The following is a 55,922-nucleotide window of genomic DNA, read 5'->3' as shown; positions in this document are numbered from 1 at the left end:
CCAGGCCGAGATCGTCGCCGGGGCTACAGACATGGCCGAGGTGATCGGCGGTGCCGTCGCCCTCAATCTGCTGTTCGGGCTGCCGCTTCTCGCAGGCGGCGTGATCGTCGGTGTTGCTTCCATGCTGCTGCTGGCCTTGCAGTCCCGCCGTGGCCAGCGGTCCTTCGAGTACGCCATCCTTGTTCTCCTGGGGATCATTGCCGTGGGTTTCGTTTCGGGCTTGTTCGTCAATCCCCCGGACGCCGGTAGCGCGCTGGGCGGGCTGCTCCCGCGATTCGATGGTCCCGACACGGTCCTCCTGGCGGCCAGCATGCTCGGAGCGACCGTCATGCCCCACGCGATCTACCTCCACTCCGCCCTGGCCCGGGACCGCCACGGCTTCTCACCGGACCCTGTGATCCAGACCCGCCTGATCCGGACAACCCGGATGGACGTAGTAGGCGCCTTGCTGCTCGCCGGAGTCGTCAACATCTCCATGCTTCTCCTGGCCGCGACCAGCCTGCGTGGAATCGAGGGCACGGACACGATTGCCGGTGCGCACGCAGCGGTAACAGCGGCATTGGGTCCTGCCATCGGCGTTGTGTTCGCCATCGGATTGCTGGCTTCCGGGCTGGCCTCGACGTCCGTTGGCTGCTACGCCGGGGCAACCATCATGGGCGGGCTCCTCAAGATCCGCATTCCGCTGCTGGTCCGCCGTGTCATCACCCTCGTCCCTGCCCTGATCGTTTTGGGCGCGGGAATTGAGCCGACGCTTGCCTTGGTACTGAGCCAGGTGCTGCTCAGCTTCGGTATCCCCTTCGCGCTGATTCCACTCATCCGATTGACCGGCAAGCGTGACGTGATGGGAATCCACACAGATTCCCTGCCCTTGAAGATCGCCGGCTGGACCAGCGCGACCCTCATTGTCGGATTGAACTGTGTCCTGATCGCGCTGACCCTGACCGGGCAGGGTTGAGCAGGCAGGATTAAGCGGTTCAGGCCGAGCAACCATGGAGCCAGCAAAGCTAGGCTGGATACATGGGCACTCTTCAGACCAAGGCATCTTTGTACAGGTTCACTGCCCTGGATGCCCTTGCCGTGGCCGCCTACCTTGGCTTTACCCTCTACTTCACCTTCGCCGGTGGCACAGTTCAGCGGCTCATGCTCCAACTGTTCGCGGACCCGGCCACCGCATCCTATGCGGTCAACGCCATCTTCTATGCCGGCGTCGGAATATTTGCCGTGGCGTCAGCCTGGCGCGTGGCGGGCCGCGACCTTAAGATCCTCGGGACCCGGCCGTGGTTCACCCTTGGAATGATTCCCCTCGCGATCGTGGTAATGCTCATCCTCACGGCGATCCTGGTAGCTGCGTTCGGTACCGCCCAAAGTTCCGAGAACCAGCTGGGCATCCAAGGTTTGCTGCAGCATGTCCCTGCGTGGCTGATGGTGCCTTTGTTGGTGATTCTGGGGCCCTTTGTTGAGGAGTATCTGTTCCGCCACCTGCTCATCGGCAAGTTGTCCCAGCATGTCAACATCTGGATCTGTTGCGTGATCTCGGTGGTGGTCTTTGCATCCATCCACGTGATCGGACGTGAGGGCCTGGTGTTGTCAGCCCTGGCACCTTACTTGGGCATGGCCATGGTCCTGGTGGCCGTGTATGTCTGGACGGGGAAGAACCTCATGTTCTCCTACTTCGTGCACGCAGCCAAGAACCTTATGGCCGTCGTGCTGATTTACGCCGTGCCCCCGGAGCTCCTCCCCAACTAGGGGACAGCAAACGTTCCACTGAGCCCTCATTGCGACATTTGCTGTCCCCCGGTTGGGTAACCCGGACGGAAGGTGACCGCATTCGACTACCCAGCCACCCGCCGTCGGAATAGCTTGGGGGCATGACACTCAACATGCAGGTAGTAGTCGATTGCAAGAAGCCCCACGACCTCGCCGATTGGTGGGCTGAGACCCTTGAATGGACCGTCGAACCCCAGGACGAGGCCTTTATCCGCTCCATGATCGAACGAGGCTTCGCTACGGAGGACCAGACCATCACGCACAACGGCAAACTCGTCTGGGCCGAGGGCTGTGCCATTGTTCCGGCGGAGGACCCGGATCCCAAGACCGGCCGGCGCATCCTGTTCCAGACGGACCCGAACGAAAAAACCGTGAAAAACCGCGTGCATTGGGACGTCCGCCTGAACGGGCGGGACAAGGACGTCGTGCGCAAGGAACTGGAAGCCCGGGGCGCCAAACACCTCTGGACCGCCAACCAAGGGCCCCACGAATGGCACACGATGGCAGACCCGGAAGGCAACGAGTTCTGCATCAGCTGAGCCCATTACTAGACTCGGTATGTGAACAACGATCTCCCTGCCAAGGTTTCCGACATCTTTGACCCATCGCGCTGGCGTACCGTCTCCGGCTTTGATGACTTCAAGGACATGACGTACCACCGGCAGGTTGAACGGTCGGCCGACGGCACGGTTAAGGATCTCCCCACGGTCCGGATCGCCTTCAACCGCCCCGAAGTCCGCAATGCGTTCCGCCCGGGCACCGTGGATGAGCTGTACCGAGCCATGGACCACGCCCGCATGACACCGGACGTAGCCACGGTCCTGCTCACTGGCAACGGCCCCTCCGAAAAGGACGGCGGGCACTCGTTTTGCTCCGGCGGCGACCAGCGCATCCGTGGACGGGACGGGTACCGCTACGCAGAGGGCGACACCCAGGAAACCATCGACCCCGCCCGCGCTGGCCGGCTGCACATCCTGGAAGTCCAGCGGCTCATGCGGACCATGCCCAAGGTGGTTATCGCCGTCGTCAACGGTTGGGCGGCCGGCGGCGGCCACTCCCTGCACGTCGTCAGCGACCTGACCATCGCCTCGCGCGAATACGGCAAGTTCAAACAGACGGACGCCACGGTCGGGAGTTTCGACGCCGGATACGGCTCTGCGCTGCTGGCCCGCCAGATCGGGCAGAAGGCCGCCCGGGAGATCTTCTTCCTTGCCCGCGAATATTCCGCAGAAGACATGGTTCGCATGGGCGCTGTCAACGAAGCCGTGGACCACGAACGGCTGGAAGAGGTCGCGCTGGAATACGCCGCTGACATTGCCCGCCAGTCGCCGCAGGCCATCCGCATGCTCAAATTCGCCTTCAACCTCGCCGACGACGGGCTCGCCGGGCAGCAGGTCTTCGCCGGCGAAGCCACCCGCCTTGCGTACATGACGGACGAAGCCGTGGAGGGCAAGGAAGCCTTCCTTCAAAAGCGCGATCCCGACTGGTCCAGCTTCCCCTACTACTTCTAGGACCGGCCGTGGATATCGATCCGATTCTCAAAGCACTCGCCGCTGCCCTCCACGGTGAGGGTCCCGCCGTCGAAATCGTCACCGACGCGGACGGCGAGCCGAGCGCAGTTCCCGTGGAGACCGGCGTCGAGGATGCGGCACTGGTGGTCCGTACCTCCGGCTCAACAGGGGTCCCCAAGGCGACCGTGCTGACCATCGATGCCCTGGCGGCGTCGTCGGTGGCCACGGCCATGGCCCTGCGTGGCGAAGGCCAGTGGCTGTTGGCCCTTCCTCTGCAGTACGTGGCCGGCGCGCAGGTCCTGGTCCGCTCGCTCTACGCCGGAACGCGCCCGTGGGTGATGGACCAGTCGAACGGCTTCACTCCCGAGGCGTTTACGGCCGCAGCGGAGGAACTGACCGACAAGATCCGCTTCACGTCCCTGGTACCCACGCAGCTTCAGCGCCTGCTGGACTTCCCGTCTCCGGAAACCCTGGCGGTCCTGCGCCGCTTCAATGCGATCCTGTTGGGCGGCGCCCCCGCTTCGCCGGAGCTGCTCGCCACTGCCCACGCCGAAGGGCTGAACGTCGTCACCACCTACGGCTCCGCCGAGACGTGCGGCGGGTGTGTGTACGACGGCGAGCCTCTGGACGGCGTCGAAATCCGCCTTGGCGAGGGCGAACTGGAAGGCCGCGTCCTGTTGGGCGGCGCGACTGTTGCGGCCGGCTACCTGGACGGCGGCCCCGAAGCGTTCTTCGAAGACGACGACACCCGCTGGTATGTCACCGGCGACCTCGGCGAGCTGTCACCCGATGGCAAGCTCACCGTCCTGGGCCGCGCCGACGACGTCATCATCACCGGCGGCGTCAAAGCCTCCGCCGCGTACATCCAAAGCAAGCTCGAAGAGCTCGACGGCGTCAACGCGGCTTTCGTCGCCGGCGTACCTTCGCGGGAGTGGGGGCAGGCAGTAGCCGCCTACATCGCGGTCGATGACCCAAGCCGCGAGGGAATCAGCGATTTCACGGCACGACGCCAAGCCGCCCTGGGTGCGTTGGCACCCAAAACAGTCCTTGCCGACAAGGAATTGCTGATGCTGCCCAACGGAAAGCCGGACAGGCTGGCCATGATCGAACTGCTTTCCAATCTGCATCAGGGACAATAGACAAGTTCGTCCCCCAACTGACATCAAACGCGAAACACACGAGGTACAACACGTGGCGACAGCTGCACAATGGATCCAAGGAGCCCGTCTCCGCACCCTGCCCGCGGCAATCGCGCCAGTCCTGATCGGCTCGGCAGCGGCGTACGAGCTCCACGCCTTCCGGTTGCCGAACGCGATCCTGGCTGCGCTTGTTGCGCTTCTGCTCCAAATCGGAGTCAACTATGCCAACGACTACTCGGACGGCATCCGCGGAACCGACGAGGACAGGGTGGGCCCCCTGCGCTTGGTAGGCTCCGGCGCAGCGAGGCCGGAACAGGTCAAGTGGGCGGCGTTTGGCCTGTTCGGCGCTGCGATGGTGTGCGGCCTGATCCTGGTGATCATCACCCAGTCGTGGTGGCTCATCCTGGTGGGCATCGGATGCGTCCTTGCAGCGTGGGGTTACACCGGCGGCAAGAACCCCTACGGCTACATGGGCCTGGGCGATGTGTTCGTGTTCGTGTTCTTCGGGCTGGTCGCCACCCTGGGCACCACGTACACGCAGGCCGGGCAGGTCAGCTTGGCCGCCGTCATCGGGGCAATCGGAACGGGCCTCATTGCCTGTGCGCTGCTGATGGCCAACAACGTCCGCGACATCCCCACGGACACCGCAGCCGGAAAGCGGACCCTCGCCGTACGTTTGGGTGACCGCCATGCCCGGGAAAGCTACGTGCTGATGCTCGCGGTGGCCATCCTGCTGGTGATCGTCCTGGCCCCCACCAAACCGTGGATGCTGATCGTGCTTCTGCTGATCCCCGCGTGCCTCATGCCGGCGTGGCTGATGGTGAACGGGAAGAAGCGAAAGAGCCTGATCCCGGTGCTCAAGCAGACCGGCCTGATCAACCTCGGCTACAGCCTGCTGTTCTCGCTGGGGCTGATCCTGAGCCGCGGCTTCTGAGTTAGAGGGTGCCGGGGCGCTTGTCGTTGTTGATGGCCACGTCCGGGTTCTGCTCCACCAAGCTGTCCTCGGCGTCGGCGTCTTCAACCTCGCCGGCGGAACGGATGGGCTTGGCCCGTCCGGAGAAACGTTCGCGCATGGCGGCCGTGGCGGCGTCGCGCTGTTTCTGGAAGAACAAGTAGCTGATGGCGAAAGCGATCAAGCCCGCGAAGACCACTGCCAGGATCCAGCCCACCTGCAAAAAGAGGAAAAGCACGAACAACGGCACGAACAGTGCCAAACGGATGAGGGAATACTTCAGGAAAGCCACCATCCAAGTTTAGCCGCCCCGATGGTTGCACTCTGATCACGGCCCAAACCGGGGCACCCAGTGAACGGCTTCCGGGCACTAGACTTGATGCATGCTCCGCGTTATAGGCGTCGTCGTCGTCCTTGTTGTCTTCGTCTATGCCCTGGTGGATGTCATACGTACGGACCGCCACCTGACCCGCGGGATTTCGAAGACCGCCTGGATCATCGTGATGATCGTCCTGCCGGTGCTGGGCGCCATCTTGTGGTTTATTTTCGGTCGCCCGTACAACAAGCCCACGGCAGCACCCGCGCGGCGCCACCCCACCGCACCGGATGACGACCCCGAGTTCCTCCGCAACCTGGAGAACCGGCGCCGCAACCAGGCCGAAGAGGACCGCCTGAAGAAGCTCAAGGCGGACCTGGAGGCCAAGGAACGCAAACTCCGCGATAAGTCATCCGGTGGCCCTGGCGACGCCAAGGGTTTCGGCTCGGGCGATGCCGCCGCCGGCGGGCCGGATGCGCATGATACCGACGAGCTGAAGTAGGTAAACATGGCCCAGCAAGCTGATGGTTCACGGCAGTCGAACTCCACGCCATCAGTGAGCGGGCCACCCGCGCCGCCCCAGCGCCCCGGCTTTTCCCTCTCCACCCCGCCTCCCATAGCTGCCGCCGTGAGGCCTCCCGGTCCTGCACGGTTGTCCCGTTCGCTGTGGCTGGCAAGTTTCCTGGCCGGAATCGCCGTCGTGGTCACAGGCTTCCTGGGCCGGGACGCCCATTTTGAGCGTTTGAAGGGCGTTATCCAGTCCATGGTCCCGGACGGTGACGCCACAGCGGTCGAGGGGGCCACCGCCGTCGTATTCCTTGGCAGCCTGGCGCTGATCGCTGCGGTGGTAGCGGTGGAAGCTGTCCTGTTGGCAGTCCTGTTCAGACGACGCACATGGCCCCGCTGGGTTCTGGCTCCCGTCGTCCTGCTCCACGCGGTGGTCACCGTGATGACCGTGGATTATGTGGCGGCCCCCGGCGCCGACGGGGTCATGGCCACAGTGCTTCTCGCCATCCAGTTCATCCTCGCCGCTGCCGGCCTGATACTGCTCTTCCTGCCGTCCACCACTGCCTGGCTGCTCAGCGGACGGCGGGCATAGCCGCCAGAATTCCCTCGCAGCTGCGCAGGACCACGCGGCACGCGTCCACTGCCGATGAATCAAGAAGCAATGGGTTTTCCGCAATGTGGCGCCAGCGGTCCACTGCGTCACGGGCTGCCCGGGCGACCTCGTCGAGGCCTGCGTCGGGCGAAAGTCCCAGCCGCTGGTATGGAAGATTGCCCGTGCCGCCCACCAACTGTTCGGCTTCCCCGGCTTGCCCGGGTGTGAGCCCGGAAGCACCGGTCCGCAGCAGCCCCAGAAGCCTCAGCTCCCTGAATTCGTGCGCCCCGGCGAGCAACTGTTCCAGAGCCGTTTCGAGGACGGCCGCGTCGCCCGGTTGGGATCCGCTTAGCAACGCTTCCAAACCCACGACGGCGGCACGCGCCTTGAGCGCCTCAGCCCGCGTTTGGAACAGCGAGTCAACGGTGCCAAGCAGTTGGCCAAGTCCGCTGCGCCGCGCCAGCTCGTGCGCCAGTTCAGTAGGACTGTCGATTCCGCCGCGGATCAGGGCCACCGCGAGCCGGATTCCGAACATGCCGAACCGTTGAACCAGGGATTCCTTCAGCTCCGGATCCAGCCCGTCCGGTACAGGCAGCCCGTCGGGTCCGGGCAGCCCTTCCGGTCCGGGCCGGACAAACCGGTCAACCGAGAGCATCATCTTTTCGCGCCGGTTGCGATCCATCCGGGCGAGGACCGTGAAAGCATCCACATCGCGTTGGCGCATGGTCCGTGCACTTTGTGCGAGCAACCCCGCGACAGGAACCACGCCCAAGGCCAGTGGCTTGAGGTTCTCGTCCCGGCTGTACCGTTCGGCTATCACGGCAGCGGAAATCAAGGCATCGATCCGTCCGGCGCCAATCTCGTCCGCGCGCGACAGGACGGCCAAGGCATTGACAGTCCCGGACTTCCCGGCGGCTGTGTCCTTGAACGATTCCAGGAAGTGCACATCCGAGGCATGCAAGTGGCGCATCAGGTAGATCACCGCATCTGCCGCCATGGGAGCGTCCTCCGGAAGCAGGAAGGCAGTGGACCTCCCCGACACCTCGCTTGACAGGGAAGCGATGCCGGGAGTGTCGATCAGGGTCAGGTTCCGGAGGCTGGCTGATGGCCAGTCAACCACCAGCTTCTCCACGTCCTCCGCTTGGAGTCCCCCCAATGAAAACACCAAGCGGCCCTCGTCACGGTTCACCGGCAATGCCCGGGGCTCCCCTGTCAACGGATGAAGGGTGATCCGCGGTGCATGCCCGTAGCGGTACCACGTGACGATCCTCGTGCACTCTCCGGCATCCGTCGGCGCGATCTCCTCTCCGATAATGGCATTCAGAAGAGTGGACTTACCCGCTTTCACCATCCCCGCCACTGCAATGCGCAGAGGCCCGCCGAGGCGTTGGGCGAGTTCGTCGAGCACTGCAAGGGCCGCCGGATCTCCCTGATACAGCTCCCGCGCCTGGCGCAGCAGCGCCGCTGCGCCCGCGATCCCCGACTCGATCATCCGGCCGGTACCCCTGACGACGCCGGAACGGCTTGCTGTACCTCGGCCCCCTCCTCCTGCAGTTGCCGGGCAACGGCATTCAATGAGTCCACGGCTTTGAGCTGGTTCTTGATCTCCCTGATCCGAAGTTCCCTTTCCGCCGCGTACGTAGCCGCCGCTTTCTGCGCCGCAGCCACGGATTCGGTGAGGGAACGGTGGTGTTCCTCCGCAATGTCCGTGAAGTGGTCCCTTGTGGCGCGCTGGACCAGCCGCAAGCGGTCCTTGAGTTGCTTGCCCACCTGGAAGACGACGTCGTCCACCTGCTTCCGCACCAAAAGCTTGGCCTCGGACTGCCGCCGTTTGAGCCGCGCTTCCTGCTCCTCCCGGTACGCTTTCCGGCCGAGCATGAGCCCGGCTCCCACTGACAACGGGTTGATCAGGGCCATACCGAACAGGCCGGTGAGCAGCCCGAACATGAGCACCCCACCGTAGGACCCGCGCATGCCGATCAGGATCTTCTGCACCGGTCCCATGCGCCCGTCTTCCATGCCTTGGATTTCTGCCACAGGGTCCAGCACGCCGCCGGTGTCGGCGACATGGAGGGCCGGGAGGGCTACTTCGTCCTCGGAGAAATGCTCTGCGACCTGGCCGGCCAACCATTGAGCCCGCTCACTGGTCCAAACGAACGTGTCTGACACCGCGGCGGCGACGCTCTGTTCGAGCCACTTGGCGAACTGCTCCCAAGCCGGGCCCGGATCCCCCTGGTCGATTGCTGTCTCGGCCTCCCGCTGTATGCGGCGGAGGCGGTCCTTCAGGTCATACTCCATGTCCGCGATGAGGTCGCCTATCCCGTCATTCAGGGTTGTCTGCCAGCGTGCTGACTTCTTACGGAGTGCGTCCGCATCCTCCTTTGCCGCGGTCAGGCCGGCAATCATCTGCGGTGTGTCCTCAGGATTTTCCAGGGCAGCGAGTTCGGACCGTAATGCCAGCATGAGGTTTCCGGTCACCGAAACGAGGTCGTTACCCACTGATCGGCGTTGCAGGCGGGCAGCTTCACCAACAATGCTGTTGCGAAGGTACGAGATCAGGGCGGGGAACCCGGATTCATTGTTCAGCTCGGCGTCCTGGAGCCGTGCTGCCTGCAGCCGCAGCTCCGAGGAAACGGGGAACATGGGGATGTCCTGCCCGACGTCGGCAAGGTGTCCCTTGTCCAGCTCAGCGATCTGCCGCCACGCGGGGTAAAGGTCGGTCTTGGACAACACGCAGGCCACATTGGGGCTGACGCGCATGGCCTGGCGAAGGAACCGCATCTCGGGTTCGGTGTACTCCTGGGATGCGTCCGAGACAAAGAGCATGGCATGAGCCGAGGGCAACGCGGTGAGCGTCGTCAAGGTGTGGCTTGAGCCCAGGCCGCCCACGCCCGGGGAATCCACGATGCAGAGCCCGCCTGACAGGAGCTTCCGGGGAAGGCCCACCTCGGCTGCAAGGATGTTCCGGGCGTTACCGGGGTTTCCTTTCTCCGACACGAAATCCGCCAACGCGGCCAGGTCTACGGGCTGGCGGTCCACCCGCGGCTCGGCGCCCGGTTCGTCACCAGTTGCGCTGTCCGGTCCCCCGGCGGTGCCCGACGGGACCAGGACAACAGCCGACGCCGGATCACCGTGCCTGACCACTGTGGGAACCGTGGTGGCGATATCGTCATCCACCGGGCATACGGGGGCGTTTACCAGCGCATTGATGAGCTGGCTTTTTCCCTGCTTGAACTCGCCCACCACAATCACCCTGATGCTCGGATCCTGCAGGCGCTTGAGGGTGTTCTCCAGGCGCCGCCTGAGGTCATTCCGCTCACCTGCCAATGCCATTCCGTGCTCCACCAAAGTGGTGATGCGTACGGTTTCCGCCACGGCTCTTCCTTTGCTCACATGATGTGCTGTTTCCCGGCCCGCCCCGGAGGCCACGAAGTGCCCGGCAGGAGGTGGTCCGCCTGCCGGGCACTGCTGGGGTGTCGCGGTTTGTCTTAGTCGATCTCGACGTCGTTCTTCGCAACCACTACCGAATCGCTGATGTCGTTGTACTCAACATCGAGTTCGTTGTCGGCCACCACAACGTTGTCCTCGACGTTGGTGTAATCCACGTCCACATCGCCGACGGTGGTGGAGTTGTCCTCTGTGTAGGTCAACTCGTTGTCCGCCACCACGATCGAATCGTTGATGACGTTGACATCGTCCACTTCCACGTTGGTGGAGTAGTCCGGCGAGTAGTCCAGATCCAGTTCGTTGTCCTGGACCACCACGGAGTCGTTGATGACCTGTACGTCCTCCAGATCCACGTCCACGTCGGTGGAGTTGTCGTTGAAGGAGTTCGTGTTGGTGTTGGTGGTGTTCGTTGTGGTGGTGTTTGTGTGCGTGGAGCTGTCCTCGTTGAAGGAGTCCCTGACATCAAGATCCACATCCACATCGACGTCGGTGTTGTAGGAATCGTCGGTGTTGTACGAATCCTTGGTCACCGAGTGGTCCGAGTAGTCGTTGCCCACGGATACGTCGTTGTTGTCGCCGCTGGTATTGACGTGGACGGAGTTGTCCACCGAGTGGTCATCGGTGTTGGTGGTCGTTGTTGTGGTGGTGGTGTTGCCCGAGTTCGTGACGTCGTCACCGGCAGCAATGGCACCGTCGCCCGAGGCAGTTACGGCATCCTGGTTGAAGAACTGCGTCACGTCCCCATCGGCCCAGATGTTCTGGTTCACCGACTGGTCCGTGATGGTGTCGCGGTCGTCGATGGTGGTGGTGTACGAGTAGTTGTTCACCACGTGGACCAGCTGCTGGACTGCGTGGGCGTGGTCATCGTGGCCACCGCCCCAACCACCGCCAGCGCCACCGCCGCCGTGCTCGTGATCGTCGTTGTGCTCGTGGTCATCGTGGCCACCGCCCCAACCACCGCCGGCACCGCCGCCGCCGTGCTCGTGATCGTCGTTGTGCTCGTGGTCATCGTGGCCACCGCCCCAACCACCGCCGGCACCGCCGCCGCCGTCGTGCTCGGGACGTCCTCCGCCCCAGCCGCCGCCGTCGTGCTCCGGGCGTCCGCCGCCCGTAGTGGCGTGGTTGCCACCGGTGTTGTATTCACGGTCGAACGAGGACCGCGCATTGATGGGCGCATAGTCCAGGACCACCGGACGGACGGCGTCCACGTCCGCGGAGGAAACGTCGCGCAGCCCTGCGGCGGCGAGGGCCGCTTCCGGATCACGGACGAAATCTTCGGCGGCATCGGGGTCGTTGAACAGGCTCATCAGGAACTGCACGAGTTGTTGTGCGAGTGTTGGCATTGGACTGCTCCCTCAAATTCTGTGGTGGGTGGTGATTGGCCCGGCGCCTTTGCCGGGCTTGCATTCAACGTATTGCCGACGCCAAGGGCCGGGCATCGGGGGTGGTCCCCCTACCCGCTGCCCTGGCGTTAGGGGATCGAGGGGATTTCCGTTAGGGGGGGGTGGGGGGTACCCGTTACGGAGGCGGGTACCCCTCCCCCAATGCCAGGCGCAGCCGGATCAGGAGTTCGGAACGGTTTTCGGCCCCCAAACGGCGGCGCATCCGGGCCACGTGGTGCTCCGCCGTGCGCGGCGAAATGTAGATGGCCTCGCCGATCTCACGGTAGGTCTTGCCCTCGAGGATGAGGCGGCCCACTTCGCGTTCCCTGGCGCTGAGCCCTGAGGGATCCTGCAACCCGGCAGCGCCACCATCACCGGCAGGAGACACCTCAGGTGGCATGGTTGCGCGTTCGGTAGAGGCAGCTTGGGCGGTTCCTTGGGGATGGATATCGCGGGCACAGGCCAAGAGCCTCACCATGTCCCGCCGCTCGTCGGCATGTGCGGCGGCGTGACCGGCCAGGCGTGCGCCTTCCCATGGCTGTCCAACGGTGGCCAGATCGCGGGCGGCAGATTCGACGTCGGACGCTTCAAACCGCCCGGCCAGAACCGAAACCCACGCCTTGCCCGCCGCGGCGAGCACGGCGGCCACATGGCTGTGTTCCGACGCCCGGACCAGCGCAGCTGCGTGTGGTGCGAGTTCGGCCGGGCTTTCAGCCAGAAGCGCGGCCTGCACGGCGGCCCAGTGCACAGGTACGGACCACAAGGGAGCATCCGGCACCCGCTCGAGGAACTGCCACACACCCTCCAGGTAATGCCCAACCCTGCGGGTCTCCCGCAACCGTGCAGCAGCAATCATGAGCTCACCCCATGGCAGGAGGCTGAAAAGGTCGACGGAGACGTGCATCATGGCCTCCCGTGCGCGGTCCCAGGCGAGCACCAGCTCGTGGACTTCGCTGCCGCGGCGTGCCAAACCAACGTCCAGGGCGGCCAGGAGGAAGTCGTCCCGGGGTGAGAGTGCCCAGTGGTTGGCCTTCACCGCCTCATTGATGGACAGACGGGCCTCATCAGCGTTGTCTTGCTGCATGGCAGACCACGCCTGCAGCAGGAAAAGCCTGGGACGGGCAACATCTCCTCCCTGCCCGGCGGCCAGTGCCGCGCTCAACACGGTCTCGGCAATGCCGGGTTCGCCCGTGTGCAGGGCACATATGGCGGCAAGGGCCGCCGGCGTCTCGGACAGGGGGATTGCTGACCGGGCGGCATTCATCATGTCCGAGGCCCTGATGAGCTCAGGAAGCGCCGTTTGCGGCCTGGATCCCAGCGTGCGGAGGAGCCCTTGCTGGGTCAAGGACAATGCAACGGCCAACAATGTGGGTGAGCCTGTTGGGGATGCCAGCGCGGCCAGTTGCTCGGCTCCGGCAACATTGCCCGAACCAATCATGGCCACCGCTGCCAGGGGCGCGGAGCCGCCGATCCGGTCCGGCCCAAGCCAAGCATAGGTTTCCGCGCTCCGCGACAACATGCCCCGCTGCGCCCAAACAGCCGCTGCAACGTCCACTCCCAGGCGAAGGTCCGGGGCATCCGGCGCACCGAGGAGACGATCCACGATCCTCCCGGCGGTGTCCAGGTCACCCAGTGCCGCCGCCGCCTGCGCCTGTTTGGCTGCTGTGGCCAAGTCCTCTCCCCCGGCCAGCAGCGCCTCGGCGTAGATTTCAGCTGCAAGGCCCGGTTCAGAGTCCACGGCGGACCCTGCCGCCCGTTCCAGTTCGGCAACGACGCGCGGGTCCTGAAACCCACTGCGCGCAAGCTGGCGGGCCAGATCTCCAGGGGGACGGCCCTCCGCCGAGATCATGTCCACCAGTTCCTTCTGCAGCTCCCGGATCCGCACCGGCGGTGTCACCCTCAGCAGGGCCTGTTGGACTGTTCCCACTACCGAACCGTCCGGCAGTAGCACCCCGGCATCCTTTGCCGCGCCGGTTATGGAGTCCAGGTCACTGTCCGCCAGGCTGCCGGGCAAAAGGGAAGGAAGGGAAAATCCCACGGACAACGCCAGCAGAAGCTCACGCACGGCCTCCGGCTGGCCGCTCAGTTCAGCTGCGGTCTCCCCTTCATGCGCAGGCTGGCCCGGAAGCTGGTTGTCCTGTCCGGACGGGAACCGTCCGGACAGGTGGTCGTGTCCCGCCATGGGTCAGACCGCCGGAGTCAGCGCGGGATCCGGGTTCGGGCTGGTTTCGGACGGTGCTGGGGCCGGGTCCGGGTTGGCTGGTTGGGTGGGCTCCTGCTGGGGCACGGTCGGCTCGGGCGACGGCGGCACCGGGTTTTGCGGCGCCGTCGGTTCCGGCTGGGGAACAACGGGGTCCGTCGACGGCGGAGGTACGCTCGGGTCCGTAACGACAGGAGGCGTTGTCGGATCCGTCGCAGGTGGCGGCACAGTCGGTGGAGTGGTGGCAGGAGGTGGCGTGGGACCGCTGGCCGCTCCGCCGGTGGGTTCAGGAGTTGGCGTGGTGGTTCCCGATCCCGGCGTTCCGGGTGCCGGGGCACCATTCGTCCCGGTGCTGCCGCCCGTCCCAGGGGTGCCGCTTGTGCCGCCGGTCCCTGCCGAGCCGGCCGCGCCGCCGGTCCCCGCCGCCGAATCTGCCGGGGATCCCGCCGTCGAACCCTGGCCGGTCCCCGCCCCTGTGCCTGGCCCGCCAGTTCCTGTCTTGCCGGATCGGGCAGGGCTCTTTCCCGTCCCCGTCCGCGTCACCCCAGCCCCAGCGCTTGCCTCGAGTCCCGCCGGCGGACCCCCAGCCGCTGACGCAGCCCCGGGCGCTGCCCCGCTGCCGGCGTCCGGCGGGCCGGACGGCGTAGCTTCGCCGCGCATGACGTCGGCTGCCTGGCTACCGAACATGGAAGCGAGTATGCCGTTGCCTTCTGGGCTCTGCGCCGCCGTCGCGGTGGCAACGGTGAGCGCCGTCGCCGCGGTGACCGCTGCTGCTGCCAGCCGCAGGCGGGTGCGGGGTGCATGGCCGGGCTTGTCCGCAGACTTAGCGGCACCAAACTTCGCGGCACCGGGGTGAGGCCTGGCGACGACGTGCGGCCGCGCTGGTACAGGACCGGCGGAAGGAGCAGCAGCCGGAACGGCCGCAGCAGCCGCAGCGTCCATGCCTGCCGACATCCCGGCCCCTGCCACAGCCGCCCCCAGGCAGATGGAAGACTTCGGATCAGCGTCGACGGCGATGGGCCGGTCGAGTTCCACCGAAATCATCCCGGCCACCAAGGGAATGCGCGATGACCCCCCGATCAGCAGGACAGCACGCAGCTCCGCGGGCTCAACGTTGATGCTGCGCAGGCTGCGCTCCAGTGCGTGCACCGTTTCCCGGATGGGCGCCTCGATCAGGGCTTCGAATTCGGACCGGACCAGCCGCAGCGTCCGCTGGGTTCCCGGCAGGGCGACGGCGATGCTGGCTTCGCTGTCCATGGAGAGCGCTTCCTTGGCCTCCCGGCATTCCCGCCGCAACCGCGACAACGACGCTTTGCTTTCGGGATCCTCCGGATCAAGCCCCTCGATGGCCTCACCCAGGTGGCCGATCACGTGGCGCAAAACGGCGGCGTCGAAATCGGCGCCGCCAAGGGTTTCAATGCCGTCGGGACGGCCCAGGAGCTCGAAGGTGCCGGGCGCCGTCTTCCGCAGAACGGCAGTATCGAATGTCCCGCCGCCGAGGTCGTACACAGCAACGGTGCTGCCGTCCTCCACCCGTGTTTGGGCCGCATAGTGCAGGGCCGCGGCGACAGGTTCACTGATCAGCGTGACGTCCGTCAGCCCGGCAAACTTCAGCGCCGCGAGGACGGTTGAGGTGCGGTGCCCGCCCCACGATGCGGGGTGCGTCATGATGATCGACGACGGCGAGCTCCCCTCGCGCTCTTCGGCTTTGTCCACCACCCATTTGGCCATGGTGGCGTACACGTCCTCCGGGGCCAACCACGCCTCACCCACTGCAAGCGGAACCGCGTCCCCTATGCGCCGCTTGAACTCCCTGACCATCCGCCCGGGATCGTCCAAACCCCGGCGCTCAGCGGCCTCCCCCACCAGGATCCGGCCATCAGCTGCGTAGTAAAGAACCGACGGCACGGCACTTCCCTGCAGCCCCAGCGGCAGGATTTCAGGTGTTGGTGTGGAGCCCCCAGCGGGTCTGATGAGGGCTGCTGCTGTGTAACTTGTCCCGACGTCAATGGCGAGAACATAGCTCATGGGTTCCTCGAAAGATCACATGGCACGGCGCGAGCGAGCGGCTTCACTTGCGGATCCTGAACAAGTTAGCACCTGCTCCGGAGCGGCAAAAGGCTTACTTGCTACACCGATTTGTCAATTTCTTGGTCCCTGAAATGACTATCCAGGTAAAGCTCCTGCTCAGGGCAGGAGTGTCCCCTAAAGTCCGGAGTATGAATGCAGGCCGTTGAAAACGGTGTTTACGAGGGTGAAGTTGATGATGACGCAGGCATAACCGACGATCGACAACCACGCTGCGCGGGTTCCGGTCCAGCCGCGCGTCGCACGGGCATGCAGGTACCCGGCGTACACAACCCAGATCACGAAGGTCCATACTTCCTTCGGGTCCCAGCCCCAGAAACGGCCCCAGGCCTTCTCAGCCCAGATGGCGCCGAACATGAGGGTGAACGTCCAGCCGATGAAGGCGATCGCGTTGATGCGGTAGGAAAGGTTTTCCAGGCTCAGTGCGTTGGGGACCACCCGCATGAAGGCCAGGTTGTCCTTGCGTCCTGCGGCCAGGTTCTTCTGCCGGTACGACTGCAGCAGCTGCAGCACGGACATGGCGAAGGTCAGGGTGAACAACGCCGACGACAGGACGGCGATGGAGACGTGGATGATGAGCCAGTAGCTCTGCAACGCCGGAACCAGGTGGCCGACAGGGGTCCAGAAGGACACGGAAGCGGCCACCAGCATGATGATCGCCAGGCCCAGCACGAACGTACCCAGGAACCGCAGGTCCCGCCGGATCAGGGTGATCAGGAAGACGGCCACCGCCACGAACGCACCCGTGGTGAGGAACTCGTACATGTTGCCCCACGGGACACGGCCGGCGCCCAGGGCCCGGGTTACGACTCCTGCGCCATGGATCAGGACGCCAAGGACCGTCAGGGCAACAGCCACCCGCGCCGGAACGCGTCGTTCGGCCGTGTACCGCATGTCGCCCGCGGCGGTTCCGCCCGCGTAGGTGGGGCCCGACGTCGGCCGCTCGGCCCGCCCGGCCGGCCCACCGGCGTCGGGACCTGACAAAGCAGCCCCAACGCGACCGGCGCCGACAGCTACCTTCTCGCCGGTGGAGATGGCCGCGGCCTTGAGGTCCACTGCCTGGAAGGTCTTGCTGCTCTTCGCCAGGTCCCAGGCAAAAGCGATGAACGCCACGGTGTACGTGCCGGCGGCCAACAGCATGAACAGCTCGCTGTACTGGCCCAGGGTTTCGTTGATGGCTGGCATTACTGGTCCTTCGAGGTTGAGGAAGAGACGGTTCGCGGGGCGGGGGGCTCCGTCGGGTCGGGGATGTTCCATTCGCGGGCAAAGAGTTCACGCAAAGCTGCGGCTTCGCCTGCGAGCCGGTGGTCTTCGCCGCGGGCAAGCAGGCCGTACTCCACCATGGTGCGGCCGTCCTCGTGCGTCCCGGTTCGGACCCACACGCGGCGACGGTTGACGTACAGGGAAACCATCAGGCCGGCCACGGCAAGCAGGCCGAAGATCAAGGCGTACAGCTGGCCCGGATTGTGGTGGATGTCCACGCCGATGTACTTCTTGACGCTGTCGAAACTGATGCTTCCCTTGCCTTCGGGAAGCGTGGCGCTCTGACCCAGCCCCAACACGATACCGCCGGCCTCGAGCTTGCGCCCGTTCAGCTGGGTAAGGTCCCTGACGTCCAGTTCAAAGACGTTCTGCGGCGCGCCGTCATCCAACCCCAGGTCACCGTAGTAGGAATCCAGGGTCAGTTGGGGGTTGGCCAATGCCGGGTCGGCGCTGAAGGAGATTCCCTGGTCCGACTCGAATGCGGTGGGCAGGAAGAAGCCGTTGAAGCCGAGTTGATCGGGCTTGCCGTCCGGGACCTTGATGACAACTGAGGAGTAGTAGTTGGCACCCTGCACTTTGGCAGTCACAGGTCCCTGGAAGGCCACATTGCCGTCGCCATCCCGGACAGTGACCACAGGCGCGTAGCCGTTACCCGTGAGGTACAGGCTGGTTCCGCCCAGGGAAACGGGGTCGTTGACCTTGAGCACTTGCTTCTGCTCGGGGGCGTCCGGGTTCTCCTTGGTGGTGACCTCAGCCGTGTAGTCGATCGGCTGACCGGTTTTCTTGGGCGATTCCCGGTCAAACGTCGCTTGGAACTTGTCCAATCGGAGGGAGTACGGCTGGAGCGAGCTGCTCTGGAAGTTGGTCCCCGGCGTGAACTGGTCGTAGCCCACCAAGGTGTTCACGAACGTTTCGCCTTCGACCAGGATGCGCTGGCCGCTGTACCCGAAAAGGCCGCCGATGGCCACGGACACCAGCACGCCGATCAACGAGGTGTGGAACACCAGGTTGCCCACTTCCTTCAGGAAGCCGCGCTCGGCACCCAGGGACGGCAGGGCGCCGTCGACGTCCCGCACTTCAACGCGGTAGCCGCGCTTCTTGAGCAGCCCGGCGGCATCGTTGATGGCTTTCGACGCCGGGATCCCGGCGTCGGCGGGCAGCGCCAGGGTGCCGTACTCCGGAAGCCGCGACAGGCGCTTCGGGGTCCGCGGCGGCTGCGACTTCATGGCCTTGTAGTGCGCGATGGCGCGCGGCGTGACACAGCCGATCAACGAGATGAAGAGCAGGATGTAGATAGCCGAGAACCAGGCTGAGGAGTAGACGTCGAACATCTGGAGGGCGTCAAGGAATGGCCCGGTTGCCGGGTTGTTCTTGATCCACTCCGTGACGGTGACCGGATTGGCGGCGCGCTGTGGGAAAAGTGAACCCGGGACTGCTCCCACAGCAAGCAGCAGGAGCAGGAACAGCGCCGTACGCATGCTGGTCAGCTGGGTCCAGGCCCACCGGAGCATGCCTTTGAATCCGAGCGCAGGTACCGCGGCCTCGGATTTGGCCTGCTGGAGCTTTCCTTCCGCTGTCTTTTCAGCGGCTGGTGACTTCTTCTTGGCTTTCACGGACCCGCTCATCAGATTGGCAACTTCACGTCGTTTTGGAACCAGTACTGCAACTCGGTCACCCAGTGGCCCCACACACCGGTGGCCATCAGGATGCCGAGCAAAATCAGGATGCCTCCGCCGATCCGCTGGATGGCCAGCCGGTGCTTGCGGAAGAAGGACATCACACCCATGCCGCGGCGCACAGCCAGGGCGATCAGGAGGAACGGGATGCCCAGGCCAAGGCTGTAGATGAACGCCAGCAGCGCACCTTTGGCAGCCGAGGAGCCGCCGGAGAGGCTCAGCAACTGCACGGCGGAGTAGGTCGGGCCAATGCAGGGAGCCCAGCCCAACCCGAACGTCAGCCCCAGGAGCGGAGCGCCCCACAGCCCGGCCCGTGGTTTCGCGTGGATCTTGGCGTCCCGCTGCAACCAGCCGAACCCACCCATGAACACCACGCCCATGACGATCACCAGGATGCCCAGCAGCTGCGTGATCCAGGCGTTCTGGGGGCCTGTCAGGAGGGTGCCGAGCTGGCCGAAGGCACCGCCCAGGAGCACGAAGATCACCGAGAAGCCGAGGACGAACAGCCCGATTCCCGCCAGCATGCGGCCCCGCCGCTGCTTTTCAAGATCGACGCCGGTCAGTCCCGTCACATACCCGAGGTACCCGGGCACCAGGGGCAGCACGCACGGCGACAGGAAGGAGACCAGCCCGGCCAGCAGTGCCACCGGCACTGCCAGCAGCAGGGAACCGTTGAGGATCGTCTCGGCGAATGGACTGTTCACGGCGACTACTCGGCCACGGCTGAGGTGATGAGGGCCTTCAAGGTGCTCTTTTCAATCTCCCCGAGCACGCGGGAGGCCACTTTGCCTTCCTTGTCCAGGACCAGGGTCGTGGGAACAGCACCCGGAGGGACGATGCCGGAAACGGACAGCAGTACTGACCCGTCCTTGTCGTTGAAGCTCGGGTAGGTGAGGTTGAACGTCTTGTCGAAGGCCTCGGCGGTGGCTTTCTCGTCCCGGAGGTTCACGCCGAAGAACTGGACACCCTGGTCCTTGTATTCCTGGTGCAGGGCTTCAAGTTGCGGGGCTTCAATACGGCAGGGCGCGCATGCGGCGAACCAGAAGTTCAGCACAGTGACTTTGCCCTTAAGGTCCTCGGGTTTGACTTCAGTCCCGTTGAACAGCGCGCCTTTGAGGGCCACGGGTGCTGCACGGTCAGCCTTGGCAAACTCTGTCACCGAGCCGTCACCTGCAACGTAATTCTTGTTGTCACCGGCTTTGGCCTGCTCCGCAAGGGAATCCTTCTGCGCGCAGGCGGAAAGACCCATGGTCAGTCCGGCCAGCAGGACACCGCCGGCAGTAAGAACGCCGCGGCGGGAGAGGTTGTTGTCCATGTCTTCCTAAGCCCCCGGGGTGCTGGCCGCGCCGGGAAGCAGGGCTGCAGCGGGTTCGCTGTACTCAACTCGGATGATCTTGCCGTCGTCGTCCAGGGTCAGGGAGGTAAGCGACGTCAAGGTGCATTCACGCTTGCGCGGATCGTGTGCCAGCCGCCGTCCCTCGGCGGTCAAGCGGGTGGTCCAGATGGGAAGCTGGTGGCTGACCAGGATCGCCTCGGCGCCATCCCCGCCCAGCTCAATGGCCTTCAGGCGGGCATCCTCCACCGCCGCCAGCACACGGGCCGCCTGCTGCTTGTACGGCTCTCCCCATGACGGGCGCAGCGGGTTGCGGAAGTAGAACCAGTGCTTGGGCTTGAGGAACTCGCTCTTGGTGGGATGGAGTCCTTGGAAGTGGTTCTCGGCTTCAATGATCCGGGGCTCGATAGCGACCTTAAGGTTCAGCGCTTCCGCCGTCGGCATGGCTGTTTCCTGGGCGCGCGTCAAGGGCGAGGCGACCAGATGCACGATCTTGGCGCCCTCGGCGGCTCGGGCAACGAAGTGGTCGGCCAGCATCCGGGCCATCTCACGGCCGCGCTCGGAGAGGTGGAATTCCGGCAGTCGACCGTAGAGGACGCCGTCGGGATTGTGGACCTCGCCATGGCGAAGCAGATGGACAGTTGCTTGGGGCATGTTTACCAGTTTCTCAAAGAAGCGGGACGATCCGAAATCTTCTACCGCAAGTAGAACTCAAAAATTTCCCGAAAAGTTCCACGGAGTTGGAATAAAAGATGCATATGCATGTTTATACTAGACACGAAGCTCGGTTGACGCTTCAAGCAATTGGTTTCAACCTAGCAAGCACGCAGTACCTTCCACTACCTATAGGAGCAACAACCATGATGACCCTCCCCGCTTCCGTCACCACCGGCACCTGGACCCTCGACGCTTCCCACAGCGAGATCGGCTTCACCGTCCGCCACGCAGGCATCAGCAAGGTCCGCGGCCAGTTCAAGGACGCTGCAGCCACCCTCGAGGTCGGCGAAACCTTGGCCGACTCCAAGGTCAACGCAACCATCCAGACCGCCAGCTTCGACTCCGGCGACGTCAACCGCGACGGCCACGTCAAGGGCGAAGACTTCTTCGACGTCGAGAAGTTCCCGGAGATCACGTTCGTTTCCCGCCACGTCAAGGCCAACGGCAACAGCTTCGACCTCGTGGGCGATCTCACAATCAAGGGCGTGACCAAGGAAGTTTCCATCGAGACCGAATTCAACGGTGTGGCCGTGGATCCGTTCGGCAACACCCGTGCAGGCGTCTCCGGTGAAACCACCATCAGCCGCAAGGACTTCGGCCTCACCTGGAACGCAGTCCTCGAAGCCGGTGGCGTACTGGTCAGCGACAAGGTTGTCATCAACCTGGAACTCGCGTTCATCGCTCCGGCAGCTGCCTGATTCCACAAAACCCCGGACGGCGTCCCTGCCCAGCCTCGTGCTGCAGGGGCGCCGTTTCGCATTCGGGTGTTTCTCGCACACATGGGTCACCCGGCCATTGTTCGGCAAACACCCTGTATTTAGCTGCGAGTTGGCTCCGAATTTCCTATGCAACCTTCAACCTGCGGTCTACAGTGATGCCATGAGTACCCCAGATGAAGCACCCCAGCCACAGCAGCCCGGCGCCCAGCCACCGCAGCAAGGCAATGTTCCTCCTGCGGGCTACCAACCCCCAGGCGGTTACCAGCCCCCGCAGGGCGGCACTGTTCCGCCCGGCGGATACCAGGGACAGCAGGGCTACCAGCCACCGACACAACCTGGCCAGTTTTCGCAGCCTGGTCCGGCACAGGGCGGCCCCGGTCAACCAGCCCCCGGGCAGCCGGGATTCCATTTCGAAATGCCCACCGATGGACCCCGCCACCTGAACGACGTCATGCCCCAGGGCGGATTCTCGGGAATCTTCAAGACCCAAGGCCTGCCGACGGAATTGAAGGTGTCGTACTTCATCTGGGTGATCTCGGGACTCCTGGCCCTCCTCTTCGGGCTCATCGGGTTTTTCGCCATCATCGCGGCCTTCGCTTTCATCCCCGGCGTGGCAGCATTCCTGCTGGTACTCCTGATCCTCAGCCTGGCTGTAGCAGCAGCCCAGATTGTCCTGGCCATGAAGATGAAGGAAGGAAAGGAGTGGGCCCGCCTGGCCCTGACAATCCTTGCCGCCGTATCGCTGCTCCTGGCCATCTTCGGCTCCATCAACTCCGGTGCCCCGGGCGCTGGCTTGGGCGGCAACTGGTTCGGCTTCCTTGTCAGCGCCGTAGCCGTCGTCCTGATGTGGCTGCCCAACTCGCAGCTCTGGTTCAAGGCAATCAAGGGTCACGCCTAGCGCAACCGGAGCTACCGGCGTCGTCCTTCACCAGCGCCTTGTGAGCAGAAGGCCGCGGGCGGTCCTTAGGGGTCCCCGCGGCCTTCATCATGAAGACGTACTCCAACATGATGATTTTCCCTGGCCCCTTGAATTTCCTGCGTGTGGTAGGCATCGTCGCAGGAGCGTGGGGGTACGGTGGAAGCAGAACCACGCTGGGGGCAGGGTCACTTTGCTGATCCCGGCGGCCGTACCTGCAGTCGAACAAGCAAAGGAATGCCATGAGCAACCCTCCATACCCGCCGTCGAACCCGGGCGACTCCAACCAGCCCGCGCAGCCGGGCGGCCAGCCGGCAGCACCGCAGTACGGCCAGCAGTCCCAGCCCCCGGCAGCACCGCAGTACGGCCAGCAGTCCCAGCCACCGGCAGCACCGCAGTACGGTCAGCCCGCAGCTCCCCAGTATGGCCAGCAGACCCCGTACGGCCAGCAGTCCCCCTACGGCCAGCCCGGTTCCTCGCCCTATGGCCAGGCACCGCAGTACGGGCAGGACACCAACTGGCCCAGCCAGCAGCCCGGCCCTTCCACGGTCCCCCAGATGGTCACCATCGCCTTCTGGTTGATCGTCGGAGCAGCTGCGATCTGGCTTATCTCCATCTTCATCTCCATTGCAGCCATGAACGACCCCGCCTTCCGGAGCATGTTCGAAGAGCAGATGGCGGCCGGTGGCGCCGCTGATCTCCGCTTTGAAGACGTCAAGGGCTTCATTGTTGGCGTCATGATTGCGCTTGGCGTCATCGGTGCCGGACTCTACGCCCTCGTGGCCCTCAACGTTCGCAAGGGCAAGAACTGGGCACGCATCCTGGGAACTGTCCTCGCCGCGCTTTCCATCTTCGCCCTGGTACCGCTGAGCCTGGCAACGCTGTCAGCACTGCTCGGCATCGCAGCGATCGTCCTGCTGTACCTGCCGGCGTCGGCTCCGTACTTCCGGAAGACGCAGCAGTTCGGAAACCCGTACGCCCGCTAAAGGGCCGGTTTTACATAGCAACTCCGGGCGCGGACCCGGGTGAGGCTAAACAGCCTGGCCCGGCGTCTGCGCCCTTTGTGCGTGGTAGGCCAGAATCTGGAGTTCCGTTGCCATGTCCACTTTTCGCAGGTTCACATGCGGCGGAACCTGCAGGAGCACCGGCGCGAAGCTCAGGATGCTCCTGATGCCTGCTGCGATCACACGGTCGCACACTTCCTGCGCCACGGTTGCCGGGAGTGCGAGTACAACCATGTTCGTGTGCGTTCGCTCCAGGACGCGCTCAAGTTCGGCAGAGTCGCTGACGCGCAGCCAACCGACCTCGTTGCCGATCACCATCGGATCGGCGTCGAAAATGGCCACGACGTCGAACCCGCGGGACTCGAACCCGCCATACCGGGCCAGCGCCTTCCCGAGGTTACCGGCACCTACGATGGCCACTTTCCAGTCATGGGTCAGGCCGAGCGCTGCGGCGATGTGGCGGCTCAGGTACTGGACCTCGTAGCCGACGCCGCGGGTTCCGTAGGAGCCGACATACGAAAGGTCCTTGCGGAGCGTTGATGAGCTGACGCCCGACGCTTCTGCCAGCGCTTCGGAGGAGACGCGCTCCACGCCTTCGGCCAGGAGGGAGTTCAGCGCACGCAAATAGAGGGTCATCCGGGCCACAGCCGCGGGCGGGATCTGCTTGGCGGCAGGTTCGTTGTCCCCGGAAATTGCTTCCGCGGACGGTTCCAGCGCAGTCACGGTATTCTCCATTGCGTCGCTTTGTTGTTCCACTCTATGACCCCCGGCCGGACTCAACAAAAGCCACCACAGCTGGCCGGCTCCACCTCAGCCCGCCAAGGCTTTCTTCAGGGTGCGGGTCAGCCGGTCTTCGTCAATCTTCCAGAAATCGCGCTGGATACCGTTCACCAGCACCACCGGAATCTCTTCGGCGTAGCGCTCCTGAAGTTGGGGGTCGCCGTCGATCGACTGCTCGGTCCAGCCCAGGCCAAGGGCTTGGGTAACGCGCTCGACGGCGGCACGCGCCTCGGTGCAGAGGTGGCAGTCAGCTTTGGTGAGGAGAACGACGTCGGGATTAGCCATGTGCTTAACGGTAACCGCCCCCACCAACCCTCACTCACACCCCACCCCCTTCCCACCAACCCTCACTCACACCCCACCCCCTTCCCACCAACCCCCACTCACACCCCACCCCCTAGGGGCTTGTTCGTGCGCCCTCAGCGCGGGGTACCGGCGATTGACTAGACTCAAGTCATGCCCGAGGAGAAGAACGCCGCCGTTGCCGCATCTGCCCAGGTGCAGAAGCACATCGGTGAAGCAGCTTTCTTCGACGTCGACAACACGTTGATGAAGGGCGCCAGCCTGTTCCATGTCGCGCGCAAAATGTACGAACGCAAGGCCTTTACGTTGCCCCAAGCGGCTGGCTTCGCTTGGAAGCAGTTCAAGTTCGTGATGCGTGGCGAGAACATGGAAGATGTGCATGCTGTTCGCGACTCTGCCCTGACTCTGGCAGCCGGAATCAGCGTTGAGGACATCAAGGCCCTGGGTGAAGAGGTCTATGACGAGATGATCGAGTCGAGGATTTGGCCCGGAACCAAAGCTTTGGCAGAACAGCACCTCAGGGTTGGCCGTAAAGTCTGGCTGGTGACGGCTACACCCATCGAGGTCGCAACCGTGATCTCCACGCGCCTCGGATTGACAGGGGCGCTGGGCACCGTAGGTGAAGTGCATGAAGGTATGTACACCGGGAAACTGGTCGGCGACATATTGCACGGTCCGGCCAAGGCGGTCGCCGTCGAGCTCGTTGCCGAACGGGAAGGCCTTGATCTGGACCACTGCTGGGCCTACAGCGATTCCGCCAATGACATTCCACTCCTGACCATGGTGGGGCACCCCGTGGTCATCAATCCCGACGCCAAGCTGCGGCGCCACGCCCGCGACAACAACTGGCCCGTCTACGACTTCCGTTCCGGTCGGCGCGCCGCAACACTCGGGCTGAAGGCGGCGACAGTCGGCGGGGCGATCTACGGCCTATGGCGGGGCTTCTCACGGTTCCGCGGCCCACGCCTCTAGCCCAGCCCTCACTCACATCCCACCGTTTTAAACCCAACCCTCTCTCACATCCCCCCGGTCTAAACCCGACCCTCTCTCACATCCCACCGGTTTAGACCCAACCCTCTCTCACATCGCGGAGTCGGCCCGGCATACCTGTGGATAACTTCTGCACTCCCAACGGCATCTGGGTAACAATGCCGTATGCAGATACCGATTCCCGTCCCCTCCCAGCTGAGGTCCGCCCCGTTTACACTTTCAGAGGCCAAAGATGCCGGCCTGACTCAACGACATCTTTGGGGACGGGTCAGCATAGAACCGGTCAGCAAGGGCATTTACCGGCCGTCAACTTGGGACTTTGACCTTGAAGCAGCTGCACGATCACTTTCGTCTGCGAGCCCAGGGGCTTGGATATCGCATGTCACTGCCGCCAGACTTCATGGGTTTCCGCTCCCTCCGTGGCTATCCGACGCACATGAACTGCACCTGAGTAAGCCGCGGAACCTCCCGGCAACTCGGCGGAAAGGGGTCACCGGGCACACCGTGGTGGTGGCCGAGGGGGAAGTTGAAATGGTGCGCGGGCTTTGGATCAGCACACGGTCCAGGACCTGGCTTGATCTTGCCCGCACGCTGCCCTTGAAGGAACTCATTTGCGTCGGTGACCACCTCATTCGCGTGCCGCGTGCCGAGTTCGAACAACGGGACACGGCCTACGCAACCACTGACAGCCTCCGCGCGATGGTGGACCGCCACAAGAACCTGCAAGGTGTCGTCCGCGCGCGGGACGCACTCGAACTCATGCGGGTAGGAGCGGATTCAGCGCCCGAATCCCTCCTCCGCCTTGCCATGCTTGATGCCGGATTGCCGGAACCGGAATTGCAGGTTCCCCTGCGGATTGGCGATCGGCTGTCGCCTTCAGCCGACCTTGGCTACCGCGAGCGTCGGCTCGCTATCCAGTACGACGGCGGCCATCACCTTGAGGAGGAACAGATCCACAGTGACCGGCGCAGGGACAAGGCGTTCCGCGCAGCAGGCTGGACTGTCCTTGTCTTTGGGAAAAACGACCTCGCTGACGGCTTCGCCGATGCCACAGGGGAGATCAAACGAGCCCTGCGCAAGGCCTGGGTAGACCCTGCAATCCAAGCGGGCTTCGCAAGACCCCTAGGATGAGCGAGCGTCCGCAACAAACCCCGGGGAACGTGAGCGAGCGTCCGCAACAAACCCCGGGGAACATGAGCGAGCGCCAGCAACAAACCCCGGGAACATGAGCGAGCGTCCGCAGGAAACCCCGGGAACGTGAGCGAGCGTCAGTGGGATGCAAAAATGCCCGCCGCCTTGAGAGGCAACGGGCATTCACGCTTGGTGAAGTATCTCTACTTCTTATTGCGGCGCTGGTGGCGGGTCTTGCGAAGCAGCTTGCGGTGCTTCTTCTTGGCCATACGCTTGCGGCGCTTCTTAATAACTGAACCCACGAAAGTTCCTTACAAACTAGAAGGTCCTGTCTGTTGGAACGGATCCGCGGAAGCAGACAGTACAACTGACAGATTCTTACAATGACGTAAAACGTTCCTTAACAGAGTACCGCTTCAAAGAGGTACCCCATGACCACGGTCCGCTGAACGGACCCCGGCGGCCTCAGGCGGTCTCGGATTGTCCGTCGACCACAGCACCTTTGAGGTACTGGGCTACGGCTTCTTCGGGAACCCGGAAGGAACGGCCAAACCTGACGGCTGGCATTTCCCCTGAGTGAACCAGGCGATACACGGTCATTTTGGAAACACGCAGGACGTCGGCCACTTCGGCCACCGTCATGAAACGCGCATTCGAGAAGTTAGTCTCCGCGGACATTTCCCATATTCCTTTGCTCTCAGCCGACAGGACACCCCCAGGAAACGGTGTGACGATGCTGAGCCATCCAACAACCATGTGCTAGATACTCTAGAGGCTGATGGGGCCTAAGTGAAAGCTTTTCGAGGAAGTGGGACACTACTCCCCCAAGACCTCCCTGCGCTTCCGGGCCGAGGCAGCAAGCTGTTCAAGGACCGACGCCGTGACATCCCACTCCATGCAGGCGTCCGTAACGCTCTGTCCGTACACAAGTTCCTGCTCGCCTGAAAGCTGCTTGGCGACGTCCAGGTTCTGCGCGCCGCCCACCAGGAAGCTCTCGAGCATTACGCCGGCGATGGGAGAAGACGCGCCAGCTTCGAGCTGGGCACCGATTTCCAGGGCAACTTCAGCTTGGCGGTGGTGGCTCTTGCCGCTGTTCGCGTGGCTGGCGTCAACGATCAGGCGCCGGTTGAGTCCCTTGTCCGCGAGCTTTGACGAAGCTGCGGCAACGTCTGCGGCGGAGTAGTTCGGGCCCTTGCGTCCACCGCGCAGGATCACGTGCGTGTCCGGGTTTCCGGCCGTCGCCACCAAAGCCGCGCGGCCGTCGTCGTCGATTCCCAGGAAGGCCTGCTCAGCGGCAGAGGCGCCGCAAGCGTCGATGGCTACCTGGAGGTCGCCGTCGGTGCCGTTCTTGAAGCCGATGGGCATGGAGAGTCCCGAGGCGAGCTGGCGGTGGATCTGGCTTTCGGTGGTCCGGGCCCCGATGGCGCCCCAGGAAACGAGGTCGGCCATGTACTGGGGGCTGATGGGTTCGAGGAACTCGGTAGCGGTGGGCAGGCCGAGCGCGGTGACCTGCTTCAGGAATCCACGTGCTGCGCGCAATCCTGCGGCGATGTCGTGGCTGCCGTCCAGGTGGGGATCGTTGATGAGGCCCTTCCAGCCAACCGTGGTCCGCGGCTTCTCGAAGTAGGTCCGCATGACGATCAGGAGGTCTTCCTTGTGCTTCTCGGCCTGGCTGACCAAGCGGCGGGCGTATTCAAGCCCGGCTTTGGGGTCATGGATGGAGCACGGACCGACGATCACGAGCAGGCGGTCGTCGACGCCGTCCATGATGGCGCGGACCTGGTCACGGCCACGGTCGACGACGGCAGCTGAGCGTGCGTCCAGGGGCAGCTCTGCGATGAGGTCCTGCGGGGCCGGAAGCGGCTCGAAGCGGGCCACCCGAAGGTTGGAGGTGGCGGGCTGTGCGGATTCGTCCGAGGTCACGGTTTCGGGGGCGATGCTGGTCATTTCTGGGTCCTGTCCGGGATGCGGAGCGGGCCCCTTTTCAGAACCCGCCGGATATGGCGAAGGGCAGAGAATGATCTCTGCCCTGTTGGCTCTGAAGGAAAGTTGGATGCGTGTCAGTTAGACGCGGGCCCCTCCAGAGCCAACGAAAAATACGCATACCAACGGTTAGTCATAGCCACACCATAACCACCTCTGGTCAGACCCCGCAAATCGTGTCCGTCATGATGACAGGAGTTTGCGCAGGAACTGCAACTGCTTGATCCAGTGGTGCTCCTGCCCGCCCTCGTGGTTGTTGAAGCGGTACACCTCGATGTCCTTCTGCGGTGACCCGCCAAGCGCACCGTAGTTGTTGTAGCTCGCGAACACCGTAGATGGCGGGCAGATGTCGTCCATCTGGGCAGCCGAGAACAGCGCTGGAACCGCGGCAGCCCTGCCCAGGTGCACGCCGTCGAAGTAGTTCAGCACAGCCAGCATTGGCTCGTAGCGGTCCCGGTGCCTGCCCAGGAAAGACGCGATCTCCGGGTAGGGACCGCGCGGGGCGATGTCGATCGCACGGGGGAAGTCCTGCAGGAAGGGGACGTCGGGCAGCGCGGCGATAACGCCGTCGAGCCTTCCGGCCGCCAGCCCGGCGGCGGCGACGGTGATGCCCCCGCCCTGACTCACGCCGGTCAACACCACGGCGGAAGGGTCGACGGCGGGATGGCTCTGTGCCGCTTCGACGGCGCGGAAGGCATCCACGTAGACCCGGCGGTAATAGTAGTTGTCCTGGTGGTCCGCGCCCCGGGTCATGAGGCCCGCGTAGTTGACCTCGCCCGCTGAGGGGTGCGGATCCGGAGTATCCCCGGAGACTCCGCCGTACCCTTGGCCGCGGGTGTCCATGATGAAGTGGGCATAGCCTGCCTGCGCCCAGCGGGTGTTCTGATTCACCAGCCCGCGTCCTCCCGAGTAGCCGATGTACTCCACCACCACGGGAAGCTGTGTGCCGGGTTCAAGATGCGCCGGAACGTGCAGCCACCCCTTGATCCGGTCGCCGCCGAAGCCTGAGAACGTGACATCGAAGGTGTCAATGACGCTGAGGTAGTTGTCCACTGGCTCGAACACGGCATCCAGTGGCAGCGACCGCGCTTCGGCGATGGTCCGGTCCCAAAACTGGTCCAGATCGGCTGGCGGCGTTGCTACGGAGGTGTAGTCGCGAAGTTGCTCGAGCGGAAGGTCAAAGAGAGGCATGAGGTCATCCTACGTCATGGCTTGTGCGCCCCGTCACAGCGCCTTCGGGTCGGTTGCCGGCGGGTTTGGGCGCAGCGAAACCGCGCCCCCGGTCGATCACTACTGACCGGCCGGGGCCGCGGTTTCTGCTCCGAAGAAGCTAGCTGATGGCGGACTTCATTTCGTCCACAGCCTTCTTGCCTGCTTCCTCCGCGGAAAGCCTGTTGAACATGACCTCCGAGGTGTAACGCTTGATGATTTCCTGGATGGCACCGGCACCCTTGGGCGGAGCAGCCGGTGCGTCACCGAGCTCATCCTTGATGGCACTGATGAAGTCCACTACCTTGACGTCTGCCTTTGCGAGCTTGGGTGCGATTGCTTCGCGGACCTCGGAGTTCGGGTAAACGCCGCGGTCTGCCAGCAGGATTTCGCCGGCCTTGACGTTGTTAGTGAGGAAGTCGATGAACTTGGCGGTCTCTTCGGGGTGCTTGGTCCGTGATGAAGCCGACCAGAACTGCGAGGCCTTGTACCAAAGCTCCGCATCATCGGCCTTGCCGGTCTTTGACGGGAAGCGGAGGATCTGCAGTTCGCCACCGGCGGCCTTCTCCAGGGCAGGAAGCTGGTTGGACCACCAGAAGGCCATGCCGTTCTTGCCGGTAGCCAGGCCGCTCTGGTCAAGCGGTGCAGCTTCAGCTTCAACGATTTCAGATGCCGTCGGGACGGCCTTCTTGTCGCTCATGTCCTTCAGGAATTCCCAGTAGCCCTTGATGTCGGAGGGCTCGAAGCCGAGCTTGCCGTCCTGGGTGTAGAGCGACTTGCCGTTCTGTCGCAGCCATACGCCAAGTGAGGCTTCATCCGTGCCATAGGCTGCGGCGCCATACGTGCCCTTAGGCGACTTGGCCGTCACTTCCGCGGCAATGCGTTCGAAATCGTCCCAGGTCCAGGTCTTGTCATCCGGGAGCGGGACGCCGGCGGCTTGGAACACTGCCGGGTTGGCCAGGATGGTGGCAGCGTTGATGCCTGCCGCAATGCCGGTCAGCCCTTTCTCGCCCTTGCCTGCGTTCAATGCGGCCTCGTCCAGCTTGGAGGTGTCGATCTTGTACTTGGAGAGGTCAAGCAATGCGCCGCGCGTCGAGTACTCGGTGATGTACTTTTCATCCATCTGAATGATGTCCGGGGCGTCGTTGGCAGCCACCTGCGTTGCCAGCTTGTCCCAGTATCCGGACCAATCGCCGAACTCCGCCTTGATGGTGATGTTCGGGTTTTCTGCCTCGAATGCCTTGATGGCTTCCTGAGTCAGCTGGGCCCGCTTATCGCCGCCCCACCAGGAGAAGCGGAGCTCGACCTTGCCGTCGGCACTCTTGGCTTCGGACCCTCCACCGCAGGCGGTGAGTGCAAGGACCGCGGCCGCCGTGGCTGCGATCACAGCAGAGGCACGGAACCTGCGCTTGCTGCGTTTGGCCTTGGCAACCAAGGATCCTCCTGTGGATGGTGCTGCTGCGGGGGCGACTGCTTCACCCTCTGGATATGCGGGCACTGATGTCTCCGATCTTCGTTGATCCTGATGCGGTGTGTGTGAGAAAGCGTTTTCTTGAGTTTATGGTACAAGTCACATTCTTGTATTACAAGATACTGTCTTGTTCCTTTTGGCAGAAGTTCGACGGCGGCCCCGGAGGCGGGACGGCGACGTCGCGGCGAGGGACTGGCTGGCCACCGGCAAGGTGCCGGATGGCCACCCGACCAAGCCCTGGCGCCTACTTGATACCCGTGGTTGCGATGCCCTTGATGAGGAACCTCTGTCCGAAGAGGAAAACCAGGAAGACGGGCAACAGGGACACGATGGACATCGCGAAGAGCGAGCCCCAACTGGTGGCCGACTGCGAGTCGACGAACGCCCGCAGCGCAACCGGCACGGTGAACATGTCCGGGTCCGTCAGGTAGATCAGGGCGCCGAAGAAGTCGTTCCAGGTCCAGATGAAAGTGAAGATAGTGGTGGTGGCGAGCGCCGGGACCATCAGCGGCAGGATGACCCTGAGGAAGATCCTGGGGTGGCCTGCACCGTCGATGCGGGCCGCCTCATCCAGGTCCTTGGGAATACCGCGGATGAACTGGACCATCAGGAACACAAAGAATGCGTCCGTAGCCAGCAACTTGGGCACGATCAGCGGCCAGAAGGTATTCACCCAGCCGATCTGCGAGAACAGGATGTACTGCGGAACGATCACAACGTGGAACGGCAGCATGATGGTCAGGAGCATGATGCCGAAGAACAGCTTCTTGCCGCTGAACTGGAGTCGGGCAAAAGCATAGGCGGCCATGGAACACGAGACCAGGTTGCCCACGATCGAGCCGAGGACCACGATCGCCGAGTTGATCATGTAATGCCCGAACGGGTGGGTCAAAGCGGACCAGCCGTCCGTGTAGTTGCTCATTTCGAGGTTGTTCAGCCACAGGCCGGGCTCCCGGAAGATGAGGTCGTTCGGGCGCAGGGAGGAGATCACCATCCACAGCAACGGGTAGATCATCACGCCGCCCACGATGATCAGGATGGCGTGCTTAATCAGGCCCTTGATGCGGGCACTGCGGCTGAAAGCCAGGTTGCCGCGGGATTCACGACGGCGAGGGTTCTTGCCTGATGCGGCCACGGAATCGCCGCTGGCCGCGGGGAGAGTCTGGAGTTTAGTCATCGTAGAACACCCAATACTTTGAAGCGATGAAGTTGATGGCGGTGAAGACACCGATGATGACCAGCAGGAACCAGGCCATCGCTGAGGCGTAGCCCATATCAAACTGGCCGAAGCCCTTTTGGTAGAGGTACAGGGTGAAGAACATCGTGGAGTCGGACGGGCCACCGTTTCCGCCGGAGACGATGAACGCCTGGGTGAACGACTGGAATGAGCCGATGATCTGCAGCACCAGGTTGAAGAAGATGATGGGACTCAGCATGGGCAGCGTGATGCGCCAGAACTGCTGGAGCGTGGTGGCACCGTCAACCTTGGCTGCCTCGTAGTACATGTTCGGGATCTGGCGCAGGCCGGCAAGAAAAATGATCATGGGGCTGCCGAAGGTCCACACGTGAAGCAGGATGATGGAGCCAAGAGCTGTGTTGGGATCCGAGATCCAACCGGGCCCTTCGATCCCGATCATTGCCAGGACCTGGTTCACCAGGCCGGTGGTGCCGAAGATCTGCTTCCACAGGATGGCTACGGCCACGGAACCGCCCAAAAGCGAGGGCAAGTAGAAGATGGAGCGATAGAACGGCAACCCGCGCAGACCCTTGTCCAGGACCAGCGCAATCAGCAGGGCAACCGCGAGCTGGAGGGGAACGCCCACCAGCACGTAGGTAAACGTAACGCGCAGCGAGTTGTGGAGCCGGGCATCGCCAAACATGCGGACGAAGTTATCCAAGCCCACCCATTCCGGCGGCTGCAGAAGGTTGTAGTCCGTGAAGGACAGGTACAACGACATGAGCATGGGTCCCACCGTGATGACGCCCAGGCCCAGCAGCCAGGGAAGGAGGAAGACGTAGGCGGCTTTGTTGTCGCGGCCGTTTGCCTTCTTCTCTTCCTTTGTCATGGGGCCCTTGCGGCGGGTCATGGATGAGAGTTCGCCAATAGCGCTCATTGCTTCCCCCTCACCGTCCCGCGAGCGCCTTGCGGCGTCCCCGCGTGTTCATATGCGGCCATGTGGTCTCCTTTGGTCATCGTGGCCATCCACGGAGTACGAGTGTGGTTGGTGCTTGCCTGCAGGACGTCGCCGGTTCTCTGGCGCTACCCCTTCGAAGTGCCAGGATCCGGGTCCCGGTTTCAGCGGCTCCGTACCAAAGTAAACGTTTTCTTGACCCATGTACAGCCTTTTGCTAATTTTTGAGAAAGCGTTTTCTGATGAAGCCGCTCCAGACATACTCCAGACTCCCTTGACCTCCGTCCCGGACCCAGTTAGGACACTTTCATGACGCAATCCCTGGCTGCCGTCCCACCCAAGGACCCCGCGCGTTTGCCCCGCATAGCACTGGTGGGTGTCCACGGCTTCGGCGAACGCCACCTGGAAAACCTGGAGAGATTGTCCGCCGCCGGAATCCTGGAACTGGTGGCAGTGGCCGATCCGCAACCTCCTTCCCAAGGCACACTCGCAACCGACGTGGCGGTCTTCGCCTCCTTGGACGAGCTCCTGGCAACAGGCCCGGCACCGGACGTCGTCATCGTCTCCACACCAATCCAAACCCATGCTCCTTTGGCCCTCGCGGCCATCAGGGCAGGGGCCAACGTGTACCTTGAAAAACCGCCGGTCGCCTCCCTGGCCCAATACCGGGACGTCATGGCAGCAGCAGCCAACGCCGGTTGCCTGGTCCAGGTTGGCTTCCAAAGCCTGGGTTCGGACGCCCTCCCGGCCATCGACGCCATGGTGGCTGCCAAAGCCATCGGTGAAGTCCGCGGCATCAGCGCCACCGGCATGTGGCTGCGCGACAAGGCGTACTTCAAACGCTCCCGCTGGGCAGGCAAGCGCAGCCTCGACGGAACCGATGTGGTGGACGGGGTGGCCACCAACGCTCTGGCGCACGCCGTAGCTACCGGGCTTCGGCTGGCCGGCGCCCGGACCCTGGATGACGTTCAGGCCGTCGACACAGACCTCTACCGGGCCAACGACACCGAGAGTGACGACACCTCAGTCGTCCGGGTCCGGACGACGCAAGGGACTGTGCTCACCTGTGCCCTGACGCTCAGCGCCCCCGAGCAGTCAGCACCCGTCGTCACCGTGCACGGCACCCTGGGCCAACTCACGCTCTATTACACCGAAGACCGCGTGGAGATCACCACCTCGGAAGGAACCAGGGAAGAAACATTCGGACGGACCGATCTTCTGGAAAACCTCCTGGCGGCACGCAGCGAAGCCGATTTGCTCAGCCCCTTGAGCGGTTCCGGTGCCTACATGGCCGTGCTGGAAGCCGTCCGGACAGCCCACGCCCCTCGCCCGATCCCTCAGGAGTTCATTGCGTGGGAAGGCCAGGGGGACCAGTCCCATGCCGTGGTGCGGGGCATCGGGTCCCTGATCCGCCGGGCGGCATTAGGCCAGGCCACGTTCGCTGAACTCGGTGTACCGTGGACGTCCTCGATGACGCCTGAACTCACCATCAACGGTGCCACGGTCGCCAACGTCCAGGACGGCACGTACATCCGGCCCACGTCATCGCCACGGCCCTACCTCCATCCTGTGCGGACTCTCGGCGGCACCGTGGTCACGGACCACGTGCCGGAAGACCATGTGTGGCATTTGGGGGCCGGCGTGGCCCTGCAGGATGTGGACGGGACCAACTTCTGGGGCGGCCGGACCTACACCCGCGAGGCCGGGATGTACGTCTGGCGCAAAGACCACGGGAGGATCGTCACGGACTCAGCAGAACACGGCGACGGGTACCGGCGTGAGCAGCTGAGCTGGCTCGCTCCGGACCACTCGCCCATACTCCGCGAACAGCGCCAGTGGCGGTGGGCCGCCGTCGGACGTTCAGCCTGGCAGTTGAGGCTCGACTTCACGCTGGAATCGGCCACAGGACGTCCGGTGATGCTGGGCAGTCCGGGTTCCAACGGGCGGCCGCAAGGCGGCTACGGTGGCTTCTTCTGGCGGCTGCCCGCAGTTGCCGATGCCACTATCTGGACGCCCGAGGCACGTGGCGAGGACGCGGTCCACGGGAGCGTCGCGCCGTGGCTGGCCTGGTCGGGAACGTTCGACGCCGGTACCGCCGGCTCCGCGCACGTCACCGATGATCCCGGGCTGGGCCATCCCGCAACACTCGTGTTCCTTGCCTCGCCACAGGCACCGGACCCGTGGTTCGTGCGGCACGAGGGCTATCCCGGCGTCGGACTGTCCCTGGCATGGGACAGCCCGGTGTCCACCGAACCGGGCCGGTCGGTCCATCGGACAGTGAGGGTCCTTATCGTGGACGGGTTCCTGGCAACGCATGACATTGAACAGCTCATCACCACTTTGGGGGAACCGGCATGACCACACCTACTCAGTCCGCGACGACTCACTCGACGCCGGCTCCCGCAAGCGCAGCCCCCGGCAACGTCGCCGACCGTGCCGTGAAGCGCCGTCGTGTCCTGGACATCCTGGATGCCGCTGGCCGCGACTCGCTCCTCCTGACCTCCAATACGGCCCTCACCTGGTATCTGGACGGCAGCCGGGTCCACATCAGCTTGGCCGGAGATCCGATCGCCGCGCTCCTGGTGGACCGGGCAGGCGACCACTTGGTGACGTTCAACAACGAGGCCGGACGGATCAGCGCTGAAGAGCTCCCCGAGGGGGTCAGCCTCGACACGGTGCAATGGAACGGGCAACTGCACGCTGCGGCGGCGAAGCTGGCGGTCGATGGCGACCCCCTGGTGGAAGCCGCCATCGCTACCGAGCTGCGGGCCGCCCGCCAACAGCTCTTGCCCGGCGAAGCCTCGCGGTATGCCCGGCTTTCAGCTGACGTAGCGCGCGCCATGACGGACGTCCTCCAGACGGTGACGCCGCAAACGACCGAATTCCACCTGGTTTCGGAACTCGCTGCCCGCATCGTGGCGATGGGCGCCGAACCGCTCGTGCTCCTCTGCAACGGTGAGGCCCGCAGCAGCTTCCGTCATCCGCTGGCCACGCACTCCGCCATCGGTCGCCGTGCCATGGCCGTTGTGTGTGCCCGTCGCAACGGCTTGGTTGCCAACGTGACCCGCTGGGTGGCATTCGACGCCGGCACCCCCGCGGAGCTCGACGCCGAGGCACGCATCGCGGCAGTGGAGGCCGACATTTTCCGGGCCACGCTTCCGGGAGTCCGGCTCAACCAGGTCTTCAGCGAAATCCAGAAGGCCTACACCCGCCACGGCTTCGGTGAAGACCAGTGGAAGCTCCATCACCAGGGCGGTCCGGCCGGATACGCGGGCCGCGACCCCCGGGTCACAGCCGACGTCACGGATCTGATCGTCCTCAACCAACCGTTCACGTGGAACCCCTCGGGACCCGGCGTGAAGATCGAAGATACCGTTCTGCTCACGGACTCCGGCGTGCGGGTCCTGACCGTAGACGAACGCTGGCCGATCACGGAAGTGGACGGCCGCCGTCGTCCCTTGACCCTTCGCCCCTGACCGGGGCCACCACGCACGAAAGGGGCGGGTCACCATTACGGTAGCCCGCCCCTTTCGTCCGTGGCGGCCCAACTAGGGGACAGCAACTGTCGCAATGAGGGCTCAATGCGACGTTTGCTGTCCCCTACTTGGGTTAGCCGAGCGTCAGGATGCCGTCCACGCGTCGCGGGATGCCCAAGGGGTTCGCATCGCGAAGGGCCGGATGCAGCACACTTTCCGGCGCATCCTGATACGCCACGGGGCGCTGGAAGCGACGCACCGCGGTGGCGCCCACCGAGGTGAAGAGCGAGGTTGTGGCGGGGTACGGCCCCCCATGCTGCTGGGCCCAGTTCACGGCCACACCGGTGGGCCAGCCATCGAACAGTACCCGCCCCGCCAATCCACTCAGCTGCTCCACGAGTGACGAAACGTCCTCATCCGGCTCTGCGTGGACAGTGCCCGTCAGGCTCCCCGGAACCTTTGCCAGGGCGGCAGACAGTTCCTCCTGGTTGGCGTACTCGATGAGCAACGTCGTGGGGCCGAAGCATTCCTCCAGCAGCTCCTCCGGGCGTTCCAGGACGTTGGCCGCCGTCGTGGAGAAGACCACCGGCGCGGCGCCGTCCGAAAGGCTGTCCTGCTCCACCGAGCCACTGACGACGGCGACTCCCGGCTGGTCTGCCACGCTCCGCAGCCCGTCCGGGTACGCTTCCGCGATGCGCTCCGTCAGCATGGCAGCGGTCGGCTTGTCCTTGCTCGCCTCGGCAAGCTGCGAGGCGAAGTCCGTCCCGGCCGGGATGAACACGAGCCCGGGCTTGGTGCAGAACTGGCCGGCGCCCATGGTGAAGGAGCCCGCCAGGCCCGCAGCAAGCTGTTGCCCACGTTCGGCCAACGCCTCGGCTGTGATGACCACGGGATTCAGGCTGCCCAGCTCGCCGTAGAACGGAATGGGTTCAGGCCGTGAAGCCGCCAGATCGAACAGCGCCCTCCCGCCGGGGATGGACCCGGTGAAGCCCACGGCCTTGATGGCAGGGTCCTGGACCAGCGCGGTCCCGGCCTCCCTGCCACTGACCAACGCGAAAATACCGTCCGGAGCTCCGGCCTTGGACAAGGCTTCGGTGACGATCTCCGCCGTCCGCTCCGAGAGCCGCAAGTGTCCGGAGTGTGCTTTGACGATCACCGGGCACCCGACGGCGAGCGCTGATGCGGTATCGCCCCCGGCAACGGAGAAAGCGAACGGGAAGTTCGACGCCGAGAACACGGCCACCGGACCGATCGGACGCAGGATGCGGCGCAAGTCGGGCTTGGGCGGGGTGGTTGAGGGATCGGCGTGGTCGATCACCGCTTCAAGGTAGGAACCCTCGGTGATGACCTGCGCGAACAACCTGAGCTGGCCGCTGGTCCTTGCTACTTCACCGGTCAGCCGTACCGTGCCAAGGCTCGTCTCGGAGTCGGCAATGGCCACAAGCTCTGTCACGTTCGCGTCCAACGCGTCGGCGACGGCGGTCAACCAGGCCGCGCGTTCGGCGTCGGAAGCTGCTGCGGTCACCTTCGCCGCTGCCGTGGCTGCTGCGGTGATGGAGGTCAGATCAAGAGTTGCTGTACTCACTGCGGTTTCCTTTGCTGTCAAGGGCTGAAGTGTCATAGGCCTGCTGCGGTCCCCCGGAAAATTGGAAGCCGAGTCCGGGAAGGCCCGCTGAGCTGAGCCTGGTGGTTCCCGTCATGTTGCTGATCCGCACGGGGCTGGGGCCGGCCAGGATTCCGAGTTGCCCGAACGAGGCATCCTCCACGTCTTCGACGCTGACCGGTTCAGCCAAGGTGAGCGCGAGCTGGCCTGAAAGTTCAGGGAGCAAATGCGGGGCCACCCGGATGCTGTGGGTACGGGCCAATTCAACGATCCTGCGGAACGGTGTGATGCCACCAACCCGGACGATGTTGGGCTGGATGATGTCCACGGCTTCGGCCTCGATAAAGTCGCGGAAGCGGTACACGGTGTGGACGTTTTCACCCAAGGCAATGGGCACCGGCGAGTGCTTCCGCAAGCGGCGGTAGGCCCAGAGGTCGTCGGCACGGATGGGTTCTTCCAGCCATTCCAGTCTGTACTCCCCCAAAACCTCCAAGGCACGGAAGGTGTGCGCCAGGTCCCAGCGCTGGTTCGCATCGATCATGAGGCGCCGGTCCGGACCAATGACTTCCCGGACAGCGGCCACCCGCTCGGCGTCTTCGGTGAGTTCGGGCTTCCCCACCTTGATCTTCACGGCGTGGTGCCCTGCGGCGACCCAGCGCCGGGCTTGCTCCACGAGCTGCTCCAATGAATAGTGCAGGTTCACGCCGGAGCCGTAGACCTCCACGGACTCCTGGCGTTGCCCCAAAAGCCCGGTGACCGAGGTCCCCGCCTGCCGTGCCTTCAAGTCCCACAGCGCGAGGTCGACGCCGGCCATTGCGATGGTGGTCAGGCCTCCCCCACCGGCTTCATGGAGCCGCTTCCACAGTTGGTCCCACACCGTCTCCGCATTCGCCTCGAGCCCGATGATGAACGGGGCGATGTCGTGGTCCAGGAGCGCTTTGACCGCTTGGGGACCAATCGTAGGGGTCCAGGAGAAACCGTGGCCCGTGCCGCCGTCGTCCGTTGTCAGGCAGGTGACAATCACATGGTTCTCCGGTGCCTCCGCACCCCAGCTGCGCAGCAGCGGAACCGTGATCAGCCGGGTGGACAGGCCAGTGATGCGGGCTGGCATCAGCTCTCCGCCAATTCGTGGCCCTTGGCCAGGATGGCCTTGAGCTCAAGGAGCTGCTCCTCATTGGGATCAACCAGCGGCGGGCGGACCGGACCAACCGGCAAACCTGCCAGCCGGAGACCGGCCTTGATGAGCGAGACGCCAAAGCCCGGAGTCTGGTCCCGGAGACGGACCAGCGGCGCGTAGAACCCTTCGAGGAGGGCATGGCGTCGTTCCTCATCACCGGCCATGTAGGCGTCGTAGTAGGCCTTGGCGATCTCCGGCGCCATGGCGAAAGCTGCCGAGGAGTACAGGGGGATGCCCAGTCCGCGGTAGGCGCCCTGAGTCAGTTCGGCGGTCAACAACCCGTTGAACAAGGCAAAGTCCGTGCGGCCGCTCGCGTTGATCGCAGACACGATTTCCTGGGCCAGGCCGACGTCGCCGATCCCGTCCTTGAAGCCCACCACTTTCGGGTTCGCGGTGAGGCGGGTGATGGCTTCGGCGGTGAACTTGGCGGTGCCCCGGTGGTACACGATAACGGGCAGGCTGCTGGCTGCGGCGACGGCCTCAACGTACGCCACCACACCGTCTGTGGGGCCCGTGACCAGGTAGGGCGGAAGGACCAGGAGGGCGTCCGCGCCGGCTTCTTCTGCCACCTTGGCAGCGGCAAGGGCGTGCCCCAGCGGTCCACCGGCGCCGGAGACCACCGGGACGGTTCCGGCAACGGCCTCGACGGCGGCAGCCACCACAGTGCGGATCTCATCGAGGGAGAGAGCATGGAATTCACCCGTGCCGCACGCGGGGAAAACGCCGCCCGGCCCGAACGGCAGTCGTGAGGTGATGTGCTCCTTGAGCAGGGCAACATCGACGCTGCCGTCCTCAGCGAAGGGCGTGACGGGGAAGAATAAAACGCCGTCGAAATTCATGGTGTCTCCTTGGTTGCTCCCGCCGGTACCAGGCCGGCGTGGATCTCGTCATTGAGTGGTGCTCGGTGTGCTGCAGTGTCGGGGCCGGCATACGGCGGGGTAAGTTCGGTCCGCCAGGTGCGCTTCGGCTCCCACCCCAGAAGCTCGCGGGCCTTGTCGATGGAAAACGCCGGGCTGGTTCCGGTCAGGTGCGCGGTGAGGGGTCCGCTGCCGGGCAGGAAGCGCGGGAAGAGTTCAGCCAGGGGAGCTGTGGCCAAGGCATCCTTCGCGCCAACGAAGAACACTTCTCCGTTGGGAATGGTGTCCATTTTCGCCAGCAGAACATCCAGGAATTCGGCGACATCCCGGGCGTCCACGTAGTTGAACAGGGCCGGCGCGGACAGTGCGGGATCGTCCAGGCGTTCGCGTACCGTGTGGCCTTGCTGCGTGGGCGCTCCTTCCCATTCCTCCGGGGAGATCACGAAGCAGGGACGGAAAGCGGCATAGCGGATGGTGTTGCCCTGGGCCGCTGCGAACATCTGCACCGTCTGTTCGGCAATCAGCTTCGATAGCGCATAGGCGTTCCACGGCTTGGGCGGCGTCTGCTCGTTCAAGGGAAACGACGGCGGCAACCACCCGGCCGGCGAACCATAGCCAAGGGCGGTGGGGCTGCTGGCCGTAATGATCTTCGGTATCCCGGCGTCGGTCGCCGCGGCGAGCACCGCATAGGCGAGCCGGGTGTTGGTACTGAAAATGACGTCCTCAGGCGCGCTGAAAGGTACGGCAATGGCAGCGAGGTGGATGACGGCGTCGGGCGCCGTTTCGCGGATGAGCCGCTCCGCTTCCCCGGGCGCCAGCAAATCTGCGGTGTATTGCTCGGCTCCGGCTGGCAACTGGCCGGACGGGACGGCGTCGCGATCGACCGAAATCACCTGGTGTCCAGCCTCGGCGAGGCCGGACACCACGCTGCGGCCGAGCCTGCCCGAACCGCCGGTAACGAAAATCCTGCTCATGGTCTGTCTCCTTGTGTGGGAAAGCGGTCAGGCCTGGTTGCGGCCGAGATCGACGCCGAGGCCAAGTTCGCTGATCCGGACGGGGAGGTCAGTCTCCAGGGATTGGTTGCCTGCGATACCGACAGACACCGAGCGAAGACCGTCGATGTAGCCGGACGGACGGCCCAGCGGGTCGATGCCGGGGCCGTTGAAGAGGTCCGAGAGCAGCAGGTTGTCTCCGCCGCCGTGGCCGCCTTCACCGTTGATGATGGGCACCTCATAGGCAGCTTCCCAGTGTCGCTGGACCACGAGCCGCTCACCATTGCGGCGAACGGCGTCGTCTTCCTCGATGGGGGTGGCGCTCGGGTCAACCACGGTCTTCTTGTCGGTGCTGGACTCGACGGCGGCACGCTCCACCACTTCGAGTTCGGCGCGGCCCTCGGTGCCGTTGACCGTGACGCGATAGCCCTCCCAGGGGCTGTGCGCGTTCAGCGAGTAGCTCAGGGTAGGCCCGCCCTGGTAATCCACCACCAAGGCGAGGTTGTCCTCGATGGTGATGCCTTCCGTGAAGACGTCCTGGTCGCGGAGGTAACCGTCAAATTTTTCGTTGTCGTAGTACAGGGCCTTCAGGCGCTCGTCCTCGCGCATGTCCAGGCGGAAGGGGTCGTGTTCCAGGCCATCGACTGTGCCGCGCTCGGGGCGGGCTCCCAGGCCACGTTCCGCGGCGTTCTTGTCGCCATAGAAGCGAAGGCCGCCGGAGGCGAACACGCGCTCCGGGACATCATTGATCCACCAATTGACGAGGTCGAAGTGGTGCGAGGCCTTGTGGATGAGCAGCCCGCCGGAGTTCTTCTTGTCACGGTGCCAGCGGCGGAAATAGTCCGCGCCGTGCACGGTGTCCAGCACCCAGCTGAAGTCGATGGACGTGACCTTTCCAATCACGCCGTTCTGGATGACTTCCTTAAGCGCGCTGTTGCGCGGCGAGTAGCGGTAGTTGAAGGTGACCACCACGTTGCGTCCGGTTTTGGCGACTGCCTCCGTGATGCGGCGGCAACCCTCGACGTCGATGGTCAGCGGCTTTTCAACCACGACGTCGGCGCCTGCCTCGAGCGCCTCGACGATGTAGTCCGCGTGAGTGTAGTCGGGTGTCGTGACGATGACGCGCTCGATGCCGTTGGACTGGATGAAACCGGTGAGGTCGCCCGGCTCGAAGGAAGCCACAGGCTCCGTTCCGCCAAGTTCCTTGATGAGCTGCCTGTAGAAGTCCACGCGGCCCTGGTTGACGTCGGACAGTGCAACAAGCTGGGCTACGTCTGCGTGCTGTCCGTAGATGGCCCGGATGTACATTTCCGAGCGGCCGCCGGTTCCAATGAGGGCGATACGGGTCCGCTGCGTGCCTCCGGTCCGGGTTGTCGCGTCCGCTGGCGCGGTGCGGGTCTCGGCTGAGTCGACGTTGACCATGATTGTGCCCCTTTCAAAAGGCAGGAGTGAACCGCTTGACGGCCCGGATACGTGTGGAAGAATATGTGAGAAAGCGTTTTCTCAGAGGGTTATAAGCTTTCTATCAAGACTCTGGTGGTCACGTCAACCAGTGCGCCAACGACGAAGCACTCGGGGGACGAACAAAGGGAAGGGGCCACATGGCACGCAGGAACACCAACAGGCGCGTTGGTATTGCCGACGTCGCGGAGAAGGCCGGCGTCTCACACGCAACGGTTTCACGCGTCATGAACGGTAACGCCGCAGTTGATCCCGGTATCGCCGAACGGGTGCGCGCCGCCGCGGCTGAGCTCAAGTACCAACCCAACCCGGTCGGGCGAAGCCTGGCCCTGGGAAAGACCGACACCATCGGCATCGTCGTCCCGGACCTTGCCAACCCAACCTTCCAGGCCATCCTTCGGGGACTCAGCATCGCAGCGGCCCAGGACGGGTACCGCGTCCTCATCGCGGACTCCTCGGAAGTCACCAGCGAGGAAGCAATCCTGGCCGGAGAAGCCAGGCGGCGCTGCGACGGCGTGGTGCTCTGCGCTCCCCGCATGGGCGATGCCGAGCTCGAGGAACTGGCACCAACCCTGCATCCACTGGTCCTTATCAACCGCACCACGGTAGCCACTAACACGCCGAGCCTTAGCGTGGACTACGGCCAGGGCATCCAGGAACTGGCGCAGCACCTGGTATCGCTCGGCCACCGCCGACTGGCCTTCCTCTCCGGCCCCGAGCACAGTGCTTCGAACCGGCAACGCCTGGTTGGCTTGGACCAGTTCCGGGCGGAGCACCCGGAGATCGAACTGCAGATGCTCCCGGGCGGCTCCAACTTTGATTCGGGCCACGAATGCACCGACGCCATCATCGCCAGCGGCGCCACGGGCATCCTTGCCTTCAACGACCTCGTGGCCATGGGCCTGCTCAGCGGCCTGCACGAGCGGGGAATCCGCGTCCCGGAGGACATTTCCGTGACGGGTTTCGACGACATTCCCTTCGCCAAATACACCACTCCTCCCCTGACCACGGCGGCCGTGCCCATCAACGAGCTCGGGAGCCTGGCGTGGCGGCGGATGCGGGAACAGATCCAACAGTCGGACACAGCCCCAAGCCAGGCACAGGACGAATTCTCACCGCGCATGGAAATCCGCAAAAGCACCGCAGCCCCGGCCCTCAAGCCCGCCTAGAAAAGCAACGCGGGGTCACTTATGGCCCCTGCGGAGGGCTTCCATGGGCCATAAGTGACCCCGCGTTGCTCTAGGACGCGTGGGATGAGCCCAGTCCTGCCTCCTTGTAGAAGCCTTGGATGTGGGCTGCCACCAGCTCAGCGGCTTTGCCGCCGTCGTTATTGTTCACGGCGGCGAGGATGGCGCGGTGTTCGAGCCGCAGTCTGGCGCAGGTCGCGTGCCAGTCGGGTAGGTTTTCCGTCAGTTCGCCCGCGTAGTTTTCGATCGCGCCACGCAGCGAGGCCATCATTGCGCTGACCACCGCGTTGCCTGCCGCCTCCGCCAGGGCAACATGGAAGCGGGCATCGAGGGCCAGGAAGGTCCCAATGTCCCGCGTCGTGTCCATCCGGTCCAGCAGTTCCGCGGCCTCCCCCAGCGCGGGTACGCCCACTCTGGCGCGCGCCGCAGCCCAGGATTCCAGCAGGACGCGGGTCTCCACAATGTCGGCCACGGGAAGATGGCGGGTTGCCACATGCAGCCGAAGGGTTGAACCCAACGCCGATCCCGGCTCAGCGATGACAATGGTCCCGGCATCCTTGCCGGAACCCACGCCGGCGCGCACCACACCCATGGCTTCGAGGATCCTCACTGCCTCGCGCACGGAGGTCCGTGAGACCTGAAGTTGCTCGGCCATCGTCCGCTCCCCGGGCAGGCGGCCACCCAGGACGAGCTCGCCATCGGAGAGCTGCTTCTCGATCCACTGCAGGACAAGTTCGTGCGTTCGCATACCGGAATACTAGTTGATGTGGTCCGACCACATGGATTACAGTGTGGTTAGACCACACAGCATTCAAGGGAGAACAGCATGACCGACACCCTCGATCCCAAGATCACGGCCGCGCCCGCCAACGCCGGGAGCGACGAAAACGTGACCCGGCCGCCCCAGCCGCGACCCGCCGTCGTGCAGCCTCCGGCCCTGAAGCGCCGGGTTCCCAAAGTCTCCGACCTCGCGCCGCTCATGCAGTTCAAGAAGCCCGAATTCAGCAAAGCCGCACGGCTCAAGCGTGCCAGCACCATCTGGGAGTTGCGCGACATCGCCAAGCGCCGCACACCAAAAGCGCCGTTCGACTACACAGACGGCGCCGCAGAAGAAGAGATCACCCTTCGCCGGGCACGCCAGGCCTTCCAGGACATCGAATTCCGGCCGGGCATCCTGCGGGACGTGTCCAGGATCGACCTCCGCACGGACATTCTCGGCAAGGAATCCAGGCTTCCGTTCGGCATTGCACCTACCGGCTTTACCCGGATGATGCAGTCCGAGGGCGAATATGCCGGCTCGCAGGCCGCTGAAGCCGCCGGAATCCCGTACACGCTGTCCACCATGGGCACCGCCTCCATCGAGGACGTTGCAACGGCCGCCCCGAACGGCCGCAACTGGTTCCAGTTGTACCTGTGGACCGACCGTGACCGCTCGCTGGAATTGATCGAACGCGCCGCAAAGGCCGGCAACGACACCCTCATGGTCACCGTGGACACCGCCGTCGCCGGTGCACGCCTCCGCGACGTCCGCAACGGCATGACCATCCCACCGGCGCTTACCGTGAAGACTGTCCTGGATGCCTCCTACCGTCCGGCGTGGTGGTTCAACTTCCTGACGCACGAACCTCTGACGTTCGCTTCCCTCTCGCGTTACACCGGGACCGTGGCCGACCTGATCAACTCCATGTTCGACCCCACCCTGACCTATGAGGACTTGGACTGGCTGCGCGAAACCTGGAAGGGCAAGCTGGTGGTCAAGGGCATCCAGACCGTGGAGGACGCCCGGCGCGTTGTTGACCACGGCGCCGACGGCATCATCCTGTCCAACCATGGTGGCCGCCAGCTGGACCGCGCACCCATCCCCTTCCACCTGCTGCCGGAGGTCACCGGGGCTCTCCAGGCGGACAACAGCAACGCCGATGTCATCCTGGACACTGGCATCATGAGCGGCGCGGACATCGTGGCAGCTCTGGCATTGGGCGCAGATTTCGCGCTGATCGGCCGCGCCTACCTCTATGGCTTGATGGCCGGCGGACGCGAAGGCGTGGACCGGACCATCCAGATCCTGGAAAAGGACATGACCCGGACCATGGCGCTCCTGGGCGTCAGCAAGGTCTCGGACCTTAACCCGGAGCACGTGCGGCTGCTCCAGCGCTAACCCAAGTAGGGGACAGTTCCTGTCGCTATGATTGCTCATTGCGACAGGAGCTGTCCCCTACTTGGGTGCCACGGGCGTTAGATGAGGCCCTGGGCGAGCATCGCGTCGGCTACCTTGACGAAGCCGCCAATATTGGCGCCCACCACGTAGTTCCCCGGCGCACCGTATTCTTCCGCTGTCTCGGCGCAGCGATCATGGATGCCCACCATGATCTCGGTGAGCCGCTGCTCCGTGTGCTCGAAGGACCAGGAATCGCGACTGGCGTTCTGCTGCATTTCAAGCGCGGACGTAGCGACACCACCGGCATTGGCGGCCTTGCCCGGTCCGAACAGGATGCCGGCCTCCTGGAAGACGGACACCGCCGAACGCGTCGACGGCATGTTCGCGCCTTCTGCCACCGCGATCAGCCCGTTGCTGACCAGCTTGGCGGCAGCCTCGCCGTCGAGCTCGTTTTGCGTGGCGCACGGCAGCGCAACGGTGCCGTTGACGTCCCACACGGAACCTCCGGCAACATGGCTGGCCCCGGCGCGGCGGGCGGCGTACTCCGTCAGACGCGCACGCTCCACTTCCTTGATCTGGCTCAGAAGTTCGACGTCGATCCCCGCCTCGTCCACGACGTAACCGGCGGAGTCGGAACAGGCCACCACCGTGGCGCCGAGTGACTGGGCCTTGGCAATTGCATGGATGGCTACGTTTCCTGAACCGGAGACCACAACGCGCTGCCCATCGAAGGAGGCACCCCGGGTCTTGAGCATCTCCTGCGCGAAGATCACCGTGCCATAGCCAGTAGCCTCCGGACGGACCAGCGAACCGCCCCAGGAAATGCCCTTGCCGGTCAGGACGCCGGACTCATAGCGGTTGGTGATGCGCTTGTACTGGCCGAAAAGGTAGCCGATCTCCCGGCCACCCACTCCGATGTCACCGGCGGGAACGTCGGTGTACTCGCCGATGTGGCGGTACAGCTCGGTCATAAAGGACTGGCAAAACCGCATGATCTCGGCATCGGAGCGGCCACGCGGGTCAAAGTCGGATCCACCCTTGCCGCCGCCGATGGGCATGCCGGTCAACGCGTTCTTGAAGATCTGCTCGAAGCCCAGGAACTTCACGATTCCCAGATACACGGAAGGATGGAAGCGCAATCCACCCTTGTACGGGCCGAGTGCCGAGTTGAATTCCACCCGGAAGCCGCGGTTCACGTGCACGCGTCCGGCGTCGTCGGTCCACGGGACGCGGAAGATGATTTGGCGTTCGGGTTCGCACAGTCGCTCCAGGACGGCACCTTCGAGGAACTCGGGGTGACGGTCGTGGACCGGGCCAAGGCTTTCAAAGACCTCGATGACAGCCTGGTGAAATTCCTTCTCCCCCGGGTTCCGTGCCAGAACTGTGTCGCGGACGGTTTCGAGCCTTGAATCCATGCGTCTTCCTATCCTCGGTGCGCCGGCGGCGGCGGAACGAATCGGTTCCGCCCATGCTTGCACCCCAGGACGTAGGATCTCCATCCGGGAACAATGTGACCCGGCCACAGGAGTTAACACAAGCGTAGAAAATCACCGGCAAGTCAAGGAACAGCTGGACGACAAGACATCACAATGTGACAAGCGTCACGCAATTCCGGTGGTTAACGCTTGCGCCCGAACTTGGGCAGATTGGGCAGGTTGGGAAGGTTCGCCAACAGATCGGCAGCCTTGGTGGCTGCCCGGCCGACCGTGCGGCCGATCTGCTGCGGAACGGTATCGTCCGACGCCGGGTCCAGTACGACGGCGGTATCGCTTGCGTGGACCTTCGCGGCCTGGTTGATGGCTTCGGGAAGCGTTGGCGATTCAGCGACCGGTTCCGCAGCCGGGGACGGCACTGCCGGAGCGACGGCGGCGGGAGCGGCCGGTCCGACGTCAAACGTCTCAAGCCAGTTCGCGACGCCGGCGAGCGGCTTGGGATTGAGCGCATAGAACCGCTTCTGGCCCTGCGCGCGCATGCTGACGAGGTCGGCCTCGCGCAGCACCTTCAGATGCTTGGAGATGGTGGGTTGGCTCGCAGCCAGTTCTTCCACCAGTTCGCCTACAGCCTTATCCCCAGAGCGGAGGGAAACCAGGATGTCGCGCCTGGTTGCCTCAGCTATGACGGCAAATACGTCGTCAGTCACCATGCCTTACACCCTAGCGACATATACGCCACTTGGCATCCCTTGTTTCCTTGTGCTTTCGTGCAGGATTCAGTCGAACCAAGGGTCCAGGCCGTACAGCGGGAAAATCTCCTTGCGCGTCGCGATGACCGTCCGGTCAACTTCGTCCGCGGGATCGTAGCCAACTTCCCAGGAGCGCCACCAGACGTCGACGTCGTCGCCCATCTTTTCAGGAGCCCACACACCGTAGCTTTCCTTGACGTACGTCCGCCACGCTTCCGGCACGGGAAGGCTCAGCGCCACCGGCCGCTGGGTCACCATCCCGATCAGGTGGCTCCAGGCCCTCGGCACCACGCCCGTGACGTCGTACCCGCCGCCGCCTGTGGCGATCCAACGGTTGTCGCAGTAGCGGGCGGCCAAACTGGCGACGGCGGAGGCGGCCTCGCGCTGCCCGTCGACACTGAGATTCAGGTGCGTCAGGGGGTCGTCCCGGTGCGAATCGCAACCGTGCTGGCTGACGATCACTTCAGGTTTGAAGGCGCCGACCAGCTGGGGCACCACGGCATGGAACGCGCGCAACCATGCCGCGTCCCCCGTGAAAGTGGGAAGCGCGACGTTCACCGCGGTCCCCGGCGCCTCAGGACCACCGGTTTCGTTGGCAAAGCCCGTCCCAGGGAACAGGGTCAGGCCGGTTTCGTGGAGGCTGATGGTCATGACGCGGGGATCGTTCCAGAAAATGCCCTGCGTCCCGTCGCCGTGATGGGCGTCGACGTCGATGCTCACCACGCGCTGCACACCGCCGTCGAGCAGTCTCTGGATGGCCATCGCGACGTCGTTGTAGACGCAGAATCCGCTCGCCCGGTCACGTGCGGCGTGGTGCATGCCGCCGCTGAAATTGACCGCACGCACCGCCCGGCCGGACAGGAGGGTGTCCGCCGCCAGCAGGGAACCGCCGGCCAGCCTGGCGCTGGCCTCGTGCATCCCCGCGAACGCAGGATCGTCCTCGGTCCCCAGCCCGCGGTCTTCCTCCGGGCGGCTTGGGTCGTTGCTGACCCGCCGGACCGCCTCAACGTACTCGCGGCTGTGGACGGTAAAAAGTTCGACGTCGGTTGCCAGGCCGGGTGCCTCCACCGCCACATGCTGGTGATCGAAGAGGCCCAGCGATTGGGCAAGGCGGGCTGTCAGTTCAAGCCTCTGCGGCGCCATGGGATGGCCCGGACCGAAATTGTAAGAAGTCATGGCTGGATCCCACACCACCGTCGTTGGCAGTGCGGAGCGCGTAATGCTGGAAGCAGTTGTTCCAAGCGTGGAGTTCATCCAGAACAGGCTACCTGAGGCTGGAACAGCCCAACGCCCCGGTTACGCGCGCGAATAGTGGTTTACTACTCAGGAAAGCTTGTTTCAACCAAGGAAGAGCGCCATGTCCCACAGCCAGTCGCGGTCCACCAGCCCGACCAACTGGCAACCCAACCAGCAGGAGCGTGAAGGTCTCTGGATCTTCACCCGTGTGCGCGACTTCATCGACAACATTGCCAACACCTCACCGGCGCGTTTGGCCTTGACTGTGTTCGCCGTGGTCATCCTGTTCTTCACTGGATTGCTTTCCCTTCCGGCAGCGTCAACTGAAGGGACTGTGACGCCGCTGCACCAGGCCATGTTCACAGCCGTATCGAGTGTCTGCGTCACCGGCCTGACCGTGGTCTCCACGGCAACCCACTGGACGTTCTTCGGCCAGCTCGTGATTCTGGTGGGCATCTTCGTGGGTGGTTTGGGCACCCTGACCCTCGCCTCGCTGCTGGCGCTCATGGTCAGCAAGCGCCTTGGCGTTCGCGGCAAGCTCATCGCCCAGGAAGCCATGAACAACGCCGGCCGCCTTGGAGAAGTCGGCACCCTGCTCCGGATCGTCATCACGACTTCCGTGGTCATTGAAGGAGCCCTCGCGCTGGCACTGATTCCGCGCTTCATCGTGCTGGGCGAAGACTTCTGGCAGGCAGTATGGCACGGCGTGTTCTACTCCATCTCAGCCTTTAACAACGCCGGATTCACGCCCCACTCCGATGGCATCGTTCCCTACGAAACCGACCTCTGGATCCTGGTGCCCCTCATGCTCGGTGTCTTCCTCGGCAGCCTGGGCTTCCCCGTGGTGATGGTCCTCCAGCAGAACGGGCTCAACTGGAAAAAGTGGAACCTCCACACCAAGCTCACCATCCAGGTTTCCTTCATCCTGCTGGCAGCCGGTACCGTCCTGTGGGCCCTGATGGAATGGGACAACGTGCGGACCATCGCCAATATGAACCTTGGCGATAAGATCATCCACTCGCTCTTCGCCTCCGTCATGACGCGGTCAGGCGGCTTCAACCTGGTGGACCAGAACCACATGGAGTCCACCACCATGCTGCTCACCGACGCGCTCATGTTTGCCGGCGGCGGCTCTGCCTCCACGGCCGGCGGCATCAAGGTGACCACCATCGCCGTCATGTTCCTGGCCATCATGGCAGAGGCCCGCGGTGACGCCGATGTGAAGGTGTACGGACGCACCATTCCCCAGGGCACGATGCGTGTGGCCATCTCAGTGATCGTCGCCGGCGCCACGTTGGTGTCTGTTGCAGCGTTCCTGTTGCTCTCCATCAGCGGAGCGTCACTTGACCGGGTGCTCTTTGAATCCATTTCCGCCTTCGCCACCGTGGGACTGAGCACCAACCTCAGCGCCGAGTTGCCGCCGTCGGGCGTTTATGTCCTGACAGCGCTGATGTTCGCCGGACGCGTCGGCACCGTAACCCTTGCAGCCGGGCTGGCACTGCGCCAGCGCAGCCAGCTGTTCCACTACCCGGAAGAGAGGCCAATCATTGGCTAGTTCCACAGGGGCCGCCAACCGCCCCGCACACAATGCCCCGGTGTTGGTCATCGGACTCGGCCGGTTCGGCTCCGCAACGGCCGAGCAATTGGTCAAGCAGGGCCGCGAAGTCCTGGCCATCGAGCGCGACCGCACGCTGGTCCAGAAATGGGCTCCGGTGCTGACCCATGTCGTTGAGGCCGATGCCACCAACATCGATGCCCTCCGCCAGCTTGGCGCGCAGGAGTTCAGTTCCGCCGTCGTCGGCGTAGGCACGTCCATTGAGTCCTCCGTGCTCATCACCGTGAACCTGGTGGATCTTGGCATCCAGCACCTCTGGGTCAAGGCGATCACCCCGTCCCACGGCAAGATCCTCACCAGGATCGGCGCCAACCACGTGATCTACCCTGAGGCCGATGCTGGAGTCCGGGCAGCCCACCTCGTCTCCGGGCGCATGCTGGACTTCATCGAGTTCGACGACGACTACGCGATCGTCAAGATGTACCCGCCCAAGGAGACTGTTGGCTTCACGCTGGAAGAATCCAAGGTCCGTTCCAAGTACGGCGTGACCATTGTGGGCGTGAAGACTCCTGGCGAGGACTTCACCTATGCCCGGCCGGAAACCAAAGTGTCCGGCCACGACATGCTGATCGTCTCCGGACACGTGGACCTGCTGGAGCGCTTCGCCGCACGCCCCTGACCCCTATGGAGTTTTTGTACAGCCAACGCCCTTGGGACACCCTTTTGAGGGCGTTAGCTGTACAAAAAACTAGCCGAGCTGCCGGGTGATTTCGGCTGCGCGGGCCGCTGCGGCCCTGGCACCGTCGGCAATGATCCCGGGGATCCCGCCGTCGTCGAACGCAGCGATGGCTCGTTCGGTAGTGCCGTTGGGGCTGGTGACGGCGACGCGAAGGGCATGCGGGTCCGCGCCCGGTTCGGCCAGCATGAAGCCAGCGCCCGCCACTGTTTCACGGGCGAGCATAACGGACAGTTCTTCGTCCAAACCAAGCTTCACGCCCGCTGCCGCCATGGCCTCGGCGAGGTAGAACGCGTAGGCCGGGCCCGAACCGCTGATGGCAGACAACGCGTCCACCTGCTCTTCGGGGATCTCCACGACCTTGCCGGCGCCTGCCAGCGCCGTCTTGACACTCTCAAGCTGTTCCGGAATGCAATGAGTCCCCGGCGAAACAGATACGACGCCGCGGCCAAGCCGGGCGGGTGTGTTCGGCATGGTGCGGATCACCGGCTGGCCTTCCGGCAGTGCCGCTTCCAGCTGCGCGATGGAGACGGCCGCCGCGACGCTCACCACGATGGTGTCCTTCGCCAAGGCAGGGCTGATCTCCCGGGCCAGTTCCAAGATGCCCACCGGCTTGACGCCAAGAATGACCATGCTGGAGCCCTTGGTGGCCAACTTGTTGTTGTCGGGCTCTTCCTCACCGGCGATCGCCGTCACGCCGTGGCGCTGGGCGAGTTCTTCGGCACGCTCCGCCCTGCGGACCGTCGCGACGATGTCCGAGGGGTCAGTGCCCGCGTTGAGCAGGCCCCCCATGATGGCCTCGTTCATGGATCCACAGCCAAGGAATGCGATTCGGTTGCTCATGGCTCCATCATTGCAGTTGAGCTCGGACGGGGTCGAATGGGTTCCGGATTCACAGCTTGTTCCCAAGGTTATTGCAGGCAGCACTCATGCTCGGTCCGTAACTTAGTAGTTACCTCATTGAGGGTGCGAGTGATGAGGCGGGCATGGGGATGTCCGCCAGCAGCACCGGCGGCCGGACGGGTTTTCCCCCATTTCCCGATTCGACCGCCGGTGCTTTCGCTTTTAACCGGGCTTTAACCCGGCGCTTTTAGCCCGCGGTTTCGGCTTAGTGGTCCGTGCTGCGGACTATTGGTCCGTGCTGCGAACCAGCGGAACCGTGAGGTGTTGGCGCGCGAAACGCAGGGTTTCGGCCAGCATTTCCTCCCGCTCCCCCGCCACTTTTGCCTTGCGCGTTGAAATCTCGGCCACCACCACGCCGTCGAAGCCCGAAGCCGCCAGATGCTGCAAAGCGTCCGCGCACTGCTGGGTCCCCGTACCTGGAACCAGGTGCTCGTCCTTGCCCGAACCCGAACCGTCGGTCAGGTGGACGTGCCGGAGTTTGCTGCCCAGGGCTTTGATGGCTTCCAAACTGTTGGCCCCGGCAGTGGCGGCGTGCGAGAAGTCCCAGGTGACGTCGTCGTAATCCTGCCCCAGCGGGTCCCAGTGCGGCAGGTAGGCAACCGCTTCACGTCCGCGCACGCGCCACGGGTACATGTTCTCCACCGCGATGCGGACTTTGTACATGGTGGCGATTTCACGCACGCCCTCAACGAAGTTCTCCGCATAGTTGGACTGCCAGCGGAAAGGAGGGTGGACCACCACAGTGTCGCAGCCCACCTCGGTGGCCATCTGGCAGGACCGCTCGATCTTGTTCCATGCAGTCCCCCACACCTGCTGGGTCAACAGCAAAGTCGGGGCGTGGATCGACACGATCTCCTGGTTGTAGCGGTGGCTGAGCTGGATCAGGGCCGCAGGGTCCTGGCTCACGGCATTGTTGGTCACCATCACCTCAACGCCCTCGTAACCCAGGTCCTGGGCCACAGCGAAGGCGTCATGGACGCTCAGGGGATAAACGGAGGCGCTGGAAAGCGCCACGGGGATCTGGCGGTCATTCACTTCAGGTTCGACGTCGTTGCTCATCTCAGGAGGCCAGCCCGCCTGCCGCGGGGGCTGGTATGGGGGAAGGGGCAGGGGTATTTACCGGGACCGGAAACTCTTTCACATCCGGCTGGGATTCATCACTATCTGGGGTTGGGCTGCTCTCCTTGGCAGCTTTCTTCTTGGACTTGTCCTTCTTCTTCCTCTTTCCCACATGGGGAGCGGGATCCAAGGCCTCTTCGAAAACCAACTGATCCAGTCGCCGCAGGATCAGGCCTTCCCGGAGAGCCCATGGGCAGATCTCCATGGTCGGGAATTCGAACAGTTCAAGGGCAGCTTCAGCCACCAGCGCACCCGCCAGCAACTGCCGCGCCCGCGCCTCCGAAACACCTGGCAAGTACAGCCTGTCCGCGACTGTCATGGCGGAAATGCGCTGCGCCCACAAGCCCAGGTCTGCGGCATGAAGCTCGCGCTTCACGTAGGGACCGGCAGCACTCGGTGCGGCGCCGGCGATACGGGCCAGTGAGCGGAACGTCTTGGAGGTTCCGGCCACCAGGTTGGCGCGGCCAAGGTCGTGGAAGTCGCGGACCACCGGTTTCAACGTCGACCGGATGTAGCGGCGCAGTTCCTTGACGCTCTTGGCGCTGGGAGGGTCATCGTGGAGCCAGTCCCGCGTCAACCGGCTGGCCCCCAGCGGGACCGACGTTGCGAACTCGGGGAGCTCGTCCGTTCCGTACGCCATTTCGAAGGAGCCGCCACCGATGTCAAGGTCCAGGATCGGACCGGCACCCCAGCCGTACCAACGCCGGACGGCGAAGAAGGTCATGGATGCTTCTTCGCTGCCGGTGAGTTCCTGGAGGGTCACTGTCGTTTCATGCTTGACCCTTGCCAGGACCTCCGGGCCGTTGGTTGCCTCGCGGATGGCGGAGGTACAAAAAGCCAGGAGATCCTCTGCCTTGTGGCTGGCAGCGAACTCCCAGGCCTCCAAGACAAATTCGATGAGCTCATGCTGGCCGGCGTCGCTGATATTGCCGTCACCGTCGAGGTACTGCACCAGGGAAAGCGGGCGCTTATGGGAAGCGAAAGCTACCGGGCGCGCGCCAGGGTGGGCATCCACCAGAAGCAGGTGGACGGTATTGGACCCGATGTCGAGAACGCCAAGACGCATTCTGCCATTATTCACCGATTCGAAGCCCGGTAAGCAACTTGGCAGTGACGTTTCGCCAACGGGAAGAAAGCCGGGTTCCTATTCCGCCTGATCCACCTGCGCCTGATCCACCTCGTCGGCGCGCTTGAAGTCACGCCGGATATTGGCGATGCCCTCGGGATCGATTTCGAAGCCGAATTCGCTGCCCGGGTTGATGACCATGCCGAGCTCGTCGCCGATATTGCCCAGGATCGCTGAACCCATGGTGCCCAGGACGTGCGGAGCGGCTTCGAGGAAGCGCTCGTCAACGCGGCTGGGGTGGCTGAAGACAGCCAAAACGGGTTGTCCGTCAGCGTTCGAGAGCACCAGCGGCTCAACCGAGGAGTCGGGACCGTCGACAGCTTCCGAGCTGACAAGGTAGACCTCGTTGTTCAGGAACGCGAGGATGACGTCCACGGGGTTCGCATCCGGCTGGTCGGCCAGGGCGAGCTTCGCCTCGAGGTCGTTCAAAGGTTGGTTGTCCGGTGAAACCGTCTGTTCAGTCATGGTTCTACTCGACCACGATGCCGGCCGGGGCGCAATTCGCGAATGCTCCCCGGCCGGCCCTTGACTACTTCTTGGCTGCTGCCTTCTTTGCAGGTGCCTTGCGTGTAGTGGTTCGTTTGACCGGTCCCTTGGCCCGCTTTTCGGCCAAAAGCTCGACGGCG

The 55,922-nt window shown here is 64.0% G+C and carries 54 protein-coding genes (2 of these 54 cut by a window edge); 20 read left to right on the top strand and 34 right to left on the bottom strand.

The genetic code is table 11. From position 1 onward, the window contains the following. From PQ627_RS10665 to PQ627_RS10640, 6 genes are all read left to right on the top strand, one after another. A protein-coding gene (locus PQ627_RS10665) for an Nramp family divalent metal transporter (protein ID WP_274260783.1) crosses the window boundary here: on the top strand, window positions 1-955 show its 3' portion. 296 nt of this gene lie to the left of the window's left edge; 955 of the gene's 1,251 nt are visible here — the last part of the coding sequence; the start codon falls outside the window, past its left edge; the stop codon is at window positions 953-955. A gap of 62 nt (window positions 956-1,017) precedes the next feature. Beyond that, window positions 1,018-1,746 (top strand): CPBP family intramembrane glutamic endopeptidase, encoded by a 729-nt coding sequence (locus tag PQ627_RS10660; protein WP_274260781.1) that lies wholly within the window; start codon window positions 1,018-1,020, stop codon window positions 1,744-1,746. A gap of 122 nt (window positions 1,747-1,868) precedes the next feature. Beyond that, window positions 1,869-2,306, top strand: a complete 438-nt coding sequence (locus tag PQ627_RS10655) for a VOC family protein (RefSeq protein WP_274260779.1) — start codon at window positions 1,869-1,871, stop codon at window positions 2,304-2,306. A 21-nt stretch (window positions 2,307-2,327) separates the two neighbouring features. Beyond that, window positions 2,328-3,278: a 1,4-dihydroxy-2-naphthoyl-CoA synthase gene (locus tag PQ627_RS10650; protein WP_274260777.1), complete on the top strand. Its 951-nt coding sequence runs from the start codon at window positions 2,328-2,330 to the stop codon at window positions 3,276-3,278. An 8-nt stretch (window positions 3,279-3,286) separates the two neighbouring features. Beyond that, window positions 3,287-4,417, top strand: coding sequence for an AMP-binding protein (locus PQ627_RS10645; RefSeq protein WP_274260775.1), 1,131 nt, complete (start codon window positions 3,287-3,289; stop codon window positions 4,415-4,417). A gap of 52 nt (window positions 4,418-4,469) precedes the next feature. Further along, window positions 4,470-5,351: a 1,4-dihydroxy-2-naphthoate polyprenyltransferase gene (locus PQ627_RS10640; protein ID WP_144659170.1), complete on the top strand. Its 882-nt coding sequence runs from the start codon at window positions 4,470-4,472 to the stop codon at window positions 5,349-5,351. A 1-nt stretch (window position 5,352) separates the two neighbouring features. On the opposite strand, the gene PQ627_RS10635 is transcribed toward PQ627_RS10640, so the two are convergent. Beyond that, window positions 5,353-5,664 (bottom strand): DUF4229 domain-containing protein, encoded by a 312-nt coding sequence (locus tag PQ627_RS10635; protein ID WP_144659169.1) that lies wholly within the window; start codon window positions 5,662-5,664, stop codon window positions 5,353-5,355. A gap of 88 nt (window positions 5,665-5,752) precedes the next feature. Here PQ627_RS10635 and PQ627_RS10630 point away from each other — a divergent pair, with 88 nt between their 5' ends. After that, the gene (locus tag PQ627_RS10630) at window positions 5,753-6,187 is read left to right on the top strand and encodes a PLD nuclease N-terminal domain-containing protein (RefSeq protein ID WP_144659168.1); all 435 of its coding nucleotides are present in this window, start codon (window positions 5,753-5,755) and stop codon (window positions 6,185-6,187) included. Between the two features lie 6 nt (window positions 6,188-6,193). Further along, complete coding sequence (locus tag PQ627_RS10625; RefSeq protein WP_274260771.1) at window positions 6,194-6,784, top strand: hypothetical protein; 591 nt, start codon at window positions 6,194-6,196, stop codon at window positions 6,782-6,784. On the opposite strand, the gene PQ627_RS10620 is transcribed toward PQ627_RS10625, so the two are convergent. From PQ627_RS10620 to PQ627_RS10575, 10 genes are all read right to left on the bottom strand, one after another. Further along, the gene (locus tag PQ627_RS10620; protein ID WP_274260769.1) at window positions 6,765-8,276 is read right to left on the bottom strand and encodes a dynamin family protein; all 1,512 of its coding nucleotides are present in this window, start codon (window positions 8,274-8,276) and stop codon (window positions 6,765-6,767) included. The two genes, PQ627_RS10625 and PQ627_RS10620, sit on opposite strands and share 20 nt — an antisense overlap. Further along, window positions 8,273-10,159 (bottom strand): dynamin family protein, encoded by a 1,887-nt coding sequence (locus PQ627_RS10615; RefSeq protein WP_274260767.1) that lies wholly within the window; start codon window positions 10,157-10,159, stop codon window positions 8,273-8,275. The genes PQ627_RS10620 and PQ627_RS10615 overlap by 4 nt, the downstream gene beginning before the upstream one ends. 113 nt (window positions 10,160-10,272) lie before the next feature. Beyond that, the gene (locus PQ627_RS10610; RefSeq protein WP_274260765.1) at window positions 10,273-11,574 is read right to left on the bottom strand and encodes an IniB N-terminal domain-containing protein; all 1,302 of its coding nucleotides are present in this window, start codon (window positions 11,572-11,574) and stop codon (window positions 10,273-10,275) included. Between the two features lie 175 nt (window positions 11,575-11,749). Further along, window positions 11,750-13,795, bottom strand: a complete 2,046-nt coding sequence (locus PQ627_RS10605) for a LuxR C-terminal-related transcriptional regulator (RefSeq protein ID WP_274260763.1) — start codon at window positions 13,793-13,795, stop codon at window positions 11,750-11,752. Window positions 13,796-13,798: 3 nt separating this feature from the next. Then, the gene (locus tag PQ627_RS10600; RefSeq protein WP_274260760.1) at window positions 13,799-15,841 is read right to left on the bottom strand and encodes an Hsp70 family protein; all 2,043 of its coding nucleotides are present in this window, start codon (window positions 15,839-15,841) and stop codon (window positions 13,799-13,801) included. Window positions 15,842-16,018: 177 nt separating this feature from the next. Continuing rightward, a complete protein-coding gene (gene ccsB / locus PQ627_RS10595; RefSeq protein WP_274260758.1) occupies window positions 16,019-17,086 on the bottom strand; it encodes a c-type cytochrome biogenesis protein CcsB in 1,068 nt (355 codons plus the stop codon). Beyond that, window positions 17,086-18,789 carry a cytochrome c biogenesis protein ResB gene (resB, locus tag PQ627_RS10590; RefSeq protein ID WP_274260756.1) on the bottom strand — a complete coding sequence of 568 codons (1,704 nt, stop codon included), beginning with the start codon at window positions 18,787-18,789 and terminating at the stop codon, window positions 17,086-17,088. The genes ccsB and resB overlap by 1 nt, the downstream gene beginning before the upstream one ends. After that, complete coding sequence (locus tag PQ627_RS10585) at window positions 18,789-19,544, bottom strand: cytochrome c biogenesis CcdA family protein (RefSeq protein ID WP_144659159.1); 756 nt, start codon at window positions 19,542-19,544, stop codon at window positions 18,789-18,791. Before PQ627_RS10585 ends, resB begins: the two co-directional genes overlap by 1 nt. 5 nt (window positions 19,545-19,549) lie before the next feature. Next, window positions 19,550-20,155 (bottom strand): TlpA family protein disulfide reductase, encoded by a 606-nt coding sequence (locus PQ627_RS10580; protein WP_274260753.1) that lies wholly within the window; start codon window positions 20,153-20,155, stop codon window positions 19,550-19,552. A gap of 6 nt (window positions 20,156-20,161) precedes the next feature. Further along, window positions 20,162-20,827 carry a histidine phosphatase family protein gene (locus PQ627_RS10575; protein ID WP_274260751.1) on the bottom strand — a complete coding sequence of 222 codons (666 nt, stop codon included), beginning with the start codon at window positions 20,825-20,827 and terminating at the stop codon, window positions 20,162-20,164. A gap of 209 nt (window positions 20,828-21,036) precedes the next feature. On the opposite strand from PQ627_RS10575, the gene PQ627_RS10570 reads away from it, so the two are divergent. From PQ627_RS10570 to PQ627_RS10560, 3 genes are all read left to right on the top strand, one after another. Beyond that, a complete protein-coding gene (locus PQ627_RS10570; RefSeq protein ID WP_144659655.1) occupies window positions 21,037-21,588 on the top strand; it encodes a YceI family protein in 552 nt (183 codons plus the stop codon). Window positions 21,589-21,769: 181 nt separating this feature from the next. Further along, entirely contained in the window at window positions 21,770-22,507 is a 738-nt protein-coding gene (locus PQ627_RS10565; protein ID WP_274260749.1) for a hypothetical protein, read from the top strand. Window positions 22,508-22,767: 260 nt separating this feature from the next. After that, the gene (locus tag PQ627_RS10560; RefSeq protein WP_274260747.1) at window positions 22,768-23,511 is read left to right on the top strand and encodes a hypothetical protein; all 744 of its coding nucleotides are present in this window, start codon (window positions 22,768-22,770) and stop codon (window positions 23,509-23,511) included. Between the two features lie 45 nt (window positions 23,512-23,556). Here the strand turns inward: PQ627_RS10560 and PQ627_RS10555 are convergent, their stop codons facing one another. Together PQ627_RS10555 and PQ627_RS10550 are read right to left on the bottom strand one after the other, a co-directional pair. After that, window positions 23,557-24,264, bottom strand: coding sequence for a redox-sensing transcriptional repressor Rex (locus PQ627_RS10555; protein ID WP_274260745.1), 708 nt, complete (start codon window positions 24,262-24,264; stop codon window positions 23,557-23,559). Between the two features lie 75 nt (window positions 24,265-24,339). Next, complete coding sequence (locus tag PQ627_RS10550) at window positions 24,340-24,594, bottom strand: glutaredoxin family protein (RefSeq protein ID WP_274260743.1); 255 nt, start codon at window positions 24,592-24,594, stop codon at window positions 24,340-24,342. A gap of 171 nt (window positions 24,595-24,765) precedes the next feature. Between PQ627_RS10550 and PQ627_RS10545 the strand changes: the two genes are divergently transcribed. Together PQ627_RS10545 and PQ627_RS19940 are read left to right on the top strand one after the other, a co-directional pair. Further along, window positions 24,766-25,584 (top strand): HAD family hydrolase, encoded by an 819-nt coding sequence (locus PQ627_RS10545; RefSeq protein WP_144659152.1) that lies wholly within the window; start codon window positions 24,766-24,768, stop codon window positions 25,582-25,584. Window positions 25,585-26,133: 549 nt separating this feature from the next. After that, the gene (locus PQ627_RS19940) at window positions 26,134-26,733 is read left to right on the top strand and encodes an endonuclease domain-containing protein (RefSeq protein WP_337993561.1); all 600 of its coding nucleotides are present in this window, start codon (window positions 26,134-26,136) and stop codon (window positions 26,731-26,733) included. 203 nt (window positions 26,734-26,936) lie between these two features. Here the strand turns inward: PQ627_RS19940 and PQ627_RS10535 are convergent, their stop codons facing one another. The 7 genes from PQ627_RS10535 to PQ627_RS10505 form a co-directional block, all read right to left on the bottom strand. Then, entirely contained in the window at window positions 26,937-27,035 is a 99-nt protein-coding gene (locus PQ627_RS10535; protein ID WP_003792170.1) for a 30S ribosomal protein bS22, read from the bottom strand. Between the two features lie 163 nt (window positions 27,036-27,198). Then, window positions 27,199-27,411 carry a helix-turn-helix domain-containing protein gene (locus PQ627_RS10530; protein ID WP_017199160.1) on the bottom strand — a complete coding sequence of 71 codons (213 nt, stop codon included), beginning with the start codon at window positions 27,409-27,411 and terminating at the stop codon, window positions 27,199-27,201. A 138-nt stretch (window positions 27,412-27,549) separates the two neighbouring features. Further along, the gene (locus tag PQ627_RS10525) at window positions 27,550-28,680 is read right to left on the bottom strand and encodes a 3-deoxy-7-phosphoheptulonate synthase (protein WP_274260734.1); all 1,131 of its coding nucleotides are present in this window, start codon (window positions 28,678-28,680) and stop codon (window positions 27,550-27,552) included. A 219-nt stretch (window positions 28,681-28,899) separates the two neighbouring features. Continuing rightward, window positions 28,900-29,907, bottom strand: a complete 1,008-nt coding sequence (locus PQ627_RS10520) for an acetylxylan esterase (protein ID WP_274260732.1) — start codon at window positions 29,905-29,907, stop codon at window positions 28,900-28,902. Between the two features lie 139 nt (window positions 29,908-30,046). Next, window positions 30,047-31,423, bottom strand: a complete 1,377-nt coding sequence (locus PQ627_RS10515) for an ABC transporter substrate-binding protein (protein WP_144659148.1) — start codon at window positions 31,421-31,423, stop codon at window positions 30,047-30,049. A gap of 217 nt (window positions 31,424-31,640) precedes the next feature. Then, window positions 31,641-32,573, bottom strand: coding sequence for a carbohydrate ABC transporter permease (locus PQ627_RS10510; RefSeq protein WP_144659147.1), 933 nt, complete (start codon window positions 32,571-32,573; stop codon window positions 31,641-31,643). Continuing rightward, window positions 32,566-33,510 carry a carbohydrate ABC transporter permease gene (locus tag PQ627_RS10505; RefSeq protein WP_144659146.1) on the bottom strand — a complete coding sequence of 315 codons (945 nt, stop codon included), beginning with the start codon at window positions 33,508-33,510 and terminating at the stop codon, window positions 32,566-32,568. Before PQ627_RS10505 ends, PQ627_RS10510 begins: the two co-directional genes overlap by 8 nt. A gap of 327 nt (window positions 33,511-33,837) precedes the next feature. Here PQ627_RS10505 and PQ627_RS10500 point away from each other — a divergent pair, with 327 nt between their 5' ends. Next, window positions 33,838-35,886 (top strand): DUF6807 family protein, encoded by a 2,049-nt coding sequence (locus PQ627_RS10500; protein WP_274260729.1) that lies wholly within the window; start codon window positions 33,838-33,840, stop codon window positions 35,884-35,886. Continuing rightward, window positions 35,883-37,004 carry a M24 family metallopeptidase gene (locus PQ627_RS10495; RefSeq protein WP_274260726.1) on the top strand — a complete coding sequence of 374 codons (1,122 nt, stop codon included), beginning with the start codon at window positions 35,883-35,885 and terminating at the stop codon, window positions 37,002-37,004. Before PQ627_RS10500 ends, PQ627_RS10495 begins: the two co-directional genes overlap by 4 nt. 133 nt (window positions 37,005-37,137) lie before the next feature. On the opposite strand, the gene PQ627_RS10490 is transcribed toward PQ627_RS10495, so the two are convergent. Genes PQ627_RS10490 through PQ627_RS10470 form a run of 5 tightly spaced genes read right to left on the bottom strand, consistent with a single transcriptional unit; the run spans window position 37,138 to window position 43,055 of the window. Continuing rightward, window positions 37,138-38,589 carry an aldehyde dehydrogenase (NADP(+)) gene (locus PQ627_RS10490; protein WP_274260724.1) on the bottom strand — a complete coding sequence of 484 codons (1,452 nt, stop codon included), beginning with the start codon at window positions 38,587-38,589 and terminating at the stop codon, window positions 37,138-37,140. Further along, window positions 38,570-39,718, bottom strand: a complete 1,149-nt coding sequence (locus PQ627_RS10485) for a mandelate racemase/muconate lactonizing enzyme family protein (RefSeq protein WP_274260723.1) — start codon at window positions 39,716-39,718, stop codon at window positions 38,570-38,572. Before PQ627_RS10485 ends, PQ627_RS10490 begins: the two co-directional genes overlap by 20 nt. Beyond that, window positions 39,718-40,623 carry a 5-dehydro-4-deoxyglucarate dehydratase gene (locus PQ627_RS10480; RefSeq protein WP_274260721.1) on the bottom strand — a complete coding sequence of 302 codons (906 nt, stop codon included), beginning with the start codon at window positions 40,621-40,623 and terminating at the stop codon, window positions 39,718-39,720. The genes PQ627_RS10485 and PQ627_RS10480 overlap by 1 nt, the downstream gene beginning before the upstream one ends. Then, window positions 40,620-41,615, bottom strand: coding sequence for an NAD-dependent epimerase/dehydratase family protein (locus PQ627_RS10475; protein ID WP_274260719.1), 996 nt, complete (start codon window positions 41,613-41,615; stop codon window positions 40,620-40,622). The genes PQ627_RS10480 and PQ627_RS10475 overlap by 4 nt, the downstream gene beginning before the upstream one ends. 27 nt (window positions 41,616-41,642) lie before the next feature. Continuing rightward, on the bottom strand, window positions 41,643-43,055 hold the full coding sequence (locus PQ627_RS10470; RefSeq protein ID WP_274260718.1) for a Gfo/Idh/MocA family protein: 1,413 nt from the start codon (window positions 43,053-43,055) through the stop codon (window positions 41,643-41,645). A 179-nt stretch (window positions 43,056-43,234) separates the two neighbouring features. On the opposite strand from PQ627_RS10470, the gene PQ627_RS10465 reads away from it, so the two are divergent. Further along, window positions 43,235-44,263, top strand: a complete 1,029-nt coding sequence (locus tag PQ627_RS10465; RefSeq protein WP_144659138.1) for a LacI family DNA-binding transcriptional regulator — start codon at window positions 43,235-43,237, stop codon at window positions 44,261-44,263. Between the two features lie 70 nt (window positions 44,264-44,333). On the opposite strand, the gene PQ627_RS10460 is transcribed toward PQ627_RS10465, so the two are convergent. Beyond that, window positions 44,334-45,029, bottom strand: a complete 696-nt coding sequence (locus PQ627_RS10460) for a FadR/GntR family transcriptional regulator (RefSeq protein WP_274260715.1) — start codon at window positions 45,027-45,029, stop codon at window positions 44,334-44,336. Window positions 45,030-45,107: 78 nt separating this feature from the next. Here PQ627_RS10460 and PQ627_RS10455 point away from each other — a divergent pair, with 78 nt between their 5' ends. Further along, window positions 45,108-46,439, top strand: a complete 1,332-nt coding sequence (locus tag PQ627_RS10455) for an alpha-hydroxy acid oxidase (RefSeq protein ID WP_274260713.1) — start codon at window positions 45,108-45,110, stop codon at window positions 46,437-46,439. Window positions 46,440-46,516: 77 nt separating this feature from the next. On the opposite strand, the gene gdhA is transcribed toward PQ627_RS10455, so the two are convergent. The 3 genes from gdhA to PQ627_RS10440 form a co-directional block, all read right to left on the bottom strand. Continuing rightward, window positions 46,517-47,854, bottom strand: coding sequence for an NADP-specific glutamate dehydrogenase (gene gdhA, locus PQ627_RS10450; protein ID WP_274260711.1), 1,338 nt, complete (start codon window positions 47,852-47,854; stop codon window positions 46,517-46,519). Between the two features lie 203 nt (window positions 47,855-48,057). After that, window positions 48,058-48,582, bottom strand: coding sequence for an ArsR/SmtB family transcription factor (locus PQ627_RS10445; protein ID WP_274260709.1), 525 nt, complete (start codon window positions 48,580-48,582; stop codon window positions 48,058-48,060). A gap of 66 nt (window positions 48,583-48,648) precedes the next feature. Beyond that, window positions 48,649-49,797 (bottom strand): acetoin utilization protein AcuC, encoded by a 1,149-nt coding sequence (locus tag PQ627_RS10440; RefSeq protein WP_274260708.1) that lies wholly within the window; start codon window positions 49,795-49,797, stop codon window positions 48,649-48,651. On the opposite strand from PQ627_RS10440, the gene PQ627_RS10435 reads away from it, so the two are divergent. The 3 genes from PQ627_RS10435 to PQ627_RS10425 are packed head-to-tail and all read left to right on the top strand — an operon-like array spanning window position 49,796 to window position 52,091. Beyond that, window positions 49,796-49,933 (top strand): hypothetical protein, encoded by a 138-nt coding sequence (locus PQ627_RS10435; RefSeq protein ID WP_260842307.1) that lies wholly within the window; start codon window positions 49,796-49,798, stop codon window positions 49,931-49,933. The genes PQ627_RS10440 and PQ627_RS10435 overlap by 2 nt on opposite strands. Before the next feature lie 45 nt (window positions 49,934-49,978). Next, window positions 49,979-51,412, top strand: coding sequence for a TrkH family potassium uptake protein (locus PQ627_RS10430; protein WP_144659132.1), 1,434 nt, complete (start codon window positions 49,979-49,981; stop codon window positions 51,410-51,412). A 40-nt stretch (window positions 51,413-51,452) separates the two neighbouring features. Beyond that, complete coding sequence (locus tag PQ627_RS10425; RefSeq protein ID WP_011775951.1) at window positions 51,453-52,091, top strand: potassium channel family protein; 639 nt, start codon at window positions 51,453-51,455, stop codon at window positions 52,089-52,091. A gap of 69 nt (window positions 52,092-52,160) precedes the next feature. Here the strand turns inward: PQ627_RS10425 and proC are convergent, their stop codons facing one another. The 5 genes from proC to topA all read right to left on the bottom strand — a co-directional run. Next, window positions 52,161-52,991 (bottom strand): pyrroline-5-carboxylate reductase, encoded by an 831-nt coding sequence (proC, locus tag PQ627_RS10420; protein ID WP_274260703.1) that lies wholly within the window; start codon window positions 52,989-52,991, stop codon window positions 52,161-52,163. 285 nt (window positions 52,992-53,276) lie between these two features. Beyond that, entirely contained in the window at window positions 53,277-54,110 is an 834-nt protein-coding gene (locus PQ627_RS10415) for a sugar phosphate isomerase/epimerase family protein (RefSeq protein WP_144659130.1), read from the bottom strand. 1 nt (window position 54,111) lies between these two features. Beyond that, window positions 54,112-55,236: a Ppx/GppA phosphatase family protein gene (locus PQ627_RS10410; protein WP_144659129.1), complete on the bottom strand. Its 1,125-nt coding sequence runs from the start codon at window positions 55,234-55,236 to the stop codon at window positions 54,112-54,114. A 78-nt stretch (window positions 55,237-55,314) separates the two neighbouring features. Continuing rightward, window positions 55,315-55,761: an SseB family protein gene (locus PQ627_RS10405; protein ID WP_274260701.1), complete on the bottom strand. Its 447-nt coding sequence runs from the start codon at window positions 55,759-55,761 to the stop codon at window positions 55,315-55,317. A 64-nt stretch (window positions 55,762-55,825) separates the two neighbouring features. After that, on the bottom strand, window positions 55,826-55,922 hold the end of the coding sequence (topA, locus tag PQ627_RS10400; RefSeq protein ID WP_274260698.1) for a type I DNA topoisomerase. It continues 2,627 nt past the right edge of the window; the window shows 97 of its 2,724 coding nt (coding positions 2,628-2,724); the start codon falls outside the window, past its right edge; its stop codon occupies window positions 55,826-55,828.

Origin of the sequence: Paenarthrobacter sp. AB444 (assembly GCF_028736865.1) — a bacterium.
GTDB lineage: Bacteria > Actinomycetota > Actinomycetes > Actinomycetales > Micrococcaceae > Arthrobacter > Arthrobacter nicotinovorans_B.
This window is presented reverse-complemented; position numbering and strand designations above follow the sequence as displayed.

What these genes read in the sequence shown, in the direction of transcription:
- PQ627_RS10660 (WP_274260781.1), top strand. Translation starts at nt 1,018, where the DNA reads ATGGGCACTCTTCAGACCAAGGCATCTTTGTACAGGTTCACTGCCCTG.
- PQ627_RS10655 (WP_274260779.1), top strand. Translation starts at nt 1,869, where the DNA reads ATGACACTCAACATGCAGGTAGTAGTCGATTGCAAGAAGCCCCACGAC.
- PQ627_RS10635 (WP_144659169.1), bottom strand. Translation starts at nt 5,664, where the DNA reads ATGGTGGCTTTCCTGAAGTATTCCCTCATCCGTTTGGCACTGTTCGTG.
- PQ627_RS10630 (WP_144659168.1), top strand. Translation starts at nt 5,753, where the DNA reads ATGCTCCGCGTTATAGGCGTCGTCGTCGTCCTTGTTGTCTTCGTCTAT.
- PQ627_RS10625 (WP_274260771.1), top strand. Translation starts at nt 6,194, where the DNA reads ATGGCCCAGCAAGCTGATGGTTCACGGCAGTCGAACTCCACGCCATCA.
- PQ627_RS10620 (WP_274260769.1), bottom strand. Translation starts at nt 8,276, where the DNA reads ATGATCGAGTCGGGGATCGCGGGCGCAGCGGCGCTGCTGCGCCAGGCG.
- PQ627_RS10610 (WP_274260765.1), bottom strand. Translation starts at nt 11,574, where the DNA reads ATGCCAACACTCGCACAACAACTCGTGCAGTTCCTGATGAGCCTGTTC.
- PQ627_RS10605 (WP_274260763.1), bottom strand. Translation starts at nt 13,795, where the DNA reads ATGGCGGGACACGACCACCTGTCCGGACGGTTCCCGTCCGGACAGGAC.
- PQ627_RS10600 (WP_274260760.1), bottom strand. Translation starts at nt 15,841, where the DNA reads ATGAGCTATGTTCTCGCCATTGACGTCGGGACAAGTTACACAGCAGCA.
- ccsB (WP_274260758.1), bottom strand. Translation starts at nt 17,086, where the DNA reads ATGCCAGCCATCAACGAAACCCTGGGCCAGTACAGCGAGCTGTTCATG.
- resB (WP_274260756.1), bottom strand. Translation starts at nt 18,789, where the DNA reads ATGAGCGGGTCCGTGAAAGCCAAGAAGAAGTCACCAGCCGCTGAAAAG.
- PQ627_RS10580 (WP_274260753.1), bottom strand. Translation starts at nt 20,155, where the DNA reads ATGGACAACAACCTCTCCCGCCGCGGCGTTCTTACTGCCGGCGGTGTC.
- PQ627_RS10575 (WP_274260751.1), bottom strand. Translation starts at nt 20,827, where the DNA reads ATGCCCCAAGCAACTGTCCATCTGCTTCGCCATGGCGAGGTCCACAAT.
- PQ627_RS10570 (WP_144659655.1), top strand. Translation starts at nt 21,037, where the DNA reads ATGACCCTCCCCGCTTCCGTCACCACCGGCACCTGGACCCTCGACGCT.
- PQ627_RS10565 (WP_274260749.1), top strand. Translation starts at nt 21,770, where the DNA reads ATGAGTACCCCAGATGAAGCACCCCAGCCACAGCAGCCCGGCGCCCAG.
- PQ627_RS10560 (WP_274260747.1), top strand. Translation starts at nt 22,768, where the DNA reads ATGAGCAACCCTCCATACCCGCCGTCGAACCCGGGCGACTCCAACCAG.
- PQ627_RS10555 (WP_274260745.1), bottom strand. Translation starts at nt 24,264, where the DNA reads ATGGAGAATACCGTGACTGCGCTGGAACCGTCCGCGGAAGCAATTTCC.
- PQ627_RS10550 (WP_274260743.1), bottom strand. Translation starts at nt 24,594, where the DNA reads ATGGCTAATCCCGACGTCGTTCTCCTCACCAAAGCTGACTGCCACCTC.
- PQ627_RS10545 (WP_144659152.1), top strand. Translation starts at nt 24,766, where the DNA reads ATGCCCGAGGAGAAGAACGCCGCCGTTGCCGCATCTGCCCAGGTGCAG.
- PQ627_RS19940 (WP_337993561.1), top strand. Translation starts at nt 26,134, where the DNA reads ATGGTGCGCGGGCTTTGGATCAGCACACGGTCCAGGACCTGGCTTGAT.
- PQ627_RS10530 (WP_017199160.1), bottom strand. Translation starts at nt 27,411, where the DNA reads ATGTCCGCGGAGACTAACTTCTCGAATGCGCGTTTCATGACGGTGGCC.
- PQ627_RS10525 (WP_274260734.1), bottom strand. Translation starts at nt 28,680, where the DNA reads ATGACCAGCATCGCCCCCGAAACCGTGACCTCGGACGAATCCGCACAG.
- PQ627_RS10520 (WP_274260732.1), bottom strand. Translation starts at nt 29,907, where the DNA reads ATGCCTCTCTTTGACCTTCCGCTCGAGCAACTTCGCGACTACACCTCC.
- PQ627_RS10510 (WP_144659147.1), bottom strand. Translation starts at nt 32,573, where the DNA reads ATGACTAAACTCCAGACTCTCCCCGCGGCCAGCGGCGATTCCGTGGCC.
- PQ627_RS10505 (WP_144659146.1), bottom strand. Translation starts at nt 33,510, where the DNA reads ATGAGCGCTATTGGCGAACTCTCATCCATGACCCGCCGCAAGGGCCCC.
- PQ627_RS10500 (WP_274260729.1), top strand. Translation starts at nt 33,838, where the DNA reads ATGACGCAATCCCTGGCTGCCGTCCCACCCAAGGACCCCGCGCGTTTG.
- PQ627_RS10495 (WP_274260726.1), top strand. Translation starts at nt 35,883, where the DNA reads ATGACCACACCTACTCAGTCCGCGACGACTCACTCGACGCCGGCTCCC.
- PQ627_RS10485 (WP_274260723.1), bottom strand. Translation starts at nt 39,718, where the DNA reads ATGCCAGCCCGCATCACTGGCCTGTCCACCCGGCTGATCACGGTTCCG.
- PQ627_RS10480 (WP_274260721.1), bottom strand. Translation starts at nt 40,623, where the DNA reads ATGAATTTCGACGGCGTTTTATTCTTCCCCGTCACGCCCTTCGCTGAG.
- PQ627_RS10475 (WP_274260719.1), bottom strand. Translation starts at nt 41,615, where the DNA reads ATGAGCAGGATTTTCGTTACCGGCGGTTCGGGCAGGCTCGGCCGCAGC.
- PQ627_RS10470 (WP_274260718.1), bottom strand. Translation starts at nt 43,055, where the DNA reads ATGGTCAACGTCGACTCAGCCGAGACCCGCACCGCGCCAGCGGACGCG.
- PQ627_RS10465 (WP_144659138.1), top strand. Translation starts at nt 43,235, where the DNA reads ATGGCACGCAGGAACACCAACAGGCGCGTTGGTATTGCCGACGTCGCG.
- PQ627_RS10460 (WP_274260715.1), bottom strand. Translation starts at nt 45,029, where the DNA reads ATGCGAACGCACGAACTTGTCCTGCAGTGGATCGAGAAGCAGCTCTCC.
- PQ627_RS10455 (WP_274260713.1), top strand. Translation starts at nt 45,108, where the DNA reads ATGACCGACACCCTCGATCCCAAGATCACGGCCGCGCCCGCCAACGCC.
- gdhA (WP_274260711.1), bottom strand. Translation starts at nt 47,854, where the DNA reads ATGGATTCAAGGCTCGAAACCGTCCGCGACACAGTTCTGGCACGGAAC.
- PQ627_RS10445 (WP_274260709.1), bottom strand. Translation starts at nt 48,582, where the DNA reads ATGGTGACTGACGACGTATTTGCCGTCATAGCTGAGGCAACCAGGCGC.
- PQ627_RS10435 (WP_260842307.1), top strand. Translation starts at nt 49,796, where the DNA reads ATGGCTGGATCCCACACCACCGTCGTTGGCAGTGCGGAGCGCGTAATG.
- PQ627_RS10440 (WP_274260708.1), bottom strand. Translation starts at nt 49,797, where the DNA reads ATGACTTCTTACAATTTCGGTCCGGGCCATCCCATGGCGCCGCAGAGG.
- PQ627_RS10430 (WP_144659132.1), top strand. Translation starts at nt 49,979, where the DNA reads ATGTCCCACAGCCAGTCGCGGTCCACCAGCCCGACCAACTGGCAACCC.
- proC (WP_274260703.1), bottom strand. Translation starts at nt 52,991, where the DNA reads ATGAGCAACCGAATCGCATTCCTTGGCTGTGGATCCATGAACGAGGCC.
- PQ627_RS10415 (WP_144659130.1), bottom strand. Translation starts at nt 54,110, where the DNA reads ATGAGCAACGACGTCGAACCTGAAGTGAATGACCGCCAGATCCCCGTG.
- PQ627_RS10410 (WP_144659129.1), bottom strand. Translation starts at nt 55,236, where the DNA reads ATGCGTCTTGGCGTTCTCGACATCGGGTCCAATACCGTCCACCTGCTT.
- PQ627_RS10405 (WP_274260701.1), bottom strand. Translation starts at nt 55,761, where the DNA reads ATGACTGAACAGACGGTTTCACCGGACAACCAACCTTTGAACGACCTC.